At 37.8% G+C, this 57,671-nt stretch carries 45 protein-coding genes (1 of these 45 only partly in view); 35 read left to right on the forward strand and 10 right to left on the reverse strand.

Features of this window, described 5'->3' with window-relative positions; genetic code table 11:
- Positions 1 to 761, forward strand: the 3' portion of a protein-coding gene (locus ND2E_RS16000) for an efflux RND transporter periplasmic adaptor subunit (RefSeq protein ID WP_033092841.1). It extends 232 nt beyond the left edge of the window; only the last 761 of its 993 coding nucleotides appear in the window; the start codon falls outside the window, past its left edge; the stop codon is at positions 759 to 761.
- Positions 762 to 959: 198 nt separating this feature from the next.
- Here the strand turns inward: ND2E_RS16000 and ND2E_RS15995 are convergent, their stop codons facing one another.
- Positions 960 to 1,424 carry a four-helix bundle copper-binding protein gene (locus ND2E_RS15995; RefSeq protein WP_033092842.1) on the reverse strand — a complete coding sequence of 155 codons (465 nt, stop codon included), beginning with the start codon at positions 1,422 to 1,424 and terminating at the stop codon, positions 960 to 962.
- Positions 1,425 to 1,808: 384 nt separating this feature from the next.
- Between ND2E_RS15995 and rimO the strand changes: the two genes are divergently transcribed.
- From rimO to ND2E_RS15955, 8 genes are all read left to right on the forward strand, one after another.
- On the forward strand, positions 1,809 to 3,266 hold the full coding sequence (gene rimO / locus ND2E_RS15990; protein WP_033092843.1) for a 30S ribosomal protein S12 methylthiotransferase RimO: 1,458 nt from the start codon (positions 1,809 to 1,811) through the stop codon (positions 3,264 to 3,266).
- A 1,041-nt stretch (positions 3,267 to 4,307) separates the two neighbouring features.
- The gene (locus tag ND2E_RS15985) at positions 4,308 to 5,276 is read left to right on the forward strand and encodes an AAA family ATPase (protein ID WP_033092844.1); all 969 of its coding nucleotides are present in this window, start codon (positions 4,308 to 4,310) and stop codon (positions 5,274 to 5,276) included.
- Positions 5,277 to 5,298: 22 nt separating this feature from the next.
- Complete coding sequence (locus ND2E_RS15980; protein WP_052056272.1) at positions 5,299 to 6,264, forward strand: DUF58 domain-containing protein; 966 nt, start codon at positions 5,299 to 5,301, stop codon at positions 6,262 to 6,264.
- Positions 6,265 to 6,291: 27 nt separating this feature from the next.
- Entirely contained in the window at positions 6,292 to 6,813 is a 522-nt protein-coding gene (locus tag ND2E_RS15975) for a DUF4381 domain-containing protein (protein WP_033092845.1), read from the forward strand.
- Positions 6,806 to 7,849, forward strand: coding sequence for a VWA domain-containing protein (locus ND2E_RS15970; RefSeq protein WP_033092846.1), 1,044 nt, complete (start codon positions 6,806 to 6,808; stop codon positions 7,847 to 7,849). Before ND2E_RS15975 ends, ND2E_RS15970 begins: the two co-directional genes overlap by 8 nt.
- The gene (locus ND2E_RS15965) at positions 7,839 to 8,858 is read left to right on the forward strand and encodes a VWA domain-containing protein (protein WP_223303547.1); all 1,020 of its coding nucleotides are present in this window, start codon (positions 7,839 to 7,841) and stop codon (positions 8,856 to 8,858) included. Before ND2E_RS15970 ends, ND2E_RS15965 begins: the two co-directional genes overlap by 11 nt.
- Positions 8,852 to 9,502, forward strand: coding sequence for a tetratricopeptide repeat protein (locus ND2E_RS15960; RefSeq protein ID WP_033092847.1), 651 nt, complete (start codon positions 8,852 to 8,854; stop codon positions 9,500 to 9,502). Before ND2E_RS15965 ends, ND2E_RS15960 begins: the two co-directional genes overlap by 7 nt.
- On the forward strand, positions 9,489 to 10,931 hold the full coding sequence (locus ND2E_RS15955) for a BatD family protein (protein ID WP_033092848.1): 1,443 nt from the start codon (positions 9,489 to 9,491) through the stop codon (positions 10,929 to 10,931). The genes ND2E_RS15960 and ND2E_RS15955 overlap by 14 nt, the downstream gene beginning before the upstream one ends.
- A 137-nt stretch (positions 10,932 to 11,068) precedes the next feature.
- Here ND2E_RS15955 and ND2E_RS15950 read toward each other — a convergent pair whose 3' ends face one another.
- Positions 11,069 to 12,133: a DUF1214 domain-containing protein gene (locus tag ND2E_RS15950; protein ID WP_033092849.1), complete on the reverse strand. Its 1,065-nt coding sequence runs from the start codon at positions 12,131 to 12,133 to the stop codon at positions 11,069 to 11,071.
- Positions 12,134 to 12,911: 778 nt separating this feature from the next.
- Between ND2E_RS15950 and ND2E_RS15945 the strand changes: the two genes are divergently transcribed.
- The 3 genes from ND2E_RS15945 to ND2E_RS15935 all read left to right on the forward strand — a co-directional run bounded on the left by ND2E_RS15945 (position 12,912) and on the right by ND2E_RS15935 (position 16,582).
- Positions 12,912 to 13,598, forward strand: coding sequence for a MaoC family dehydratase (locus ND2E_RS15945; RefSeq protein WP_033092850.1), 687 nt, complete (start codon positions 12,912 to 12,914; stop codon positions 13,596 to 13,598).
- A 477-nt stretch (positions 13,599 to 14,075) separates the two neighbouring features.
- A complete protein-coding gene (locus ND2E_RS15940; RefSeq protein WP_033092851.1) occupies positions 14,076 to 15,548 on the forward strand; it encodes a hypothetical protein in 1,473 nt (490 codons plus the stop codon).
- Positions 15,548 to 16,582 (forward strand): M14 family metallopeptidase, encoded by a 1,035-nt coding sequence (locus tag ND2E_RS15935; RefSeq protein WP_033092852.1) that lies wholly within the window; start codon positions 15,548 to 15,550, stop codon positions 16,580 to 16,582. Before ND2E_RS15940 ends, ND2E_RS15935 begins: the two co-directional genes overlap by 1 nt.
- Positions 16,583 to 16,651: 69 nt before the next feature.
- Here ND2E_RS15935 and ND2E_RS15930 read toward each other — a convergent pair whose 3' ends face one another.
- The 5 genes from ND2E_RS15930 to ND2E_RS15910 form a co-directional block, all read right to left on the reverse strand.
- Complete coding sequence (locus ND2E_RS15930; RefSeq protein ID WP_033092853.1) at positions 16,652 to 18,355, reverse strand: NAD-dependent malic enzyme; 1,704 nt, start codon at positions 18,353 to 18,355, stop codon at positions 16,652 to 16,654.
- Positions 18,356 to 18,866: 511 nt separating this feature from the next.
- Positions 18,867 to 20,264, reverse strand: a complete 1,398-nt coding sequence (locus ND2E_RS15925; RefSeq protein ID WP_033092854.1) for a TRAP transporter large permease — start codon at positions 20,262 to 20,264, stop codon at positions 18,867 to 18,869.
- Positions 20,264 to 20,902 (reverse strand): TRAP transporter small permease, encoded by a 639-nt coding sequence (locus ND2E_RS15920; RefSeq protein ID WP_033092855.1) that lies wholly within the window; start codon positions 20,900 to 20,902, stop codon positions 20,264 to 20,266. Before ND2E_RS15920 ends, ND2E_RS15925 begins: the two co-directional genes overlap by 1 nt.
- 103 nt (positions 20,903 to 21,005) lie before the next feature.
- Positions 21,006 to 21,992 (reverse strand): TRAP transporter substrate-binding protein, encoded by a 987-nt coding sequence (locus ND2E_RS15915; protein WP_033092856.1) that lies wholly within the window; start codon positions 21,990 to 21,992, stop codon positions 21,006 to 21,008.
- Between the two features lie 47 nt (positions 21,993 to 22,039).
- Complete coding sequence (locus ND2E_RS15910) at positions 22,040 to 23,092, reverse strand: porin (protein ID WP_033092857.1); 1,053 nt, start codon at positions 23,090 to 23,092, stop codon at positions 22,040 to 22,042.
- A 397-nt stretch (positions 23,093 to 23,489) separates the two neighbouring features.
- Between ND2E_RS15910 and ND2E_RS0121280 the strand changes: the two genes are divergently transcribed.
- Both ND2E_RS0121280 and ribA read left to right on the forward strand, forming a co-directional pair.
- Positions 23,490 to 23,714, forward strand: coding sequence for a hypothetical protein (locus ND2E_RS0121280; protein ID WP_150113713.1), 225 nt, complete (start codon positions 23,490 to 23,492; stop codon positions 23,712 to 23,714).
- Positions 23,715 to 24,284: 570 nt separating this feature from the next.
- On the forward strand, positions 24,285 to 24,899 hold the full coding sequence (ribA, locus tag ND2E_RS15905) for a GTP cyclohydrolase II RibA (RefSeq protein ID WP_033092859.1): 615 nt from the start codon (positions 24,285 to 24,287) through the stop codon (positions 24,897 to 24,899).
- Between the two features lie 235 nt (positions 24,900 to 25,134).
- On the opposite strand, the gene torS is transcribed toward ribA, so the two are convergent.
- A complete protein-coding gene (gene torS / locus ND2E_RS15900) occupies positions 25,135 to 28,107 on the reverse strand; it encodes a TMAO reductase system sensor histidine kinase/response regulator TorS (protein WP_033092860.1) in 2,973 nt (990 codons plus the stop codon).
- Positions 28,108 to 28,159: 52 nt separating this feature from the next.
- On the opposite strand from torS, the gene torT reads away from it, so the two are divergent.
- A complete protein-coding gene (gene torT / locus ND2E_RS15895; protein ID WP_033092861.1) occupies positions 28,160 to 29,230 on the forward strand; it encodes a TMAO reductase system periplasmic protein TorT in 1,071 nt (356 codons plus the stop codon).
- Positions 29,231 to 29,281: 51 nt separating this feature from the next.
- Here the strand turns inward: torT and torR are convergent, their stop codons facing one another.
- Positions 29,282 to 30,004, reverse strand: coding sequence for a two-component system response regulator TorR (torR, locus tag ND2E_RS15890; protein ID WP_033092862.1), 723 nt, complete (start codon positions 30,002 to 30,004; stop codon positions 29,282 to 29,284).
- 183 nt (positions 30,005 to 30,187) lie between these two features.
- Between torR and ND2E_RS15885 the strand changes: the two genes are divergently transcribed.
- The 12 genes from ND2E_RS15885 (at position 30,188) to ND2E_RS15835 (ending at position 45,182) form a co-directional block, all read left to right on the forward strand.
- The gene (locus ND2E_RS15885) at positions 30,188 to 30,949 is read left to right on the forward strand and encodes a TorF family putative porin (protein WP_081961978.1); all 762 of its coding nucleotides are present in this window, start codon (positions 30,188 to 30,190) and stop codon (positions 30,947 to 30,949) included.
- A 318-nt stretch (positions 30,950 to 31,267) separates the two neighbouring features.
- Positions 31,268 to 31,453, forward strand: a complete 186-nt coding sequence (gene torE / locus ND2E_RS15880) for a trimethylamine N-oxide reductase system protein TorE (protein WP_033092863.1) — start codon at positions 31,268 to 31,270, stop codon at positions 31,451 to 31,453.
- A 43-nt stretch (positions 31,454 to 31,496) separates the two neighbouring features.
- On the forward strand, positions 31,497 to 32,675 hold the full coding sequence (gene torC / locus ND2E_RS15875; RefSeq protein WP_033092864.1) for a pentaheme c-type cytochrome TorC: 1,179 nt from the start codon (positions 31,497 to 31,499) through the stop codon (positions 32,673 to 32,675).
- Between the two features lie 29 nt (positions 32,676 to 32,704).
- Complete coding sequence (torA, locus tag ND2E_RS15870; protein ID WP_033092913.1) at positions 32,705 to 35,197, forward strand: trimethylamine-N-oxide reductase TorA; 2,493 nt, start codon at positions 32,705 to 32,707, stop codon at positions 35,195 to 35,197.
- Complete coding sequence (torD, locus tag ND2E_RS15865; protein ID WP_052056274.1) at positions 35,194 to 35,880, forward strand: molecular chaperone TorD; 687 nt, start codon at positions 35,194 to 35,196, stop codon at positions 35,878 to 35,880. The genes torA and torD overlap by 4 nt, the downstream gene beginning before the upstream one ends.
- Before the next feature lie 342 nt (positions 35,881 to 36,222).
- A complete protein-coding gene (locus tag ND2E_RS15860) occupies positions 36,223 to 38,103 on the forward strand; it encodes a TolB-like translocation protein (protein ID WP_033092865.1) in 1,881 nt (626 codons plus the stop codon).
- Between the two features lie 88 nt (positions 38,104 to 38,191).
- Positions 38,192 to 39,379, forward strand: coding sequence for a hypothetical protein (locus ND2E_RS15855; RefSeq protein WP_033092866.1), 1,188 nt, complete (start codon positions 38,192 to 38,194; stop codon positions 39,377 to 39,379).
- A gap of 98 nt (positions 39,380 to 39,477) precedes the next feature.
- Positions 39,478 to 40,164, forward strand: a complete 687-nt coding sequence (locus ND2E_RS15850) for a response regulator transcription factor (RefSeq protein WP_033092867.1) — start codon at positions 39,478 to 39,480, stop codon at positions 40,162 to 40,164.
- A complete protein-coding gene (locus ND2E_RS15845) occupies positions 40,157 to 41,560 on the forward strand; it encodes a sensor histidine kinase (protein WP_033092868.1) in 1,404 nt (467 codons plus the stop codon). Before ND2E_RS15850 ends, ND2E_RS15845 begins: the two co-directional genes overlap by 8 nt.
- A gap of 525 nt (positions 41,561 to 42,085) precedes the next feature.
- Positions 42,086 to 44,068 (forward strand): S1 family peptidase, encoded by a 1,983-nt coding sequence (locus ND2E_RS22335; RefSeq protein WP_052056276.1) that lies wholly within the window; start codon positions 42,086 to 42,088, stop codon positions 44,066 to 44,068.
- Positions 44,069 to 44,124: 56 nt separating this feature from the next.
- On the forward strand, positions 44,125 to 44,529 hold the full coding sequence (locus tag ND2E_RS15840) for a hypothetical protein (protein WP_033092869.1): 405 nt from the start codon (positions 44,125 to 44,127) through the stop codon (positions 44,527 to 44,529).
- Positions 44,530 to 44,885: 356 nt separating this feature from the next.
- Positions 44,886 to 45,182 (forward strand): hypothetical protein, encoded by a 297-nt coding sequence (locus ND2E_RS15835; RefSeq protein WP_033092916.1) that lies wholly within the window; start codon positions 44,886 to 44,888, stop codon positions 45,180 to 45,182.
- A gap of 237 nt (positions 45,183 to 45,419) precedes the next feature.
- Here the strand turns inward: ND2E_RS15835 and ND2E_RS15830 are convergent, their stop codons facing one another.
- Positions 45,420 to 45,872, reverse strand: coding sequence for a tellurite resistance TerB family protein (locus ND2E_RS15830; RefSeq protein WP_033092870.1), 453 nt, complete (start codon positions 45,870 to 45,872; stop codon positions 45,420 to 45,422).
- A 203-nt stretch (positions 45,873 to 46,075) separates the two neighbouring features.
- Here ND2E_RS15830 and ND2E_RS15825 point away from each other — a divergent pair, with 203 nt between their 5' ends.
- The 8 genes from ND2E_RS15825 (at position 46,076) to ND2E_RS15790 (ending at position 57,482) form a co-directional block, all read left to right on the forward strand.
- Entirely contained in the window at positions 46,076 to 47,083 is a 1,008-nt protein-coding gene (locus ND2E_RS15825; RefSeq protein ID WP_223303548.1) for a cytochrome-c peroxidase, read from the forward strand.
- Between the two features lie 8 nt (positions 47,084 to 47,091).
- Positions 47,092 to 48,693: a methyl-accepting chemotaxis protein gene (locus tag ND2E_RS15820; protein WP_033092871.1), complete on the forward strand. Its 1,602-nt coding sequence runs from the start codon at positions 47,092 to 47,094 to the stop codon at positions 48,691 to 48,693.
- 886 nt (positions 48,694 to 49,579) lie between these two features.
- Positions 49,580 to 50,650, forward strand: a complete 1,071-nt coding sequence (locus ND2E_RS15815) for a cysteine synthase A (protein WP_033092872.1) — start codon at positions 49,580 to 49,582, stop codon at positions 50,648 to 50,650.
- Positions 50,651 to 51,044: 394 nt separating this feature from the next.
- Entirely contained in the window at positions 51,045 to 51,941 is an 897-nt protein-coding gene (locus tag ND2E_RS15810) for a hypothetical protein (RefSeq protein WP_150113715.1), read from the forward strand.
- Between the two features lie 388 nt (positions 51,942 to 52,329).
- Positions 52,330 to 53,472: an efflux RND transporter periplasmic adaptor subunit gene (locus tag ND2E_RS15805; protein WP_190277807.1), complete on the forward strand. Its 1,143-nt coding sequence runs from the start codon at positions 52,330 to 52,332 to the stop codon at positions 53,470 to 53,472.
- Between the two features lie 73 nt (positions 53,473 to 53,545).
- Positions 53,546 to 55,975 carry an ABC transporter permease gene (locus tag ND2E_RS15800; RefSeq protein ID WP_033092875.1) on the forward strand — a complete coding sequence of 810 codons (2,430 nt, stop codon included), beginning with the start codon at positions 53,546 to 53,548 and terminating at the stop codon, positions 55,973 to 55,975.
- Between the two features lie 79 nt (positions 55,976 to 56,054).
- The gene (locus ND2E_RS15795; protein ID WP_033092876.1) at positions 56,055 to 56,729 is read left to right on the forward strand and encodes an ABC transporter ATP-binding protein; all 675 of its coding nucleotides are present in this window, start codon (positions 56,055 to 56,057) and stop codon (positions 56,727 to 56,729) included.
- A gap of 105 nt (positions 56,730 to 56,834) precedes the next feature.
- Positions 56,835 to 57,482, forward strand: a complete 648-nt coding sequence (locus ND2E_RS15790) for a DUF2306 domain-containing protein (RefSeq protein WP_033092877.1) — start codon at positions 56,835 to 56,837, stop codon at positions 57,480 to 57,482.
- The last annotated feature ends 189 nt before the right edge of the window (positions 57,483 to 57,671 follow it).

A 57,671-nucleotide genomic window follows, 5' to 3' on the forward strand; every position in this document is an offset into this window, starting at 1 on the left:
TTTATGTAGAGCCGATGACACCCATAAAGAAAGGTAGCGAGCTCTTTCAAATTGATCCGAGTTTGTATCTATTTAATGTGAAAAAGTTGCAAGCACAAATAGAGCAATTTAAGGCACAAAAGAAATTGGCTGAAATAAATTTAGCCCGCGCTAATTCTTTAGTAAAAACGAATGCTATCGCACAATCTGACGTTGATACTTGGCAAGCCAATAAAGATATCGCGGTTGCGAGTATCAATTCGACGCAAGCTTCATTAGACAGCGCTATTTGGCAATTAGATGAAACAACGGTACGTGCACCCCACGATGGTTTTGTGCCGAATTTGCAGCTAAGGCCTGGAAATTATGTTACGACGATACCGTTAGCCTCTTCAATGGCTTTTGTTTCAGATGAGAGCAGTGATATTGTGGCAAGTTTTAGTCAGAGTTCAATACGTAGAGTTGATGCTGGAGATGAAATTGAAATCACTTTTAACACTATTCCAGGTAAAGTCTTTTCTGGAAAAATAGAAAAAGTAATTAAAGTGAGTAGCCAAGCACAACTTACTGCTACCTCAACCTTACCAACATTGACTGGTGCGCCAGTAAATGACCGTTGGGGGATAAGGGTGTCTCTAGATGATGAAGCCTTTGCCATAACATTACCCCAAGGCGCTGCAGGTACATTGGCTGTGTATACCAGTGAGGGAAAAGCTTTACATATCATTAGCAAAGTAACATTAAGAATAAAGGCTTGGTTAGCTTATTTAACTTCTCCTTAATAAGGTACAATACAATGTAACAATCCCACGATTAACTTATGAACAGTCGTGGGACTGCAAGTGAAGGCAAGGTCGCCCTACAAAAGAAGGGGTAGTCTCGATTGCCCCAAAACCGAAGGGCGAACTAAGTTGTTTTTATTGTATTAATTGGCTCTGTATAACTTTGAAATTTGGTCGTCAAACAGAAGAGAATTACTATTATGAAATAATTTTCTTACACTCTTCGATACATTCTAAGCATGACGCTTCACATGCTTTGCATTGAGGGTGCTTAGAATGCTTGCCACATTCTTCCGCGCACACTTCACAAACATCAATACAAATTTTTGCAACAGCAACCAATTGTTCTGATTGGTAGGTACCCATTTTCGCTAATGCATGGCACATGACAATCATTTCGTTAACGGTTTCAGCACATCTGGCTACAGTTGTGTCTCCGGATTTAAATAGCTCTATACAATGGTCAATACATTCGTCGCCATGTTGAGTACACTCATTTGCTATATTAACCAATGCTTTGTTTATTTTAGTCATTTGATGGTGATGGTGTGAATGGTCTTGTGCAGATAATACTGGTGCTGCAGCCATCACAGCAGAGGTAGCAAGTAAGCCTTTTAATAAATTCCTACGAGCTTTAGTATCACTTTTCAATTCATCAGACATGTCTCATTTTTCCTTCTATTTATTTCTAAGTTATTGTTGTTTACAAGATAGTTATCACGTATCAACAGATATTTTCAAAGCTTAACAGTTTATGTAAAGTTAACATAACTTTAACTTATTTTATTGTTTAAATATGATGGTTTCAGTAGTAGAAGAACACTGTTTTTTATTGGACAAAATTTAGTTGTTCATAGAAATTTGAATAATTAAATTGTTTGATAATATGCCTTTATCAAAAACTCCCGCTTAGTGCATCTTTCCTGTATAATCCTGCGCATTAAACGACTGCCTTAGTAAACCTCCTGAGTTTGCAATTAAGGTGTTCAAACCATCAATTACGAAGCTTTAACTCGCCACAACGAAGTTAAAGAAGCAGAGCGCACTATGACCGTAGAACAATTTGACCCACAAAAATCACCTAAAGCCAGTGATAATATTGCTAAAACAACAACAACACTTGAAACGCCTGTTAAAGTTATTGAAGAGCAAAGCCAAACTCAAGCATTAGTTCAGCAATCATCAGAACACGCTGCAAAGGTTGGCTTCGTGAGTCTCGGCTGTCCAAAAAATTTAGTCGATAGCGAGCGCATACTTACACAGCTTCGCACTGAAGGTTATGATGTAACCAATAATTATGATGATGCAGAACTTGTCATTGTAAATACCTGTGGTTTCATTGATTCTGCAGTACAAGAGTCTTTAGATACTATCGGCGAAGCGTTAGCTGCAAATGGTAAGGTACTGGTTACTGGCTGTTTAGGTGTTAAGAAAGACGAAATTGTTGAACTTCACCCGAATGTTTTAGGTGTTACTGGCCCGCACGCTTATGATGAAGTTTTAAATCAAGTACATGAACATGTTAGCAAGCCAAAACACAACCCTTTTATTGATTTAGTACCAGAGCAGGGTGTTAAATTAACGCCTAAACATTACGCCTATTTAAAAATATCAGAAGGTTGTAATCATCGTTGTACCTTCTGTATTATCCCATCAATGCGTGGCGATTTAGACTCACGTCCTGTAGGTGATGTTTTAGGTGAAGCGCAACGTTTAGTGAAAGCTGGCGTGAAAGAATTATTGGTTATCTCACAAGATACTTCTGCTTATGGCGTTGATGTTAAACATAAAACTGATTTTTGGGATGGCATGCCTGTTAAAACTCATATGCAGCAGTTATGCGAAGAGTTAGCAAAGCAGGGCGTATGGATACGTCTTCACTATGTATACCCTTACCCGCACGTGGATAAAATTATTCCACTAATGGCTGAAGGAAAAATACTACCGTATTTAGACATTCCTTTTCAGCATGCCAATAAGCGCATATTAAAATTAATGAAACGTCCTGGTAGCTCAGATCGTGTCTTAGAGCGCATTGCTAAATGGCGAGAAATTTGTCCTGAACTAGTCATTCGCTCCACTTTCATTGTTGGTTTTCCGGGTGAAACAGAAGAAGAGTTTGAAGAGTTATTAGACTTTTTAGAAGAAGCACAATTAGATCGTGTTGGCTGTTTTAAATACTCACCGGTTGAAGGCGCAACGGCGAATGATTTACCTGATCATGTGCCAGAAGAAGTAATGGAAGATAGACTACAACGCTTTATGGAAGTACAAGCGAGAATTAGTAGTGAAAAACTACAAGCACGTATTGGCCAAGAATATTTAATTCTTGTAGATGAAGTGAACGATCTTGGTATTGTAGGTCGCTCGTATATGGATGCGCCAGAAGTTGATGGTAAAGTTTATTTATCAGATGATTATGATGCTAAGCCAGGTGATCAACTTTGGGTACAAATTATTCACGCTGATGAACATGATGTTTGGGGCGTGAGAGTAGAAGATTAACAAACTTAAAAAATGCCAAGTGGTACACCTATTTTTATTACTTGGCATTATTGTGTTAATGCATTTATATTTGATTATTAACACTATCCTTACAAAATATATCAATTCCTGTTCAACCAAGCTATTTTCAATAAATTCAGTCCTCTAATCTGTGAATATTCTGATTGATAACCAGCTAACCCTAAACTCTTGATTAAATAGTTTCTTGTAGTGTTTCTTATACCAAGCTACGTTTGATTCTAATACTTAGTTTTAATGGCTAGGAACAAAAGAGGCCCCTCAAGTAATCAGAATTCATAATACTGAATTGAGTCATGATCAAAGCGCTTTCTTTCACAAAGTCAGTCGGGATTAAACTTTGATGTTTTTAAGCAAGGTTATGCTTGTTTGGAGCTTTCAGAGTTGCAATCGCTAACATCTACCTCTTTACTAGTAGTAGATTATTGCATCTTTGATAGCGGCCTTCTAAAACTTTCATTATAAAAACAGAGTATATTCAACCCTATAGATTAAGATTATTTTGTAAAGGTTTTTTGATGTTAAAAAAGAATAGTTCTATTTTCATGATGCTTGATACCTTGTTAGAGGATAATCTCATACTTGGGCAAGTGGAAAAAATTGTGATACCTTAAAGATAGATGTTATTTCTTGTAAGTATTTAAAAGGTGGAACTATTTCCTTTGTCATGGATGTCCCAATTGAGATGAAGACTTTATGTTAGGTACTTTATTCGCCGTTGCAGATTATATGGCATCTACTTTTAAGGTTGAAAGTGCGATAGGGGGCTGAGGTACCAATAGAGCTAATTGCTAACCTGAATCAAAAACAAGTAAAAGATGGGGTAGTTGTCTTGTATTCAATTGTGATATCAATAGAAAATGATCATGACCGGCTGAATTTATTGTGTTTTTTTAGCGCAATCATATTTATTACCAGATTAACCGTTAGGTATCAGAATTACTTTATCTATTCTTTTTATGTTAAAAAAGAACATTGTCGTAATAATAATATTGTTTTATCAACATAGTTTAAGGACAAATAATGACACAAACGTTAGAGACGATTAATCAATTAAAATCACAGTTAGAACAATCAGTCATTGGTCAAAAACACATGGTAGAAACCTTACTCATTTCATTATTAACTAACGGTAATGTGTTGCTTGAAGGTTTACCAGGTACGGCAAAAACCCGTTCAATTAAAGCATTATCAAAAGCCTTATCCGTTGATTTAGGTCGTGTGCAATTCACTCCAGACTTATTACCTTCAGATGTAACTGGTACTGAGGTTTATCAAGAAGTTAATGGTAAGCCCACCTTAACGTTTCAACAAGGTCCTGTTTTTAACAATCTATTACTTGCCGATGAAATAAATCGCTCTCCAGCTAAGGTACAAGCAGCATTACTTGAAGCCATGGAAGAAAGACAAATTACCGTGGCCGGTAAAACGTATAAATTACCAGAATTATTTATGGTCTTAGCAACCCAAAATCCAGTTGAACAAGAAGGTACTTATCCATTACCTGAAGCGCAAATGGATAGATTCTTAATGAAAATAAATCTCGATTATCCTGATGCTAAATCAGAAGCTGAAATTGTTAAATTAGTCAGAAGTGAGGATATTCCCAAGAAAGACACTTTTGAACCGATAGACCCGCAATGCATTTTTGATGCGCGTAAAGAAGTGAGTAAAGTTTATTGCAGCGATGCTGTACTTGACTACATGGTTTCAATAATTATTGCGACTCGTACTCCTGAAGCCTACCCAGACTCGCCATTAGCTAAATGGGTAAAAGTTGGTTCAAGCCCAAGGGCAACCTTAGCATTAGATAAAAGTGCTCGAGCTATGGCGTGGTTAAAAGGCAAAGATTTTGTTGACCCTGATGATGTTCGTCAAGTCGTACATTCGGTGATTCGACACCGCTTAATCTTAAGTTATGATGCTCTTGCCGAAGGCGTGAGTGCAGACCAAGTTATTGATGAAATAATAACGCAAGTAGCGGTTGTTTAACGCGCGAAGGGGAGAGGCAATTGTGACTACTCATTCAACAAATGACACTTCAGATGAAGCAGCTCAAGAGCGTGATTCCGATATATATACCAGTGTCGATGCGTTAAGGCGTTTGCAATATAAAGCCAAAGGTTTTGGTTTTTCGCCAGTTCAGCCAATAAGCAGTATTCTTGCGGGACAAAATGTTAGCAAATTACGGGGTCGAGGTTTAAATTTTGAAGAAATGCGGCAATACCAACGTGGTGATGATATTCGTACTATGGACTGGAAAGTAACCAACCGAACCGGTAAACCACACGTTAAAGTATATACTGAAGAGCGAGAACGCAATGTGTTTTTGCTCGTTGATCAACGACAATCCATGTTTTTTGGTAGTACTGTAAAGATGAAGTCAGTTATAGCTGCCGAAGTTGCTTCTCTTATCGCGTGGCAAGCTATCGCTAGTACCGACCGTATCGGCAGTATTGTATTTAACGATGAAAAAATCGTGACTTTAATGCCACAACGAAGTACAAAACAAGTGATTGAAGTATTGGCCGAAATTACCAAACAAAACCATCAACTACAGAGTGGTATTTCAACGAAAGCATCACATTTATCATTAGAAAAGATGTTTGAACAAATGTTACGTATTGTAGGGCATGATGCCTTAGTTATTTTTGTTAGTGATGGTTACGGCTGGAATCAAAAATGTGCTGAATATGTTAAATCTATCAGTCAACATAATGATTTTGTTTGTTGCCACGTGACTGATTCGCTTGAACATAAACTCGCAAAGATGAAGCAAATGGTAATAAGTGACGGTAATTTTCAAGTAGAGGTGTCATCACTGGATAAAAACGTTCAGCAAGATTTTCAAAAAAATGTTGAGCTGTCTATTGAAAGTTTTAATGATTTAGCAAAAAAATATCGTATACCTTTATTACCTTTTAATACGATTGAAGAATCAGATAAGCAGTTACGTAGAGCCTTAGGTACTGAATTTTAAGGTGCTGTTAAACAAGGATGAACCACAATGCAAAGTACGGCTGAAAACATTTTTACGCCAAAAGATGCCAACCCTGTCTTAACTTCGTTGCATGAGATATCGGCACCCTCAGGTATTAATTGGATGCCGCAAACATTAGGTTGGCAATTATTATTGTTACTAGCGTTTTGTTATCTGCTTTATCGACTCTATTTACAAATTAAGCGCTACATTAGTAATGCCTATCGTAGAGCCGCGATAGTTGAATTAGACGCCTGCGCAGAATCCTCAGAAGGTTATGAAAAGGTTAGTAAAATTTTACGCAGAACAGCCTTGTATGCATTTGAACGCAATCAAGTCGCGCCTCTCATTGGCGCTGATTGGGAGTCATGGTTAGATAAACAATGTAAAGGCACCGACTTTTCTGGCGAATTTAAAGGCTTATTGAGCCAACTAGCCTATGCCCCCCATTCGTTTGATAGCCAACCAGCTATCTCACCAGATAAATTATCGTCATTTAAATCCCAAGTTGCTATATGGGTGAAGCACCATCGAGGTCATTATGGTTGAGTTTGCTTACCCTTGGGCGTTTGTATTAATAATATTGCCAATTATTGTTTACTTTTATTCCTCTGAATACAAAGAGCAAAAAGCATCTATTCAAGTGCCTTATTTCCAGCGCGTGCTTAATGTCACGGGGAAAGCACCAAGTGAGGGGGCAGTGTTATTAAAGCGCCGGTTAATACAGCGAATATTACTTGTTATTGGCTGGGTGGCGTTGGTCACTGCTGTCGCCAAACCTGAGTGGGTAGGTGAACCTATTGAACAAAAAAAATCAGCGCGCGAAATTATGGTGGCATTAGATTTATCTAACTCTATGTCAGAAGAAGACTTTGTTGATGATGAGGGAAACAAAGTTAATCGCTTAGTCGCAGCGAAGCAAGTCTTAACTGATTTTGCAGAGCAGCGAAAGCATGACCGCTTGGGCTTAATTTTATTTGCCGACGAGCCGTACCTACAAGCGCCTTTTACTGAAGACATTCGAACATGGAGCGCTTTACTAAATGCGGTGGAGTTAGGATATGCTGGTTATCAAACCGCCTTTGGTGATGCGATAGGATTATCCATTGCTATATTTGAACAAGAGCAAAGTAAGCAAAGGGTATTGATACTGCTTACGGACGGTAGTGATACTCATTCTAAAATGCCACCTATTAAGGCCGCTGAAATCGCTGCCAAGCACGATATTAAGATTTATACCATTGCTATGGGAGATCCAAGCAGTAAAGGTATCTATAAAATGGATATTGCAACGGTTGAGAAGGTTGCCAAGATAACCGGAGGGGAAAGTTTTCAAGCGTTAAACAAAACAGAGTTACTCAAAGCCTATGACACGATAGACAGTATAGAAGAGCAGCAATATGAAACCTTATCGTTTAGGCCGCGTGATAGCATACACCACTGGGCGTTTGCCGTGTACTTCAGTGCTAATTTATTGTTAGTTCTTATGTTGTTATTAGGTCGTTTAGGTAAAAAGGGCTTAAATAAATTGTCACTAGAGCAAGGGCTGAATGACGCTGAGCAGGAGAGCCTAGATGGAAAGTAATGTAATGGACAGTCTTGTTAATTTGTCCAGCTCACTAGGGGGGGCGCAAGTATTCTCGCAGCTTAGCCAATTCCACTTTATGCGTCCATGGTGGTTATTGTCATTGGTACCACTGTATATATTTTATCGTAGTTTGGTGGGAAAAGATGATGTTATTGAGCAATGGCGCGGGCATATGTCAGCGAAGGTCATTTCACATCTCACCTTAAATCAGCAACAGCATCGAAAATTTACCCCGAAAAATTTATTTGCACTATTTTCTATTATCGCAACCATAATAATGGCAGGCCCAACATGGAGCAAGAAAGCTTCGCCTTTTTTTGTTGATGAGTCTGTACTAGTCATTGCGCTTGATGTGTCAGACACCATGAAAACTGCAGATATTCAGCCCTCACGGTTATTACGCGCCAAGCAAAAAATTATTGAGTTGTTAGCTATGCGAGGTGATGCCAAAACAGCCCTTGTTGTTTATGCTGGTAGTGCACATACCGCGATGCCTATTACTCAAGATCGCGAGATGATTCGGTATTTTCTTGATGTACTAGATACTGAATTATTGCCTGTACCTAACAGCTTGCCACAATCAGCGATAAAGCCGACCACTAACTTGTTATCTCAGGCGAACACAGCGTCAACACTTTTAATCTTATCAGACTCAACTAATCAACAAACCATTGAAGGGTTTAAAACATATTTTACTAACCAGCCACATCAAATGATTGTTTGGGCGATAGGTGAAAACCCTGATAGCGGCTTAGCTAGTTCGACAGGTATTTCGAGCCATCAACTTAGCTTATTATCACAATTGGCGAGAAGTAGTCACGGTAAAATGGTGCCCTTTACCCATAACTCTGACGATGTAGTCGCGGTGAATACCGCGATAGAAAATACTTTATTTGCGGCTAATGACACAGGACAGCCTTGGCACGATGAAGGTTATTTATTATTGTTTTTATTGATACCGCTTCAAGCGTTGTGGTTTAGAAAAGGGTGGACGCTACAATGGTGACAGCGACAATCAAAAACCTCGCTAACCTTAGGGTAAGCAATATTTGTAAACTGTATTTACATAATAAAAAATCAGTTATTACTCTTGTTATATTGGCTCTCTCAACTTGGACTTATATAAACCCGCAAGGTTTTTTAAACTTATGGTTAACCCGTGACCAACAAGGCATGATGTTACTAGAGCAGGGTGAAACCAGTAAAGCTGCGTTAACTTTTAATGATAAGCAATGGGTCGCTTACAGCTTTTATGTTGAGGGTGATTTTGAGCAAGCCGCCAACCTTTTTGTGCAATTTGAAGGGGGGGATGCGATATTTTCACGGGCGAATGCATTGGCGCATCTTGGGCAATATTTTAAAGCGGCTGAGTTATATCAAGAGGTATTAACATTAGCGCCTAACAACACAGCGGCGAGTGAAAACTTATCCTTAATGACTCAAATAATTAAAAGTCTGAAAAAAAGACCAGGTAAAAAAGTTTTATCAAATGAAATTGCCCCTAACCTTAAAGTGAATAACACTGAGAAGAAAGTTATAGAGCAAGCCAAAGTGCAATCTAGCAAGTTATGGTTAGAGCAGGTGCAGCAAAACCCTGCTAAATTTTTACGAAAGAAATTTCAGCAGGAACATCAAAATGAGACCAAATAACCTGCTCGCTAAATTGATTAGCGCTATATTGCTTATTACTCACTTTGCCACCGCAGCACAAGAAAATTCTTTGGCTAAATTACAGTCTCAAGGTAAATTTAAAATAGCGGTAAGTATTGCCAATACAGATAATTCAGGCAACACATCACTTAATTTAGTCCCTAACCAGCAAGTCAATTTAATTGTGGAGTTGTATAGCATTCACCCGTTTAATGATAATTACACTTTACCTTATTTTGATGTCGATAATGCTGTGGTGAATCCACCTGGCGATAAAGCGATATTAGAAATTAAGACAATTGATGAACAACAATGGTTTGTTCAACGCAAAGAAATCAGCATATATCCCTTAAAAGAAGGGCGCTTCTCGATACCATCGCTGACCGCAACTGCGTTCGTCAAACTTGATAATCAACAAGTGGTATCAGGAACTATTACTAGCAAAGCCATTAATTTTACTGTTTATTTGCCAGTAGAGCTTCAGGGGGTTAAAAACTTTGTTGCTAGTTCCAACGTAAGTTTTACGCTAAAACAGTCAGGTACAAAGAAAGATGCACAAAACAATGAAGTGCAGAGCCAAAGCATCGGTAGTGCAATTACATATACCTACACCTTAAAAGCCGACAATATGCATGTCATTATGTTAGATAAACTAACAATGCCTAAAATAGAGGGGATTCAGGTTTATCAAAAACCAGCGATAGAGAAAGATGTTTTTGATCGCTTTGAGAAGTTTAATACTGCAGAATTAACACATAGCTTTACCTTTATTTTTCAGCAAGAAGGTGAATTTATCATCCCAGGACAGCGTATTACTTGGTGGGACTTAGCTAATAATAAGTTAAAAGAAATCAATATTAACGCACAGAAGTTTACCGTGGGTAAAGCTGCATCGGGCAGTGGCGATAACACTGCTGTTCAAGGGGAGACCTTTGTCGATTCAATTAAATCGTTGTGGACTAATTTGTTGAAAGGTAAGTTGGCAGATAATAACACCATCATTTACAGCATTATTTTACTGGTGGTCATTATTTTCTGTGTCGCTGTAATTAGAACCATAGTATTGCACCGTAATGTCTTGCTTGACTCATTTCATGAAGTAAACAAAACGAGACAAAAACAATTAGTCAGAGACTTTAGCCACCGCGTGTCGGATAAAAACTATAAAGAAGCGCTGAACTGCCTGTATAAGCTTGCAAAGTTGTTGTCGGGATCAACTACGTCATTGTCAGCATTAATAAATACTGATGATGTCCACAATCAAGTGCGTTTACAAAACTTACAAACGTTAGCTTTTAAATCTGAACTTACACCAACCGTTTCTATTACTGCACACGATGCAGAAATGTTATTAGCCTCATTATTGAAAAAACAAGCGCGTTGCAAAAAACGTCAAGGTTTTAAGTTTTCTTCAACGCTTAACCCTTAAAAAGGGACAAACACTCCACCTGTTGCATAAGCCGATACCACAACTATATAGGCTTAAAAAAGGCCTCTCGGCCTTTATAAAGTCTTACCTGCTAACGCTACTGAGGGTAATGCGGCAAGTTATTTGTCAGGTATTGATTAATCTACCGCTTTAATAAGTGGAATTAAGCGGTAACCATCAATACGTACTCTATCTGATGGGATGTAATGTCTCATAGCTAAGTTAAATACCCCTGAGTCGTTCTTAGTTGGGATATTGTTAATAGCACCTTTACCACAACCAAAACTTACCGTATAGGTGCCATCTTTATTTGGTATAGCGGTATTTGAGCTGGCGTTTGCTAGCTTTCCAAACATAAAGCCTTGTTTGTTATAAACTGTTACCGACCAAAATGCTTTGTTTTTAGGATCTTCGAAAGTCATTTGATGACATGTATCTGCCGGGTAGTTACCTGATACTTCGTAAATATTATCAATCAGTTGTGCGCCACCCCAGCCAATTGCTGCTCCAACGGCATATTTTTCTTTAACAAATAATTCCTTAGAGGAGTCTGTTGGTGCTGTGAACATACCGAATGTCGCTTCTGGACCACCAGTTTTTAATAACATTGGCATTTTTGCTTTTAAACTTTTTTCAACATTATGGAAAGAAGTTTTATCTACATGCTCAGTAGTAAATGGTTTATTAGATTTAGCAGTTATCTTCATTTGATCTTGATACATTTTCTTTTCTTCTTTTGAAAAAGTTGCATCAAGGCGAATAACTAAATAAAGGTGGTCACCTGTATGAGTCGTTAGATTGAATGTCCCCCCACCATAAACCATTGGCTGAATTCGATGATCTTCGGTAATTCCTTCAACCGACATGTATTTACCTTTTGGAATGTCTGGCATGGTAATGTAAGCTCCTTGAGATACATCAACTACGGCCATTGAGTAGTATGTGTCACGATTCATGCGTACCACAGGTTGTTTATCTGTCGGTGTTAACTCGCGCTTATGCAGAATATTATTTACACCAACAAGATCTTGGTTTTTGACCATTTGTCTTGCAGTCTCAAGTGTTGGGTAGTTGTCTTGAGTAACTGTTGTCCCTTTGTCTGAAAAGAAGTCTTTTAAACTGCTAGTCATATTGCCGTCTGCAATAGCAGAAAGAGATAATAGACTTATGCTAATTGCGCTTGCTAAAACTAACTTTTTCATAATTATATCCTTTATTGTTGTATACAATAGTTAAAAAAACAGAGCTGAATGTTTAATACTTGTGCAATAATTAATTAGTGTAATGGAAATGCTAATTAAAACAAATGAATAAACCTCATTAGTGTTATGTGTCTTACGCATATTGCTGAGATAACGCTACGCTCATTTATATTATCCTCATTACTAACTAGAGTAGCTGAGTGTTAAAATGTATCGCTAGGGTGTGATATCCTTGTCCAAAACATGTCGCCCATTTAAGTTGCTTTCCTAGATGAAATATAATGTGTAGAGTTGTTAGGCTACTAATAAAAGCGCAATGAGATGTGTGGACACTTTTAAATACTCGCTGATCGACGTTGCTATGGTCATTATTTAGCTGACTATTTTCAGTATTAGTGAAATTAGATAGACTGCAACGATTGATAGAAATACAAACCGGAATTGGTCAGGAATATTTTATTCTTATTGATGAAGAGAATAAGGCTGGTATTGTTGAAGGTCTAAGTAGATAAGTCAGAAGTTGAAGCCTATTTATTAGATGATTATGATGCCAAGCTCGCCGTTCAATTAGAGGGGCAGATTAATTATGCAGACAAGCATGATTTGAGGGATGCTCGCGTTGACGACCAATAGGTGTAATAATTGAGATACTCCCAAGCCCAGTTGATCTATACAGAATGGATTCACTTGATTAATTTATTGATGTCGTGATGGTATAGTTAGTAACGCACGTACAGACAGTAAATTTAGGTATATAAGAAATTGATAAGGCTACTTTATGAAAGTTATAGAGTTCATTAGAAAAAAAAGAAGAAATTTACAGCACCAAAATGATCAATTTATCGCAAAATTAGAACCTAAGTTTAAAAATTTATCCGATTTATTTAATAATAAAATCACAATGCCTTTTAGGAATACGTTAAATAACCCTTGGTTCTCTCAATTTAATCCCGTTGATACGGAAGAAAATAAAACCGACGAGGTATTGATACAAGTTCCTGAGGCAGAACAGACCTACAATAGCCTTCTTGAAAAAATTGATACCGTAACTTTCTTAGGTGATTGGCACTGTGTAGAACAAGAGTGTATTGATCAATTTGCAGAAGTGACAGGGGACAATCAGTGGATACATACCGATCCCGCCCGTGCCGCAAAAGAGTCGCCTTTTAAAGCGACAATAGCGCATGGATTTTTAACCTTGTCATTAATTCCGAAATTAACCAATTCCGTTGATTTAGAGAATAACCCGTACCCAGAAGCCAAGATGGTTATCAATTTTGGCTTAAATCAAGTTCGCTTCCCGTATCCGGTAAAAGCGGGTACTCGGGTTAGAGCCAGCATTAAGTTAGTCAACTTGGTGCCTATGAAGCGTAGTATTGAAGTGGTAAATGAAGTCAGTATTGAGGTTGAAAACAGTAAGCGGCTAGCTTGTGTGGCTGAAACTGTCTTACGTTTATATTTTTAGTACTTATTTGCTGAATTAATCAATTAACGTAACAGATATTTTTCGTATTTATAGATAGTGATATTGCTATCTATAAATAATGTCTAGTAAATACTATTTGCAAAACTGTTTGAATAATATTACCAAACAACGTAGATCCAAGAATATTTCATACCCTGAACATTAAGCAAAGATAAGCACAACTGCTCAAATACTTGCGCTCGGTACTCCTTTTCTTTTTTAGTCAATTTCAGTTACACCTTTCCAAAGTAACTTAACCTTGCTCCATCACAATAATAGAACTCGTTGCTATTCTTTATTAGTTTTATACAAGATTAGAATGGTGAAGTGTTTTGTAACTTTATGCTTACTTGCTTTTTATTAAATAACTCATGTCATTGACCTTTCGTTGGTAGAAGGTGAAGTTTGCTTATGACCAATAATGGCTATAATTAATGTGTCGTTAACTAATATAAAAATAGCAAAGCGAGAAGCTATATGGGACGTGATATTTCAGAGAAAGAATACAGTGCAGATGATTATGTTAAATTTAACCAAAAGATCCATGATCAACTCGATACCTTAAAACAAGTAATAGAGCACCCAAATTTTGGTCTTGGTGACACATTTATTGGCGCTGAATTAGAGATTTATTTGATAGATAACCAACATCAAATTAGTCCAATAAACCTTGAGCTTTTGGATAAACTTAATGATGAGCAATTTCAGTCAGAATTAAATAAATATAATATTGAGCTGAACCTGTTACCCGTAAAAGCTGCTGGCAAACCCTTTAGTCAGTTAACCCAGGAAATTTTAACTAAATTTGTTCATCTCAATAACGTAGCAAAATCTTTCAGTGCTAGACCAGTCGCTATTGGCATATTACCAACCCTTAAAGAACAACATTTGTCTAAGCAGTATATGACCGATTTAGGTCGATATAAACTCCTCTCTAGGGAGTTGAGTAAACTACGTGGACAGCCTTTTCATATAAAAATTGATGGTGATGAACCCATAGATTTTTGTAGCTCAGAAGTTTGTGTTGAGGGGGCAAATACCTCTTTTCAAGTACATTTAATGACAAACAAAGATAACTTTTCCGATACCTTTAATGCAGCGCAATTGAGCCTGCCGATGTCATTAGCTATTGCTGCTAATTCGGGGGTGTTTTTAGGAAATTGCGCCTGGGATGAAACCCGCGTGGCTTTATTCAAGCAATCTATTGATAATCGAATTCCTGATGATAATAACTGGCGGGAGCCGGCTAGGGTAACTTTTGGTCATGGCTGGGTAAGAAAAGGTGCTTGGGAGTTATTTTCAGAAACGGTAAATTTATATCAATCCATTATGCCCGAATGCTTCAAAGAAAAAATGGACTTAAATCCCCCTGAACTGGCTGAGCTTAACTTTCATATGGGTACAACTTGGCCTTGGAATCGGCCGATATATTCAGCAATAGGGAATGGTCACTTGCGAATAGAATTTAGAGCCTTACCAGCAGGTCCTACCGCTTTAGATATGACAGCGAATGCAGCTTTTACTATTGGTATGGCCGCAGGCTTAGCCCCAAAAATAGAACAATACTTATCTCGAATCCCTTTTCAGTTTGCCAAGTATAACTTTTATCGCGCAGCAAAAAATGGCATAGATGCAACTATTTTATGGCCACAAAATTATCAAAATAAACCTGTTGAAGTGCCGATAAAAAAAGTTATTGATGACATGTTATTAGTAGCAAACGATGGCTTAAGTTCATTAGGTGTTGAACGAGGAGAGCGCGATAAATACCTACAAATAATACAGCGACGTTTATCTACTGGCGTTACTGGAGGCAGTTGGGCTAAAAATACGTTAAGGCATTTACGCAAATCTTTAAGTAATGATCAGGCATGTGCAGCAATGTTAGAAATTTACTATCAAAACCAATTAGCGGGTCATCCCATCAGTGAATGGGGTAGGTGTTGGTAATGCCTTCTTTCATCAAAGAGGTAACCTATTATCAAGATGCCTTTACCTTAAATGTTGCCCCAAACCCAATAGAGTTTTTACGAATACTTAAGGGGTTATCCGTTTTTGATGTTCAAGGCAAAGATACTAGCCGAACCCGAGTCATTACGACGTTGATTCATGGTAATGAACCTTCTGGCTTTATCGCCTTACACCACTGGTTATTAGAAAAAGTAATACCTGAGGTAAACATTCGGTTTATTTTATGTAATCCAGAATCGGCTGCCTTACCACCCGAATTTTCTCATCGTTATTTGGTGATAGCACAAGATCTAAATAGGTTTTTTACCCTTGATAATACTCCCTGCTCTAAAAAAGATGAGGCAATTAGCCTTAGAGCTGCACAAATCATAAAAGCGGTGACTGACGTTAAACCTGAGGCAATAGTAGACTTGCATAATACCTCGGGCATCAGCCCTGCCTTTGGCGTATCAACCTATGCGAGTGATAAAGTTCTTGATTTAATCTCACTCTTCTCCAATAAAGTCATTTTAACCGGATTGCATGTAGGCGCTATTATGGAACAAAATTTTTCAGCACCTATAGTCACTATTGAATGTGGTGGAGCTGGTCAAATAAAGTCGCACCAACTGGCTATTACGGGTTTAGAAAAATTCACTAATAAGGAAAGTATCTTTGATCATCATGCAGATAGAGTAGATATCCACCGTCATCCGTGTCGTATTGAATTGCAAAAAAACTTTGTACTTGCTTTTGCTGAAGAGCCATTAATGACAGCAGATATCACCTTACTCAGCGATATAGAACAATTCAATAATCAAATAACGCCAGCGGGTCAACTCATTGGCTGGTATGAAAAAGATAACCAATTGCCTTTAATTGTTAAAGATGAACAAGGTAATAACCAACTATCTGCCATGTTCTATTTAAAAGCTGGCGGGATATACACCAAACAACGATTACAAATCTTTATGGCAACAAAACAAGTAGATATTGCTACAAATGACTGCTTATTTTATGCCACTTTAGAGTAGTAAATATTGAAGTTATTACTTAATCACTCCCTTATTTCAACCACATCTAGCTGAATTGATTACGAACTCCTAAAAGCTAATACGTTTATATTGACGATAGCTTGGTTGCCAAAAATTGTTTTGAATTTGACTTAGCAATACTTCGTCGCTTACCTCTAATGCAAATTTTTGTTTAAAAGCGACTTTTGCGACAGAGAAAGCAATTTTTTTACTTAATTCTCTGATTGAACTCAACGGAGGAAGTAACTGTCCTACGCCAGTATTTGCTAATGGTGACTCCTGTGCCAATATCTCACTTGCTGCCATCAACATTTCATCACTGATACGACTTATATTGGCCGCAACAACAGCAAGTCCAAGCCCTGGAAAAATATAGCTATTGTTACACTGTGCAATGTCATAGCTTTTTCCTTGATATTCAACCGGAGAAAAAGGGCTGCCAGTAGCCACAATGGCCTGTCCCTGAGTCCAAGTTATTATTTGCTCAGGTAATGCTTCGATCTGTTTGATGGGGTTGCTCAGTGGCAATATAATAGGTAACTCACAAGTATTTTTCATCGCTTTAATGATTAGTTCATTGAATAGACCTGCCTGCCCAGATACCCCGATAAGGATTGATGGTTTTAGTTGTTGAATAACTTCAAGCAAACAGGGATATTTACCAGTAGCAGGCCAAGAGTTTAGCAGGCATTCGGGTTGTGCAAGTTTTTGTTGAAAATCTCTCAGCTTTGGCATGCTATCCATTAGTAGCCCAAGTTTATCGACCATAAAAACTTGACCACGAGCTTGTTTCTCAGAAATCCCTTCGTTTACCATACAGGCTATAATTTGCTCTGCAATTCCACAGCCGGCAGAGCCAGCACCGACAAATACAACTTTTTGTTCTGACAGCTTCTCCTTTTTACTCCTGCAGGCAGCTAGTAATGTGCCTGCCGTTACACAAGCAGTGCCTTGAATGTCATCATTAAAGCAACAAAGCTCATTACGATAACGTGTTAATAATGGCGTGGCATTATTTTGAGCAAAATCTTCAAATTGTAATAACGCTTGTGGCCAACGACGTTTAACGGCTTGAACGAAAAGCTCTATAAATTCATCATATTGCTTTTGTTCAATACGCTTATGACGAGCGCCCATATACATAGGATCATTGAGTAGTTTTTCGTTGTTGGTACCAACATCGAGCATTATAGGAAGCGTATAAGCCGGACTGATACCACCGCATGAAGTATATAAAGATAATTTACCAATGGGGATACCCATGCCACCAATACCTTGATCACCTAATCCTAAAATACGTTCGCCATCAGTGACTACAATGACTTTAACTTTATTCTTCGTTGCATTTCTTAATATGTCATCAATATTATTTCGTTGCTCATAACAAATAAATAGACCTCTAGAGCTACGGTAGATGTCAGAGAATTTCTCACACGCATCTCCAACCGTTGGCGTGTAAATAATGGGCATCATTTCGGTTAAGTAACTTTGCACAAGTTTAAAAAATAATGTTTCATTATTGTCATGAATAGCACGTAGATAAATGTGTTTATTAAGGTCGTCGTTAAAGCTTGCATATTGTTGATAGGCCCTAGCGACTTGTTCATCAATTGATTCATATCTAGGTGGTACTAAGCCAGTTAAATTAAACTGTTCTCGTTCAGATAAACTAAATGCACTGCCTTTATTCAATAATGGTGTTTCTAGCAAACTTGGACCTGAATAAGGAATATAAAGGGGTGAGGTATTATTGTGCTTAGATTTATTATTCATTATCTACTCTGCCATACGTTGTTATATCGTTTTAGTTGATAAGGAGAGAGCAAGGTTTAGACCATTAATGAATTATTTTATTTTGTATTTTAATTACAACAGTTTAGCTTTAATTGTTGTAAGGGGACTCGTTCAATATGAGTGGAATGCTACCCATTTTTTACTCTGGAAATGCAAAATGTCACCCTTTATTTGGGATTCTAATTGTTTAGTTTCATTACGCGGTAAATCATATACCTAACTTTTAATGACACATTATTTGAAGAAAAGATGATTATGCAAAATACCTTTTAATAAGGCGGCAGGTTTTGGCAACAAAGGAGTTGAATGACTAGGATGGTGCTGAGAAGTGTTTTTAAAAATCAATTTTAACTATCATGAATCTGACAAATTAAGCAGACAATATCATTAACGTGTTTACTCTTTTCAATATGAGGCACTATGATAATAACCCTTACCTTATTATAAATTAGAGGCTTAATTTATAAGCCTCTAATTTAGTACTGCTTAACTAGTAACCGTTGAGCTTGTCAATATACTCTGGAAATGCCAAAGATATTTGCGGTACATAAGTGATTAACATTAAGAATAATAATAATAAACTTAACCATGGTAGGCAGGCTTTAATTACCCAACCCATGCTTCTACCCGTTATGCCGGCGGTAACAAATAAATTAAGGCCTACAGGAGGTGTTAACATACCTATTTCCATATTTACCACCATGATGATACCCAAGTGAATAGGGTCAATACCTAACTGGGTAGCAATTGGAAATAATATGGGGGCCATTATTAATATGATGGCCGAAGGTTCCATAAAATTACCTGCTAATAAGAGTAGTATGTTGACAATAATCAAAAATGACCATGGCTCTAACCCCCAACCAATAATGGTTTCCGCGATAATGTGAGGGATACGTTCAGTTGTTAACACATGAGCAAACAGCATCGCATTAGCAATAATAAATAACAGCATAATACTCACTTTGGCGCCTTCGAGTACGACATGCCTTACTTCTTTATCTGTCATACTTTTAGGTAGTGCTAATCCCATCAACATGATATTTCTACTGAGGGCTTTTACCAGAGATTCTTTTTCATTTCTCCAGTTGATATTTTTAAGCGGACCAATGTCGCGGTAACCAAATACAGCGATAAAGTAAGCATATATTGCAGCTACCGCAGCAGCCTCGGTTGGACTGGCAATGCCACCATAAATAGCACCTAAAATAATAAATATTAGTGCTAGTCCTCCTGTTGCTATAAAGCCAGATCGTATTAATTGTTTTATGCCGGGAAAAGGTACTGAAGGAAGATTTTTATAACGCGCAATGATATATATCGCGATCATTAGAATAGTCCCCATCATAATACCGGGGATTAGACCGGCCATAAACATACGTGATGCAGAGACTTCAGTCGCGGCAGAATAAACTAACATCACAATAGAAGGGGGTATGAGTATCCCTAAAGTTCCTGCATTTGTAATGACTCCAGCGGCAAAACTTTCGGGATAACCAGAACGCACCATTCCGACGATACAGATAGAGCCTATTGCTGCAACAGTTGCCGGGGAAGACCCTGATACCGCTGCAAACAACATACAAGCCAAAACTGAAGCCATGGCTAGACCACCACGAATATGACCAACACTATCTACGGCAAAATCAATAATTCTTTTAGCCACACCACCCGTTGATAAAAAGGCGGAAGACAAAATGAAAAATGGGATAGCTAATAAAGTGTAATGTTCAGATGTCGCTTCATACATTTTTAAGGCAATAGAAGCAATTGAATCATTTGAGAAAAGTAAGATGGTCACCATACTAGAAAACCCAAGAGCTACGGCTATTGGCATACCTATCAAAATACAAAGTAACAGTGATAAAAATAGGGCGGCGATAGTCATTATTTCTCCTCCTTAGTGTTATTGTCTTCTGAAGTGGAGTCTTCTTGAATAAGGTGCATGCTCTCTTCTGCTTCATCTGCAAATTTAAAACCGTCTGCTTTACCTTGAATGATTCTTACCAATACTTGTAAAAAACGATAAAAAAGAAGAGCAAAACCAAATAATAGAATTGACTGCATAATCCAAATTGGCATAAGCGGGTCTTCAATGTCTATTCTGAATATGTCCCAAGCAGCATCAATATCCATCGAATTGACGATAAAAGCAGGTATATGAATGTCTTCCATAACTAGACCAACATCATACATTTTTGCTAAATAAACCATGCTGCCATAAAAGAACATCATGCAATAACATAGGCATATTAATACCGCCGCAATCGATGTGATCTTTTTTGCTTTTGGCGGCAAAATTTTTACAAAGGCATCTACCCCAATATGAGCACCGACTTTCACTCCATAAGACATGCCAAATAAAACAAACCAAGCCCCACAAGTAAGAGTGAGCTCCTCCATCCACATAAAGCCGACATTAAAAACAAATCGAGCAATAACTTCTGCAAAAACTAGCAGCGTCATACACACCAGCAAAAGACAGATGAATCCCTCTTCTAGTGCGTCAGATTTTTTTGAAAACATAATAGAACTACCTATAATATTGCTAAGTGGTATTTATTGCCGTAACTGGCAAACATACAAAGACCATCATCGAGTAATAGCCTCTGTATCAATAAAAAAGTAATTAATTTGCTGCTATTGCTGCATCAATTACATTTTTGCCTATTTGTTTTTCAAATCGTTTCCAAACTGGTTTCATTGCTTCAACCCATTGCTGACGCTCTTCGCTTGAAAGCTCTTTAATCGTGGCACGTTTTGATTCTGCAATGCGTTGCTTGTCTACTTCAGATTTTTGAGAGGCAATCTCATTACCATAAGCAATAGCTTCGTCTAATGCTGTTTTAACATCTTTACGAATATCCTTTGGCATGGAGTACCAAAAGTCCCTTGAGGTAACAACTAAATAATCTAATACGCCATGATTACTTTCAGTTATATGCTCTTGCACTTCGAAGAATTTTTTTGAATAAATGTTTGACCAGGTATTCTCTTGACCATCTATTGCTTTAGTTTGCAATAAGGTAAAAACTTCAGAAAAAGGTTTTTTAACAGGAACTGCGTCAACGGCATGAAATTGTGCTGCTAAAACATCGGATGACATGATACGAAACTTTTTACCTTGTAAATCTGCAGGTGTTGTCATCTCAGAACTAGAAGAGAGTTGCTTCATTCCATTATGTAAATAACCAAGACCTTGCAAGCCTTTACGTTTAATAGAGTTAAGTAGTTTTTGACCATGTTCACCTTGTTGAAAACGCTCTACAGCGGCCATGTCGTTAAATAGAAATGGTAAGTCAAATACTTGTAGTTTTTTAGTGTACTTTTTAAACTTTGATAGCGACGGCGCAGCTAATTGAACATCGCCTAATTGCATTGCTTCAAGTACCTTATTATCACCAAATAATTGTGAATTTGGGAATACTTTTACTACCACTTGTCCATCTAGTCTTTCTTCTACCAAGGTTTTAAATTTGAGCGCCATTTGGCCTTTTGGTGTGTTTTCAGTAACTACATGTGAAAATTTAATTTCAATTTGTTCAGCGCTGACATTTAGCGAGAAAGCACATAATAGGGCCGTAGTTAGCCCAAGCATATTTTTAGTTAATGACATGATTTTTCCTTAATTAATTTATATTTTGCTTATGATTTATATTCAAATTAAAAGTCGAAACGTACACCTAACTGGATTTCAGACATGTCTTCACCCGTTGATGGTAAACGAGTAGTGTCACTATCAAGTTGCTCTACTGATGCCCAAAGTCTGAATTTCTTTGATAAATAACGGATGTATTCCACCTTGATTGAAGCAACATCGCCTTTCACATCACAACTGTTTAATGCATAACGTAAGTGAACTTGGTTCTTATCTGCTTTCCACTTACCATATAAACCTGCTGTTGAGCGCTCTTCATTTTTACAAGAAGTAACGCCGCCAACATCATTGCCACTTAGCGTTGATTTTAATCTGACGTTACCTGAAGAGTTTCCGCCGTACAGGTCAAAATCTTCTTCTGCTAAATGGTAAAAGGCAGAAAGCGTTATACTGTCAGAAACGTTGTACCAACCACGAACACCGTAGAGGTTCCCGGTATTTTCACCACGTTTATCTGCAGCTAATGCTGCTTGTAATTTCACTGGTCCAGCTTTGTATTCAATACCTGCTTGGTATTGATCAAATGAATCACCATCTTGTTTCTCTGTCTGTAAAGCGGCACCAAACTTCCAGTTGCCAGCTTTCTTTTCCCACTGCAGCATATCGTCATCACGAATAGCGCCTTGGCGCAGTGAATCTAGGCCATCGGAAAAATAAGCGCTACGAACAAATTTATGCCAAATAAGGGTTTGTGAGCCATACGTCACCTTACCAAAGTCACCTTTTACCCCTACGACTATTTGGCGTAATCCTGGCTTGTTATTTTGAGAGAAATTAACGCCATCGTCGCCCCTCATGCCATATTCAACAAGCCCTAAACCGGTTAAACCGTTTCCTAAATCTACAGAGGCTTTTGCACCCATTCGACTAAGAAAATCTCGACCATTTGCAGCGTCATCATCAGTACCCGCATCAACATAATCAGCGCCTAGTCTCAAAGAGCCATAAAAAGAAGTTTTTAAATCCCCTTCATCAGCGTATGCAGCGCTTGTAGCGCCAATTAATAGTGTCGCTGTACATACTTTCTTGAATAAATTAGTTGTAGTTTTATTACTCATTGATATTCCCCTAATGTTTATAATTTATATTGTGAACGTTGTTTTTTTTGTTTTTAATAAAATGTTGTTATCGCTGAAATACATCGTTCGTAAGCTATATCGCAAAGTTAATGCCAATATAATTAATAAAATTATTATATTGATAATTACCTATAAAACAGCGGCTTATGTGTTTTTATGTCATTCTCGATGCAATAATTAAATTAACTATTTGGGGGGGGAGTGACCCAAATGGAAATTGAACTGTAGGGAAATCCATCCATGGAACGTACTTTATATGAGGAGCTTTATTCATTATTCATTATTCATTATTCATTATTCATTGTATTGCGGCTTGAATATTATCTCGCAGATAAAGTCTGTTACGACTCTATGTATAACTCCGATCCAAATAAATATGATGAAAATATTTGCGCAAATTAACGCAGAACGATCAAAGTCTTTGATGGGGTTCGTGCAAAAGGGGATAAGTTCAATTGATTACAGGTATACCACCGCTGTACTTGGAATTACTGCTGCGCGTGTTGGCCATGGCTGGCTCGATATTCTGTCGTGGTTATGCTTAGGAAGTAGTGTTGCTTTGATTGTTTATGCCTATTATTTTGCTACATCAGACAAGTAAATGAGTAATCCCTTATTGGTTTCTACTCATTTACTGGTTTTCACTTTGGCATCGGATTAATTGTAATGTTTTGCATAACTGGAGGCATTTAGGCTTAAAAGATCGCTTATTGATGCTCACTAATGCCTCGATTACCATCTTTTTCAAGTGCAACAGAGTTTCAAACTGAAAGATCAACAGACCCTAACTCTTCATGCTTTTGTTAATCTAGTTTAACTCGCAATCTCAACGTTACGATTCGGTATCTGCTGTTTTAAATATGTCACATTTAAGCAAATTTTTACCAAAAATTTCAGGTTTGAGTTGATTAATCCTAAAGCAATTATTTACGTTTTAACCTTGTATTTGATATTTTCATCCTCATTTTCAGTGTATCCAATGTATTTAGTTTTATCCGCAATACTATTTTGTAGTACGACTTTTGTTGCTATATCAACTTGGTCGATGTTCGGTTCTATCGTAAGAACTCAGTTGAACAATGAAAAAGTAAAATATGGGATAAAACTTATTTTAGTTTCGTTACTGCTTTATACGGCAGCGAGCTTAATCGATTTAATCTAGGTTGAAAGTATGACGTTAAATGAAGGTGCACCCGCAATAAGAGCACGGGTAAAATTAAGTATAAAAGATGATGTTCCAGCAGAATTTATCAGCTTTACTGGTCTTGTTGATGATAAAGAACATATTGCCATAGTATTTAATAGTGCAGACAAAGAGCAAAAAACTCCTTTAGTGAGAGTTCATTCTGAATGTTTAACTGGCGATCTTTTCCATTCTTCTCGTTGTGATTGCGGTGAACAGTTAGATGAATCGATCAGCATTATGAAAGATAAAGGCGGGATAATTTTATATCTTAGACAAGAAGGGAGAGGCATAGGTTTATATAACAAACTAGACTCTTATCTTTTCCAAGAGCAAGGCATTGATACCTATGAGGCAAATAGAAAACTTGGCTTCAATGACGATGATAGATCCTATGATGATGCAATCAATATGCTTAAAGCGTTGAATGTCGTCAGTCTACATCTATTAACGAATAACCCAATAAAAATCGAGGCTATTGGAAAAGAAATATTTGTTGAGTCGATTCAAAATACCAAAACTTATTTAAAAAGAGATAATAAAAATTACCTTTTAGCCAAATATGAATTATCAGATCATCAATTAGAAGCGTCATTAATTTAAGGGGGGAACAAAGGTTAGATTCATCAAATAGCGTACCGTTAATTGTATTTTGGTGGTGGGGTAGTAGTAAATTTAACTGATGAAATCCTTTGAGGTATGCTTTGGTGGTTGTGCATTAAGAAAGTGAGATGTATCAACAACTATGAGAAGAGTTGATGATTGCTTTCGCTTGATGATAATGATTAGGCCTTGTTCGATGTCAGTCGAAATAGTGTTGTTCAACGTATTTTCGACACTAACTACTTTTAAGATTTTGCGCATATTGTTGAAGCGACTCCTTCGATAATTCAACTATTTCTTCGATCATGAGTAACTGTGAAGAGTTAAGTTTATTTTCTTCAGTGTTTATTTCAAGTGAGTGGCAAAGTTGATATAACCGAATCAGACCTAAACCGATGGCAGCACCTTTGAGTTTATGTAATTTTGCATGTTGAGCTATGGCCGATAAACTTGAAAAATGACTATACTCGCTATTTAGTTGTTGGCGAAATAACTGAATAAGTTGTATTACTTTATCCCTCCCCAAGTACTCAATATCTTGATTGGGAATACTGGCATCAAATAAATCAAACTCATTAAGCTCATCGCTTTCAGCGAAAGAGTCTTCACTAGCGGGTACCGTGACTTCTGCTATTTCAACTCTCTGCTTCACTTCAACATCAGTTTGCTGGTTCACTAACCCTTCAATATTAAACATCACTTTTGCAATGGCTGGCTTTAATTTTTTCATTTGTACGGGTTTGGCAACAAAACCATTAAAACCTGACTTGATAAATTTAGCTATATCTTCATTAAATACATGGGCTGATACAGCGATAGTTTTGAAAGGGCTCTGCTTCTCTTTAGCAATAACCTTGAGTTGTTGAGATAACGTTACACCATCAATATCGGGTAGATTGATATCAAGTAAGGCTAAATCAAAGCGATTATTGTGCATACATTTCAGCGCGCTCGCACCGTCTTTGGCGGCTGTTACTTTATGGCCCAATTTTTCAACCAAAGCGCAGGCGACCTCAAGGTTAATTTCATTATCCTCAACGATGAGTACTTGATATCGCTGAGATAATGCTTGTGATGGCGAAAATAACACTTGCTGCGCGTTAATTGCCTCCGTTGAAGCACGAACTAATGGAATGGTAAAAGTAAAACAACTGCCTCGATTTTCTTCACTTTCAAGAGATAAAGTCCCGTGCATTGCACTGACAAGTCGCTGACATATTGCTAGCCCCAAACCAGTACCTACAGCACTTTGAAGATTATCTACCTGAGTAAAGGCCTGAAAAACTTCGGTTTGCTTCTCTTTAGCTATACCGCAACCGGTATCTGTCACTGAAAATGTTACCTCTGAATCTTCGGTATTATTTTCATCATTAACCGCTATTGATAAAACAATACTGCCCCGCTGAGTGAATTTAATGGCATTATTAATCAGATTTATTAATATTTGTCGCAACTTTCCTAAATCAGCAAGGTGCCAATTTTCAATATTTCCTTTTATTTCAAAGTGCAGCTGCAGCGATTTATTTTGTGCTCTGGCACGCATTAAATGTACGACATCCTCTCCTAATTTAGCTAAGTCAATGGCACGGTATGAAAGCGCTATATGGCCAGCTTCAATTTTAGAGTAATCAAGAATATCATTCAGAATATCTAATAAACTTTCTCCTGAATATAAAATAGTTTGAGCATATTTTTGTTGCTCTAATGTGAGATTGGTATCGCTTAATAGCTCTAATGTGCCTATCATGCCATTCATGGGGGTACGTATTTCATGACTCATGCTTGCTAAAAAGACTGACTTAGCTCTATTGGCTTCATCGGCTTGCTGCTTTGCTAAGGCATGCGCCTTAGATTCACTGTTTAACTTTTCATTGGTAAACCTTAGCTCTTGCGTTCTAACATTTATCAACTGCTCAAGGTTTTCTTTATGTAAACGTAACTCTTGTTCTGTCTGTAACTGCTCATACTCAAGCTGTTGCTTTTTAATAGCATGCTCTCGAAAAACATCGAGCGCTTCAGCTAAATGTTTTAACTCTTCATCATTTGATGACTCGACCGTGATCTCTAAATCGCCAGCAGCTAATTTTTCTATCGCATCAGTGTGTTTTTGTAACTTAAAAACAATCCCTTGATAAACCACTTTCCACATCACAAAAACAATGACAATAAGGGATAATAAGGTAGTGATTAAAAATACGTTCTGAGACCAAGAAACCAACTTCTGATGTTGCTGGCTGGTTTTTTGGGCTAGTTCACCTTGCTTTTCAACCAGTGACAATATGCCTTGGTTTAACTGAGTTAATTGATTGGAAATATGCTGATGAAGTAAGCTTTGTTTTTGATCTAATTCAATGGCTCTTTGTTGATTAACAAACAAGTTATCAAATAAATTAAGTTTAGCAAGTGCGATACTGGCCAAGTTAACTCTATAGGGATCAGTAATCGAATCTACTAAGTTTGAAATCAGCAATAAAAGTCTATCTTTGTTTTGAGCTAGTTCATTAAGTTGCTGGTATTGTTGTGTCGTAATAACCAAATTTGCTATTTGCTCTAACTCCAATGCATGACGCTCTAGCGCGGCCATCTTATCTAGTAAGTTAAGGTCTTCATCAATGACTAAATCAATATCTTGTTTTGCTTGTACCAGATTACTTTTCTGTTCAATTAAATCGTAAAGCCCTGATAAGCGTACTAGCGCAAAGGTACTTGCATTGGCTACTTGCGATTGAGATAAAATAGAAATCTCATGAACTGACGCTTTCACCACAGTGAAGGCTTGCTCAAGTTGTTGTTGATTGGTGATTTTATTTTTCGCATAGACATCAAGTTGCTCAATGCCTTGATTAATATCTTTCTTTAAATTAACTAACCTAGATAAACTTTTTTTGTTGAGATTGAGTAATACAAGGGCGGTAAACTTATCTTCAACCGCTAAATGCAGCGATGTTAATGTTTGACTGATTTCTTGGCGCTGCTCCTCATCGTTGACATTTTTCAATAACGTCGTTTGATGAGTGATGTGTAAACTAAGGTTCGCTAATTCTCTTGCACTGGAAAGCGTAGGTAAGGTTTGTTGAGTTATGATATCACCAGTGCTGGCGATAAGGCTGAGACCATTCCAAGCAACAATACTGACAAACAACAGTAAACCCGCAACAAAGCTAAAGGCAAATAATAGTTTGTTCCCTATACTTCGACGAAAGTGCAATGTAATATCCTCTTTTACACGACCCGTGTATTCATTTTAAATAGAGTTTTTTGTGAAAATACTTTTAGTGTTACAACTAATTTTTGTTCATTGTGTATTGCTGTTACCAACTGCAGCGACAGCTAACCATGGCCAGTTAAATAACAACCTAGCAATGGCTACTATATCAGTTAGCGAGCTATCAATAGGTAAAGTATCTCAAGATAAAATTAAATTATGTGCGGTTTACCCACACCTGAAAGATTCTTATTGGCTTAGCATCAACTTTGGCATGACTGAACAGGCAAAACAAAGATCAATTGAATTAAAAGTTCTAGATGCGGGAGGCTATCAGAATAAGGATGAACAGTTAAGGCAAATTGAGCAATGTATACACTGGCAAGCAAGCGCAATATTAGTAGGCTCGGTTAATTTTGAAGCCTTAAATCAAAAACTTGCCCAAGTTAACCAGCACACGCCCGTTTTTGCCTTAGTAAATGAAATAGCCACGAATAATATTACTGGCAGAACAGGGGTTTCTTGGTATCAAATGGGCTATCAGTTGGGTGAGTACCTAGTTAAGCACCATCAAAATCAGTTCAATGACACTCCTGCCACACTTGCTTGGTTTCCTGGACCTAAAAGGGGAGGGGGCAGTTTGCAATCAACTCAAGGTTTACAGGCTGCGCTTGTAAATAGTCCTATTGAAATCATCGCGATAGAGCATGGCTTAAATGAGAAGATAACGCAGTTTTCGTTGTTAAAAGGCGTCCTAAAAAAATATAACAACATCGATTATTTAGCAGGTAATGCCGTGATGGCTGAAATGGCGATAAATGAAGTCGGAGGATTACCTAAAGCGCGACAGCCTGAGATCTTAAGTCATTACCTTAGCCACGGGGTTTACCGTGGTATTAAGCGTCATAAAATATTAATGGCTAATTCAGATCAAATGGTATTACAGGGAAAAATGGCCATTAACCAAGCTGTTGATTACCTGACAACAGGAGATATAAAAACAGAACAAGGGCCTAAAATCATCACCATTGATCAAGTCAATATAAAGAAGGTGGCTGCTGACTTATCGTTATCACCAAGTCACTTTAAGCCAATTTATAGTATTAAACCTGAGAAGATAAAATAATCGCTAGCAGCTTACAAGTTTGGTAATTGATTACAACATCTATATATTAAGCTAGGTTAAATCTGCGGCGAATAAATATCCTTCACCATGAATCGTGGTGAAAACCTGCGGATCTTTCGGGTTCTCTTCTATTTTATGACGTAAACGACGAACAAGCACATCGATGGTTCTATCATTGGGGGCATCCACTCTATGCTCAATTAAATTAAGTAGTCGTTCACGGCTGAGAACACGGCTTGGATTAGCGACAAAAGCCACTAAAATATCGTATTCTGCTTTGGTTAATTTGATTGGAATATTATTTTTGAGCAATTTTCGCTTTGGAATATCAAAGCTGCATTGACCAAAATGAAATAAATCGTCATTTTCTTCATCTTCTATTGCGATAACAGATTTTTGTTCCGTCAATGATATGCGCCATAAAATATTTTTAACACGAACTAATAGCTCTCTTAGCTCAAAAGGCTTAGTGACATAATCATCAGCGCCCATCTCTAAACCAATTATTTTATCGATAGAGTCTGTTCGTCCCGTGACTAGTACTATACCAATATCAGAATGGCTACGTAGGTTTCGCGTAATCATCAAGCCATCTTCGTCAGGCAGGTTGATATCAAGCATGATCAAATCAATGTGATGGTTATCCAAGATCACATTCATTTGCGCTTTATTTTCTGCCTCGCTAACTCGATAACCAGCATGTTGAAAATAACCAACGAGCTTGGTGCGTGTTATTGCCTCATCTTCTACCACTAAAATATGTTTATCGTTCAAACTAGCTTCCTATTAGGGCTGATCAACAGAAATACCATTATCTCTGTTCAATTAAAGACAGTTTTATAATTATTTTTACATATTGTGTTCATCTAAGCACACAATGCTGTTCATAACTGAACGCTACAATACCGCCATCAAAAATAGTTTATCTGATTTATATCAATCTTGGAGTTCTAAGTTATGAATAAAGTAATAAAAACAGCAAATCGCGTTATTGTTGGCACAATGTTACTATCTTGCCCTTTATTAGCAAGTGCGGAGCAGAGTAAAGAAGAATTATTTAATGGCACTTTCAGTGGCTCTTTAGAAATGGCCACCGATTACGTTTTTCGGGGTGAGTCAGAAGTTGCTGATGGTGATATTCCTGCCATTAAAGGTAGTTTTACCTGGACTCATGAAGACGGTGTGTATGCGGGTGTATTTGGCGCAACCAATAAGTTTGAATCAACCCCAGAAATCAGAGCAGTACTAGCGCCTTATATTGGTAAGTTTGGTACTTTTGGTGATAGCGATATTAGCTACAATGTATTTTTATTTCACTATACCTATCCTGGCGTAGAAGATATGGACTACACCGAACTTTGGATGAAAGTTGCTAAAGACTTCGGCCCGGTAAAAATAGAACTTGAAGTAACCCCAACGTTAAATGATTGGTTTGGCGTTGATGGTTGGAGCGGAGTAAACTACGCGTTTCATCCAAGCAAAACCTTTACTAATGGGTTAACTGTGTCAGGCTCAGTTGGTTACCAAGAGTTATCAGGAGAAGGGGCTGAAGGCTGGACTCACTGGAACTTAGGTGTAAATAAAGATTTCTATGGCTTAAATGTTGATGTCCGTTACCACGACACTGATGTAGATAGCACTCACAAAGTTTATGGCTCTGAAGAAGGACAGCGAATATTTGATCAACGCTTTGTTTTCAGCGTTAGCAAAAGTTTTTAGTTAACCAGCATTAATTTCTAATAAGCTTAAACGCGCGTAGTAAAGCATTAGTTATAAAGCAACTAGTACAAAACAAACAAGTAGGTATGCCATTTGGTTTGCCTGCTTTTTTATTATTATGCCAATATAGCCAACAATTTTTCCCCTTGCTCCATATCAAAGTAAAGTAACAAAAATAAACTCTTCACATTTCTGTTCATATTCTTTCACAACTCAACGTAAGCTGTCATTTCTTCTATCATCGTCATTCACATTGTTTCTCTATAGTTAGCTCATCAAAAATATATTTCCAGCGATTGATTAAAGAGGAGTTTCGACATGACTGCGAAACAGCTAAATAAAGATACAGATAAACAAACGGGTGAAAATAAAAAGCGTAAAGAACTTAAGGCATTAGGATTTATTATTGTCGTACTATTTCCCGTACTCAGCATTTTCGCTATCGGTGGTTACGGCCTAATCATTTGGTTAATTCAGGCATTTGGTGGCGTAATTCCTCATTAGGAAAGCCACTCATCAATATTCAAGAATAACAAGGATTATCAACATGAAATGGTTCAAAAACCTTTGGCAAACACTTAATAAACCAGCCAAGTACTTAACCTTAGGCTCCATCAGTTTAACCGCTTTCATTATGGGCGTAATTTTTTGGGGTGGTTTCAACACCGCAATACAAGCAACCAATACCGAAGAGTTTTGTATAGGTTGTCATAGTATGGAAAGTAAACCTTATCAAGAATTACAAAAAACAGTGCATTGGTCTAATCATTCAGGTGTACGTGCAACTTGCCCTGACTGTCATGTGCCACACAGCTGGGGTCGAAAAATAGCCAGAAAAATGGAAGCATCTAGTGATGTTTGGGGTTGGTTTTTTAAAACGGTTAATACCGATGAAAAATTCGAAAGCAAACGCTTAGAAATGGCATCAAGGGAGTGGGGACGTTTTGATAGAGATGACTCACTAGCGTGTAAAAATTGTCACAATTATGACTCGATGAAATGGGAAGACATGTCAAAGCTGGCTCAAAAGCAAATGAAACGTGCGGCTGAAAAAGATCAAAGTTGTGTAGATTGTCACAAAGGCATAGCGCACATCTTACCTGATATGGGCACCGCAAGGGCACCTGAATTGATTGCTGAAGTTGGCACTGGCCCAAGTAAATTTGATGCAGGCCAAGACTACTTTACCGCATTAACCAAACCATTATTCTTTAGCTCAAACGGTGATGTTGAAGCAGGTACATTAAATGTTGCTACCAAAGTAAAAGTATTAGAAAGCAAAGATAATCGTGTGAAAGTTGCCATTAATGGCTGGCGTAAAAAAATGGGTGCAGGTCGCGTAATTTACCTTGAGTTTGGTATTAATATGCTGACCGCACAATTAACCAAAGATGCAGCAAGAGCAGAAGGTGTTATTAACGGCTTTGAAGAAAAAGAAGATGATATGACAGGGTTGAAATGGCAACGCGTTGAAACAGAGCTTTGGACTGATGCCGAGTACTTAATTACCGAGCAACAACCACTTTGGGATTATGCCAGAGATACCTTTAGAAGCAGCTGTAGTGTTTGTCATACTCAACCTGATGAAGCTCACTTTGACGCTAATACATGGCCAGGTATGTTCCAAGGCATGATAGCTTTTGTCAACATGGACCAAGATACCCAAGCACTGGTACAAAAATACTTACAACAACATTCATCAACGTTTGTTAAAGAAAAACATTAATTGGAGCCTATCCCATGAAAGAAATAGTCATGAAAAGAAGAAATTTTTTAAAGGGCATATTAGCAACATCTTTTACCCTAGCAAGTGCCGCTTCAGTGTTAACTCCATTAACGGCTTTAGCAAAAGTTGGCGCAAAAAAACGTGATGATTGGTTAACCACTGGCTCACATTTTGGTGCTTTTAAAGTAAAACGTAAAAATGGTGTTATCGACCAAGTTAAGCCATTTGATTTAGATAAGTACCCAACGGATATGATTAACGGCGTTAAGGGGTTGGTCTATAACCCATCACGTATTCGTTACCCTATGGTGCGCTTAGATTTTTTACTTAAAGGTCATAAAAGTGATACCACACAACGTGGCGATTTCCGCTTTGTTCGAGTGACTTGGGATCAAGCGCTAACATTGTTCAAACAATCACTAGATGAAGTGCAAACTAACTATGGTCCATCTGGATTACATGCAGGACAAACCGGCTGGCGTGCAACGGGTCAACTACACTCAAGCACTAGCCATATGCAACGCGCTGTTGCTATGCATGGAAACTTTGTTAAGAAAATAGGTGACTACTCTACCGGTGCTGGCCAAACGATTTTACCTTATGTTTTAGGTTCAACAGAAGTTTATGCGCAAGGTACATCATGGCCACTGATTTTAGATAATGCCAAAACCATTATCTTATGGGCTAACGATCCTTATAAAAATCTGCAAGTCGGTTGGAATGCAGAAACCCATGAAAGTTATGAATATTTAGCGCAACTAAAAGAGAAAGTAAAACAGGGAAAAATTCGGGTAATCAGCATAGATCCCGTCGCATCAAAAACGCAAGATTACTTAGGTTGTGAAAAAATCTATGTTAATCCTCAAACTGATGTCGCGCTAATGCTTGCTATCGCTTATGAGCTTTATAGCAATAATTTACATGACCAAAAATTTATTGATGGTTATAGCTTAGGTTTCGACCGCTTTGTGCCTTATTTAACAGGCGAAAGTGATGGCATTGCTAAAACACCTGAGTGGGCAGAGAAAATTACGTCAGTACCTGTTGATGTTATCAAAGACTTGGCTAAAACTATGGTCGCTGGTCGCACGCAGTTCTTAATGGGGTGGTGTATCCAACGTCAGCAACATGGTGAACAGCCTTATTGGATGGCTGCAGTCTTGGCCACTATGGTTGGTCAAATAGGACTTCCTGGTGGTGGTATAAGTTATGGTCATCATTATTCAAGCATTGGTGTTCCTTCTTCTGGCGCAGCAGCTCCAGGGGCTTTCCCTAGAAACTTAGATGAAGGGCAAAAGCCGATCTTTGATAGTAAAGACTTTAAAGGCGCAAGTAGCACTATTCCTGTTGCGCGTTGGATAGATGCAATTTTAGAGCCCGGCAAAGTGATTGATGCCAATGGCGCTAAAGTCACTTACCCTGATATTAAAATGATGATTTTCTCAGGCAATAACCCATGGAATCATCATCAAGACCGCAACCGTATGAAGGAAGCGTTTCATAAATTAGAATGTGTGGTCAGTATTGATATTAACTGGACGGCTACCTGTCGTTTCTCAGATATTGTATTGCCCGCATGTACCACGATGGAGCGTAACGATATTGATATTTATGGTAGTTACGCCAACAGAGGTTTGCTGGCAATGCAAAAAATGGTTGAGCCATTATTTGATAGCTTGTCGGATTATGAAATATTCACCCGTTTTGCCCGCATTTTAGGCAAAGAAAAAGAATATACCCGTGGTATGACCGAATTAGATTGGCTTAAAAAGCTCTATAGCGAATGTAAAACCGCTAATGACGGCAAGTTTGTTATGCCAGAATTTGAACAATTTTGGCAAGACGGTTATGTACATTTTGGTGAAGGTAAACCGTGGACTCGTCATGCTGACTTTAGAGACGACCCTGAAATTAACCCACTAGGCACACCTTCTGGTTTAATAGAGATTTTCAGCCGTAAAATCGAACGCTACCAATACGATGACTGTAAAGGTCACCCAACCTGGATGGAAAAAAGTGAACGTAGCCATGGCGGCCCTGGCTCAGATAAACACCCTATTTGGATGCAATCTTGTCACCCTGATAAACGTTTACATTCACAAATGTGTGAATCAAAAGAGTACCGTCAAACTTATGCAGTACAAGATAGAGAGCCGGTTTATTTAAATCCAGAGGATGCTAAAAAACGCGGCATAAAAAATGGTGATGTGGTGAGAGTATTTAACGACCGAGGCCAATTACTTGCTGGTGCCGTTGTTAGCAAAAACTTTCCTAAAGGCGTTATTCGTATACATGAAGGAGCTTGGTATGGTCCTGTTGGCGATGATGGCAGCATCACTGGTGGCGCTAAAGTGGGTGCATTGTGTAGCTATGGCGATCCAAATACCTTAACGCAAGATATTGGTTCATCTAAATTAGCGCAAGCTTGTTCAGCTTATACTTGTTTAGTCGATTATGAGAAATTTCGTGGTAAGTTACCACAAGTCACTTCATTCCAAGGACCATTGGAGATAGGGGCATGAGTCAAGTAAATCAAGAAACAGCACAAGGAATTTCTGAAGAAAGAGAAGCAAGAGCGGTAGTGTATAATTTTCTCTCTTCACTTTTTGCTAAAGAAGTAACCTCAGATTTAGTGGCACAATTAACCTCTGCACAAGGACAAAGTTTTTTAAATTCACTTGCCCTTGAGCCAAGCTTGACGGGGTCTATCGAAGGGATTAAAGCCAAGTTCGCTAAGCTAAATAGTGAAGAATCATTACTCGAACTTGCGGCTGATTTCTGTGGTTTATTTTTAGTGGATGGCAGAGCTAGCGTATCGCCCTATGCAGGTCAGTATGTTAGCGCTAAAAAAAGTGCAGAGCCGAGTGTTGAGACGGGAAGCAGAAGCAAGAAAGATAAAATTCAAATATTTGGTGAGCTACACCAGAAAATGACTGAATTTTTAACTGACAACAAGTTACAAATTCACAGTGACTTTCCTGAGCCTGGCGATCATATTGCAGTAATCTTGGCCTATATTGCTCATCTGTGTGTAACCGCTGAGCCTAAAGAGCAAGGTCATTTTATTAAATGCTATTTAATGACTTGGTTAAGTGATTTTACTCAACAAGTAAATGAGCATGATCATGGTCTATTTTATTCTTACGTAGCTGATTTAACCCTAGCGTGGCTTAACGTTGATACTGAATTTTTGCCAAATAACTAGAGAGCGACCAATTGAACTAAACGTAAAAGAGAGTAAGCCACAGGATTATAAGTTGGAGTGTTTGTAGTGTTAGATAAATAGACAGAATATTCATTGTAAAGGGATAGCTTAGGCTATCCCTTTTTTCCTGTACTGAACTTAGTTGCAGGTCTTTGTGACTAGCTTACATAACCTATACAGTGGCTCTTGCACTGTCTTAAAATATGAAGATGTAACCAAAAATCACTCCTCATTATCACATTCTACGCTTACAAAAGCTTACGCGCGCTTACAATAATGGATGAATTTTTACAGGATAATAACGTCTTAAAGTCTACTTAATAATTATATTCTGAAGAAGCTATGAACTTACCTAAAAAATTTGCATTATCAACTAGCCTTATTCCACTCATTCTTTGTGGAACCTTGGCAGGTTGCAATAGCGATAATACTGATAGTAGTACGACTAAACCTGCGGTTCCAAATCTACCGACAACGCCAACAGCCCCTAATCCACCCCCAAAAGAAACAAAAACTGAGTTGGAAATAGCTTTCCCATTACATACCAAAGTTTTTAATATCCCAATTCGTGGGGTATCTGGAACTTCGAAAGACGCTATGCTACATGCTGCTAACGTAATGGCACAGTATTTAGATAACAATGAAGATGGTGTGCCTGACAATCAAGCAATTGTAGATCGCATGGTTGCTCAAGAGGCAACCTTATTAATGGCTAAAAACAGTACGGATTTTGAATCGGCTGTGAAAAAATTAGAGCAAAAAGATACCTACCAAGACTTACTGGGTGATGAAGTAAAACCCAATGGTGTTGAAAATGGAGAATTTGATGCAACGTTAGAGGAAGTTTTGCATTTAATTACTCATGTTGGTTATGCCGGCGTGTATCCTGAGGTTTTTGGTGAAGTTGTTGATTCTTCTATCGCTGATGCTATGGATATTGCTCGTGGCGGACGTTTTGAAAGTATCCCTAATAGCTACCCAGATAACGCTTGGTATACCTATGATGATGAGTCTTGTGAATATGGCTGTATGATCACTGAATATACTTATTGGTCATTAACCTCCATCCTCGGTGCGCAAAAAAATCCTGGTCGAGAAGAAGAAATTAGCAATGAATGGAAACTCAACACAAAAGAAAAAGTAGCAATGCAAGATCCTACAATTTTTGCAATATTAACGGACGCTAGTTATGGACTTGCAGTTGTTTTACCTAATGGTGATTACTCAGCAAAAGAATTTACCATTGAGGGAATTGATGATCATTCAGTAGGTACTGACATTAATCATGAAATATTACAGTCAGCACTGGCTGCTAACAGTGGCTACAAAGTGGCCTATGGCGACACCACAAAAATATGGATGATGAATCCTGATGGATCTGACGTTACAGAGCTTGCTGATGCTAGTCCTATTTCTGGTTATGTCTCTTGGGGACCTGAAGCTGATTATGTTTACTTTGCGAGTGCCAAAGGCGCAAATGAAAGTGCATGGGAAGCGTTTAGAGTTAATGTAGAGACTAAAGAGTTAACGCAATTATCATTGTTTGAAGAAGATGTTCGCTCGTTAGGTGTTTCCCCTGATGGCGAATATTTAGCAATATCAATTATGAGCGGTAATTCAAATATTGGCGAAAACAATGATAACTTGACCCAGTTTCATACTGACTTGTACATAATGAAAATGAATGAAGCGAAGGATGTTTGGGCGCAAGGTAATAAGATAACAAAAGCAGACATGAGCCTATTAGTCAGCTCTCCAGCAGCTGACCAGTTTTGGTATGAAGAGTTGAATTGGAGCCCCAAAGTATCAACTGATGATGGTTTACCTGTGCTCGCTTATAGCAAAACTTGGCGATACGATGAAGATGATGTTTCTTATACCCATGTGTATACCATTAATGCCGATGGTAGCGACAATACACTCATTGCTGAAAATAAAGACCAGCCCATTTATGACTTCGATGGACAACGCCTAACTTTCCTTGATTTATCTTACTTTGATTTTTCAGATCACACCTTGCACCAACTAAAAGTCACTGGGATTAGCCAAGAAATTTCTGCCCCTGCAATATCACCGGATGGAAACTTTATGATATTTGAAGTAGGTGATGAGAACCGCAAAGCCGGTATGGCTCGCATAAGCGAAGAGAATGACAATGAAGGGGTCATTATTGGTGAACTCAACGTTTATGAACCACGATGGTCACCAGTTCCTGTTAACTAACACCATTTATCAATAAATCTTTTAGATAATATATCACTAGATGTCTATCTCAATGGATAGGCATCATCTCCGTAATAAGGACAGAAAAATGAAAGAAAAATTATTAGTAACGACGTTAGTACTTTGTTTAGTGGCGTGTAATGGTAATGAAGATAAAAATACTACATCAACAACGAGCACAACCCCCACTACAGCAGTAACTGAACTAGCATCTGAATTAGATGAGAAATTTTTACTGCAAGTTAAGAAAACAATGGATGTGGTTGAATCACAAAAACTTTGGCATGGGTATGATTATAAGTCTGTACCACAATATTTTATACGAAGAGAAAACGGTAAGCCTGTTACTGCTTTTGTGATTAACCCGCAAACGACGATAGATAATGCACAGCAACTTGGTAAAAACGAGTCGCAAGGACTTAATGTTCTGCAATATGAAGGCAGTATGCATAGTGCAAATGATAAGTTAAAAGCAGGTAATGACGCCTATGATTATGACTTTAAAATTGATGGTAAAGGCTATTATATTCAATCTTACTCACAAGGTGAGGTTGAGATTCTTGACCCGGTAATCACCAGTGCTTTTTCATTAGCCGTGCATGAAGTCTTTCATGCTTATCAAGGTAAAAACTTTAAAAATCCTCCACATTATGAACAACTAGCTTTTGACAAGTTTGATACATATCCGCTGAATAATGAATTATTGTCGTTACAGCTTATGTTAATGGATACTTTAAAGGAATTTCCTGTGGATGCCACATCACAAGAAGAAGTTAAAATAGCCCTTAAAAAATACTATGTGATTATTCATGAGATGCTTAAACGCGACCCTACTGCGCATAGTGGTTTTCAAACAGGTTTAATTTATAAGCATGGTTTAGGTCAAGAGCTATATGAGGGAAGTGCATTGTATATAGATAAAATGGCCAGTAGAAAAGTATTAGAGGTGGCAAAAGACAGCAAGTTTATATTTCATATCCCCTTTGAAATGGATAAAGTTTCGGATGGATATGCTACTTTAAAGACTCAAAAAGATGTCATTGACTATTTTGCCTTCCAAGTATTTTATTATACTGGCGCCAATGCGATTTGGCTTCTTAATCAAGCAGGTTATGACTTGAAGGAGTTAGAAGGCGGGAGCTACCCCTATAATGCAGCAAAGGGATATTTAAAAATGTCAGAAGTAGAAGAAATGAATTTACTGGCAGAATTGAAACAAAGCATTCAATGGACACATGCACAAGCCGCAGCACTTCGTTATAATAGTTTACAATAACCAGCTGAATTTAAGAGGGTTAACCCCTCTTTCTCTTAGTTAAATCTGTCTTTAAACACAGATGTTGATATTCCATAAATTAAAGAACTTAAAACATAATGACCAAGACTAAAATTCTCATCATTGAAGATGATGCTGAGATATCTCGATTAACGGCAATGTATTTGGAAGCGGAAGGTTTTGATACTCGTATCATTGATGATGGCCTCGCTGCACAGACGGCAATAAAAAATTATGTCCCTGATTTAGTTATTTTAGACTTGATGTTACCTGGTTTGTCAGGCATCGAAATATGCAAACAATCGAGAGCTTTTTATTGTGGTCCTATTTTAATCTTAACCGCCTGTGATGATGATGTGAGTGAAGTCAGTTTACTCAAGTTAGGGGCCGACGACTTTTTAACCAAACCCCTAAAGCCTCATGTACTTGTTGCTCGCATAGAAGCATTGATGCGAAGAGTTACACCGACTGAAGTAAAACAGGAAAAGAGCAAACACAGTAGACTTACCATTGATCTTGACCGACAAACAGTAACTTTTGATGGTGCAGTATTGAGTTTAACTGGGGCTGAGTTTGAGATGTTAGTGCTATTGAATAACAGTATGGGAACCCCTGTATCTAGGGAAGATTGCTGTCAAGCGCTAAGAGGTCTCGAACATGACTTTAACGATAGATCAATTGATATGCGAATTAGTGGCTTACGTAAAAAAATTCATGATGATCAAATGCCCTATAAAATCATCACCACAGTAAGAAATAAAGGTTATATGTTACTTAATGGTTAGACTACAATCTCTTTCTTTGTTTACACGTTTATACCTCAATATTGCTATTGCAGTGATTATTAGTGGTACTTTAGCCCTTATTGTTATTGATAAATGGGATCGCCAAAACGAAATTGATGAGTTTGTTTTCTTCACAGACTATGTGTACGCAGACCTTTTAAAGCAAGGTGAAATAAAACCTAATGATAAGCAGCAAAAGATAAATCAGAGTCAAAATATAATCGACGTACTGTCGATGAGTTGGCAAATAGTGTCAAGGGACACATCTCCTTGTGATGGTTGTGAGTTGGTAGGGCGCTCAGGAAAGGTAGATGTTTATGGTAATGATTTAGAACAGTTTATGGCTGTTTATATTCTCCCTAAATCTAATACTTGGCTGCTTATAGGTGATTTAGAAACGGAGACAGTCATACTTGATGAAACTGAAGGTCTACTATACCCAGAACAATATGCTGAGCAATACCAAGATGAAGACTTAGAACAGGAAGAGCTTTCATTTGATGAAATAGCACCAATGTTGTTGTTAAGTATCGTATTAATTACCATCGCAAGCACCATTTACTGGCCAATTAGATCATTACAAAATCAAATTGAAAAATTGATAAAAATTCAACATCAATTTGGTGCGGGTGATATGAATATTAAAGCAGAAGAGAAGTTAGCTAAACCCTTAAATGAGCTAGCCTCAAGTTTTAATGTTATGGCAAGTTCGATTAAAGATACTGTGAATGAAAACCAGCTGTTTGCTCAGGCGGTGCCGCATGAAGTACGAACACCTTTAAGTCGAATTCAACTAGCAACAGGCTTGCTTAGAAAAAGCAATGAAAGTAAACAGGCAACTGAATTATTAGACAATATCGATACTTATATTGGAGATATTAATGAATTGATCAGTCAGGTGGTGGCTTTTTCTCGTTTAAATTCAACTAACGACGAAGGTGAATTTGAACTTTATCAATCCATTGAGCTTTCTGGTTTTATTGACTCTAGAATAAAAGCGATTAAATGCGAAGAGAAACTAACGGTAATTCGACACATAGATATGTCACTCGAAATAACAACGAATCCTGTTTATCTTCGGCTGCTAGTTGATAACCTATTAAAAAATGCCTGCATCCACGCTAACGCTCAAATAACTATTTCAGTGAGTATAATCAAGGGACAACTTGAACTTGCCATAGAAGATGACGGCGAGGGGATTCCTAAAGAATCTTTTGATACTATATTTATGCCTTTTTCTCGTTTAGATGTAAGTCGGAGCCGAAAAACTGGTGGGCTAGGCCTAGGTTTAGCCATATCGAAAGCGGCTTGTAAAAGAATGAATAGTGAACTCACTGTCGAAAATAGTCAAACGAGTGGAGCTAAGTTCACTTGCCGTTTTTCTAATGCTGTTTGAACAGATCAACAAAGTTCTTAAGCAGACTATAGTACCGCGATATTTATTGTCATAGACCATATAAAAAGTACTTCCAACGGATATTGATTTTATTGACCCTGCCATCAATTATTAACTAGCCCTAATTGCCGCGTAAAAATAATTAACTCAGGAGAAACATTCTGTTAACATCGCTTTGCTTCTTGAATGAAGGTGGTGAGATAACTCGACAGATTAGCCTAGATAATAAGTTTAAACACTGGAAAATAAGACTCTACACTGAGTATTTTATTCGTATCCAAGTGATAGCTACTCGCTATTCATGTGCTATGCCCCTAAATAACTTTCGTTACAGCAAATATAAAGTGCTTACCAACTAAGCACTATTTGTGATTCTCAACTAACAGATGATTTTGAATATGATACTTACACAGACTTACAAACGACGATTTCCTCTTACATTAGCTTACTTTGTAAGTGCCCTCTAACTGCTAACCTTCACGAGTACCTTTTACCAGAACGGTAATGTTTTTTGGAGTAAACTTAATGAAATTTAATAACTTTGTCATCGCGTTTGTTAGCACAGCTATCACTCTTTATAGCCAAGCCAGTTCAGCAGCACCTTCTTCTGGCTCAGGTGAACAAATAAAGAGAAGCACATCACAACGAATTATCAATGGTGTAGAAGCAAAAAAAGACGATTACCCATTTATTACTGGCTTAATTGCTTCATCGACTAGAGAAGGCGGCGAAATATCACCCTTTTGTGGCGCTTCTTTTATTGGTGGTCATTATATATTAACGGCATCACATTGTGTTGATGGCTCTATCGCTTCAGACATCGATGTGGTTGTTGGCGAACACGATCTTAAAGACCGAACTACTGGAGTTCGTTATAAAGTCGCGCAAATATATATGCATGAAGGTTATGACTCTGTTGCTACTAACAATGATATAGCAATACTTGAATTAGAAACCGCCATTACCAATGTAACACCGATTAAACCCTTAACAGTAGAGCTTGAATCATTGTTAAATACTGGCGACCTATTAACGGTAATGGGCTGGGGGAATTTATCAGTTGAAGACCAGTCATTTCCTACTGTTTTGCAAGAGGTTGATGTTGCGCTATACGACCGAGCTGAGTGTAATACTGCCTATGGTGGTGGGCTGACTGAGCAAATGCTTTGTGCTGGTTTTGCCGCAGGAGGTAAAGATTCTTGTCAAGGTGATAGTGGTGGCCCGTTAGTGATAAACAAAAACGGAGAGTGGTATCAGGCTGGCGTAGTTAGTTTTGGCGAAGGCTGCGCAGTACCAGGTTTTCCTGGGGTGTATGCTCGTGTTTCGCAGTTCCTTGATTGGATAAAACAAAAGAAAGCCGGCGTATCCTATCAACAAAAGCCTAATCTTGGTTATGTTGAGAATGGTTATGAAGATACCACGATTTTGAAATTTAAGAATTTAAGCGCCATAGAATATACGATTACAGATATTCAGTTTACCGACTTAAAAAATGTTGCTCAACCGACGATCGAGTCAAATAATTGTAATAGCACAGCACTAAAACAAAATGAGAGTTGTGAGTTTAGCGTTAAAGTTACCAGCAGCCAATTAGGTCAAGGTGGCTTTAACATCAGCGTTAGCACTACTCACCCAGAAAATAGCCTTGCTGAGCAATTCTTCTCTATTAATGCTCTTGAAAAATCAACTTTAGACATGCAAACATTGCTCGATATTAATAATGACAATGTTGAATGGTACTCTGGCGGAGATGCTGTATGGCAAGCGCAAACGACTAAGGTACTCAGAGGTGAGAATGCTGTTGCATCGGGTGACATAATCAATGCTCAGAATTCGGTACTGCTAGCGATTATTAAAAATCCTGACGTTAATAATTTTTCTTTTCATTATTTAGTTCAAGCTGAAGAAGGATATGATGGTTTAAAAATAGCGCTTAATGGCCACAATACGGGATTTTTCGCTACGGGCATAACACAAGAAATATTTAGAGAAGAAAAAATTGCGTTAACAGAAGGCACTGATCGAATCGCTTTTATCTTTTCAAAAGATGAGAGTGATGATGGTGCTGAAGTCGGGCTTAACAAAGCCTATATTGATTTTGTGAGCACTAATACATCGAACACCGCACCTGTCATTAATTTATCTCAGGCAGTCTATGCAGTAAATACTCAAAAAGAAGTATTATTAGATGCGTCGAAAAGTACAGATAAAGAGGGTAACTCTCTTACTTATAAATGGGAGTTAGTTGGCGATAAACTTGGCGCTGTACTTAAAAATGCAAATTTGGCCCAAGCAACGTTTGTGGCAGGTGATAAAGCAGGTAAAGTTACCTTTAAAGTTATTGTGACAGATCAACAGGGCGCTACTTCAAGTAAAGTGGGAAGCGTAACTATCACAAAAGATACTACTGTGGTTAAAGCAGCTGCAGAAACGAAAAAGAGTGGCGGAGCAGGTGGGTTTTTACTGCTATTCTCATTGTTATTTTTACCGCTGAGAAGTCGTAAGTAGTAATCTTTTATTGAGTGATTTTGTCTCACTCATTTATGTTTTTATTAAGGGAAGTTATGAGTCAATCAATCAAGTCTATTCAAGTCATGCTTATGTTACTGCTCATTATGGCTACCTCAGCTTGTTCAGCGCTATCAACAGAAGAAAAGAAAGAGAATTTAACCACGCACGATAATTCTCTTGAAGTTATATATGGTTTTGATGTCAAAACAGATGGTTTATGGTTTTTAGTGAAGTCTAATGGTTGTACTAGCAAAAAAAACTTTAACTTAACCGTTAAACGCATAGATAATGATACTGCACAAGCCAGTCTTTTTCGTACAAAACGTGATTTATGCCGGGGGTTACCTCGATTAGTAAGTATTAAAATGCCAATAAACGATAGCAATATTACGGGCAAGCACTTTACCGCACGTAACCCATTTTCGCATAAACCAGTAAGTAAAAAGAAAAAGATGTAAATAACCTGAGCTCTGCTTAATAAATGTTTCACTAGCAGCTATTTTTACTGACTTCTGCGTTAAATTCACTTGCAATAGGCTAGCTATTGACGCGCAAATTTACCTTGAATTAAGAAAAACTATCAAGCTATCGAAAGTGAAATAATTTAAGGTATATGTTTCAAAGCATTAACTATCTCTTAAACAGAGTTCAGGTTAAATAGCATAATTGAAGTTCCCTTATAACCAGTCATATATAGTTATGAGGGAACTGATAATCTCAATAAAACGCTGACAAGGCGATATTCTTATTGTTATTGGAAGTAGCCATTTTTATGGCCATACTTTATGCTATAGACAATTCAATAGGAGGTAATATGGATATAGAGCAAAAAGATAAAGGAGTGATAGCAGTACTTCTTAAACGCTTTGAGCATGAACGCTACCCAAGAATTAAACAGCTCGAAGAGAAAGTTGATAAGGGTGCTGTGCTCGACCAATATGATCTAAGCTACCTAGAGCAGGTATTAATGGACACCCACCAAGTGATTGCCATTGTAACTCGACATCCTGAGTATGGGTCATTGGCTAAAGAGACGTTGCTGATGTATGAAGATATCATGACTAAATCTCAACAAAATAGTAAAAAATCTCATAAAACTACGGATTGCTAATATCATTTCGATTTATATTCGTGCTCTTGATTACCTAAAAATAATGCGCCTGAGTTCGATATACTCATAGGGGACATTATGGCAAAAAAAGTCATAAAATCGGTAGTGCATTCTCTTATAATAAAATCGTTAAATTTGATTTCATTCATAAGTATATTGCAGGTTGGTTAATAGAACGGCGTCAACCAACTTATGACTGAGTCGTTATTTTTGATCTGATTAAAAGTATAATAGCCATTAAGAGTTTAACTCCAATACTTCTAATTTTGTTTTAATAAAGTCACTGTGATCTACATGAAGCAAATCTGAAATATTTCGAATAGCATGTTCTTCATACATACAGATTTCTTGATCGGCTAAGGCTACTTGCCACAGCGTTTTTACCAGTTGAATGCGTTGTGGCGCACTATAATGTTCATTAATTAACTTAACAAAGGGATAAAGCGAGGTAACATCTTCACCTTGAGCGGTTGCATGCTCAACCAGCGAATCAAGCTTTTGTCCGGATAAATGAAAGGATTTTCCAAGTGCCTCTTTCATCGCCTGCTGCTCTACAGATGACTTTTCTAAACTTGCTCTATTCACTTCTATGAGCAAGGTAGCCGCAGCTAACTGAATCCTATCTTGGGTATCTACTTGGTTTTCAATGTTTAGTTCTTGGCTAAAGAAGCTCTTAAGTTTTGCTAACATATTTATGCCTTAATTTGCTGGAAACCTACACGAGACTCTTCACTTTATTGCTCAGTCGATGTTATTCCCAACTTCTTAAAAGAGTAAACAATGATTCTAATATTAATTTATAACTAATTTATAACTGATTTGTAACAAATTTTGAAATTTAATTAATCATCATTGTGTCTTTTACAAAGACTAATGTATTGAGGAAAGTGATTTTGAATAAATCAACCATAAATAAAAGCGTTATAAAAAGTATTTATGTTGCAGTGTTTTTGTTTTGTTGTTCAGCGTTTGCCAGTGATTGGCAGGCATTGTATAAACGGCCAACGAGTATTCCGTTTCCAAGTGATAATCTTTATTCTACTGAGAAAGCAGCATTAGGAAAGATGTTGTTTTTTGATCCTCGTCTAAGTCAAAATTTTAATATGACTTGTGCTACTTGCCATAACCCTAGTTTTGGCTGGGAAGATGCAACAAAAACCTCAATTGGTAGCCAAAATACCTCTTTATCAAGACATTCACCGACGATTATTAATATGGCGTGGGGTAATTCCTTTTTTTGGGATGGCCGCGCTAAAACGCTAGAAGCTCAAGCTCAAGGCCCGATAGAAAGCAAAGTAGAGATGAACATATCACTAGATACTGTGGTCAAGCGTCTTTCGAAAGTGCCTCAATATACCGAATGGTTTAAGCGGGTTTTTGGCTCTTCTGGAATTTCCGGTGATAATATTCGTAAAGCAATAGCAACCTATGAACGCACTCTTGTGTCTGGTTTGGCGCCATTTGATCAATGGATAGAGGGTGATGATAATGCTATATCTAACTCAGCCAAACGTGGATTTACCTTATTTAATGGTAAAGCTAATTGCGCAGCTTGCCATCAAGGCTGGAATTTTACTGATAATCAATTTCATGATGTAGGATTATCAGGGACCGATTTAGGCTTAGGTGCACTAACTAAAAAATCAAAAGATAATTTCTCTTTTAAAACACCTGGTTTACGTAATATTGGGCAACGTGCACCTTATATGCATGATGGCCGTTTTGAATCATTAAGTATGGTAATAGTTCACTATGTTGGTGGAATTATCGATAGAAAAAGCCGTTCAGATAAACTAAAAACAATCATGCTAACAGCTCAAGAAGTTAATGATTTGGAAGCCTTTTTATTAACGTTAACGGGTGAAGATACACCGGTAACTTTGCCCCTTTTACCTTACTAGGAATAGAAATGACGATTAAAAATAAATTATTACTCATTTTTATCAGTTTAATTGCTGTATTTTCATTCTTGAGTATTTATCTAGTGAGTGAGTTAAAAGCGCAGGGAGATGTTACTATTTATGCTTTTAATCAACCACTTAATGCTATTGATAGCAGCCGTTCAGCAGGCGATATTTTTACTAAGGCGAGTCAGTATGCCGATAATGTTTTATCAATGAGCCTGCCTCAAAAAAGGGAGCATGTGCTAGTAAAAATAGACGAACTCTCTCATTTATTTACTCAGCAGTTGAATGAAACCATAAAAAATAGCTTGACCGAAGCGCTTAAAAAAGAATCTACGTCAGTACTCGCATTAGGAGAGCAGTGGTTTACTAATATTAAATTTCGTATCGCGAGTGTAGGACAAAACGAGCTCATTTCGAGGATTGAGCTTGAAAATTCGCATCATGTTATCCAACAACGCTTAGATTTTTTGGTAAAAGATACCTTACGCGAAGCTGCGCTTTTAGCGAAGCAGGCTGAGAGTTCAGTCAATGAAAAGTTATTTATAACCTCCATATTACTTATCTTTATCAGCTTAATTGCCATTATTACGGTGCTTATTATGGTGAAGCGCTTAATTAGACCAATAAATGAATTAATAACTGCGGTAGTTGAGTTATCCCGTGGTGATGGTGACTTAACTAAGCGTCTAACAATTAATGGTCAAGATGAGGTTTCGACCTTATCTAAGGAATTTAATGGTTTCATTGAAAAAGTCCATCAAACAGTGACTGACATTACCACATCAGTTGCGAGTACCAAACAACAACTTGATGACTTTTCTACTATTTCATATGAAACACAACAAGGAACTCTTAAACAAAAAAATCAAATTGATAATATTAGTGAAGCCATGATTCAAGTTAATGCATCTACTTCAACCGTGTCAGAAAGCTCGACAGATGTAAAAAAGCAAACAGAAGATATTTATCAAGAAACTAAAGTGAGTGTTGATTTTGTTGAGCAAGCGGTAGCTGAAATTAACCTGTTATCTAACAACGTAGAGCAAACGAGTGAAGTCATTTTTGCGTTGAAAAACTCAAGCACTGAAATTGGTGAGGTCTTAAATGTTATTGAAGCCATTGCAGATCAAACAAACCTGTTAGCATTGAACGCAGCTATCGAAGCGGCGCGTGCAGGGGAGGCAGGGCGAGGTTTTTCTGTTGTTGCCGAAGAAGTGCGAAATTTAGCAATGAAGACGCAAGAGTCGACCACGAATATACACAGAACAATTAGTCAAATTCAACAACAAGCCGAAGAAGCTAAGTTGATGATGGAAGCAGGAACAAGTAGCGCTACCAAATGTGTGAAAAAAAATGCTGATGTTTCTAAAGCGCTGCATTGCGTACTTAATAGCGTAGAAGGGATAAAAGTCACCAGTGAAATTGTAAGTGAGCAAACACAACAGCAGATGCAAGCAACAGAACATGTAAATGGTTACCTAGGTGAAATAATCGAAATTGCAGAGCAAACTTCTGTTGGCAGCCAACTGCTAGATAATAATAGTAAAAAGGTGATTATTTCAATGGATGAAGTAAACCTAAAGGTAGAACAATTTAAGGTTTAATACCAAGTCCATTAAGTTATTTCCCAAACAGCGAGAATTAAAAGGCTTAAAGGCAAGACATTGATTGAAGAGAATAGTTATTCAGGAGAATATACTCCTGCATTTTCTAATAAGCTGCATCCATGCAGCGTCCTTATCAAAATCAATAACACAGCATATAAGCCTTTACTTTTTATTAGGTACTCGCCCTTGGGAGCTTGTCAGAAAAGCAATAACTGCACAAATTTGTTAGATATAGAATGACTATACCAGCACAAATTTTGATTGTTCTAGTTCCTTCGACATAGCTCTGAGTTGGGAATAAATTTAATGGAATGGGTATAAGTGAATTTACGGATCTTTGATGACGTGACATAAAAAATGAAAAAAATTAAAGCAACTGCTAATGATACATTTATACCCAAACGACTTGAAAATACAGGTTTCAGAGCTCGGGTTGGAGACGAATACAAGGCATGATTTGTCATTAAGGGTTATTCCCTAATGATGAATCATAACACCGTAGTCGTTTTCTACCCGAGCTCCCAAAGGGCAAGGCGATAATCGACCAACTACGTCGTTATAAAATGTGGGTGGGGAACGACCACACCACACATTTTAAGCCTAGTATTTGGCACTATTCTCGCCTTGCTGAAATCGAGCATTTCCAAGTGGCTTGGGTATAGTGTGATAGCTCAAGCTAAACCAGAGGCTTTTAAATATCAGCGTTTAACTATAGCTGACATAATTTAGCAATTTAGATATGTCAAAAATTCTTGTTAGCGGACATTCAACTTAGCTTGTTATTTATCAAAAATGATAGTTGATATGATACCCGCAGGATCTTGACTTAAAGCAATCACCATCTAGGCTTTAATAAGGTATACCTCATTTATTAGCAACCTATATGATCGAATTTCCCCATACTGCCAACCCTCTTATAGCTAAAGACATCACTGCATTGATTGGTAATACTGAGTTATTACGTATCAACAGCTTGAGTCAATTAACCGGTTGTGAAATTTTATTAAAATGTGAGCAGCAAAACCCGGGTGGTTCGATTAAAGATCGGGCAGCATTACAACTAGTTAAAGATGCCATCGAAAGCGGTAAGCTAAAACCTGGCATGACCATAGTGGAGGGAACCGCTGGGAATACCGGCATCGGTTTAGCCTTGGTCGCTAAAGCCTATGGTTTTAACATGATGGCAGTTATGCCTAAGGGACAAGCCAAAGAAAAAGAACAGATGATAGCTTTGTATGATGCGCAACTCATGCTGGTAGATGCGTGTCCCTTTGCCGATAAAAATCATTTTTATCATACCGCTAAGCGTCTTGGTGAAGCGCATGATTATTGGTGGGCAGACCAATTCGAAAATATCAGCAACTGTAAAGCTCATTATCTCAATACGGGTCCAGAAATTTGGTATCAAACTCAAGGTAAAATTGATGTGTTAGTTTCTGTGGTTGGCACCGGAGGCACTATTGCCGGCACTTCATGTTATTTATCTGAACAAAACTCTAAGTTACAAACTTGGCTGGTTGATCCTTTTGGTTCAGGGATTTACGCTTATTTAAAAACAGGCAAGTATCAGGCAAGTGGTAGTTCATTTACCGAAGGGATTGGCATAATGCGTTCTGTTGAGAATTTTCGTCAGGCAAAAATCGATAAAGCTATCACTTTACCCGACCAGGACTTAGTCACTATTTCTCGACATGTTAGTCAACTTGATGGCATTTTATTAGGTAGTAGCTCAGCTTTAAATGTCGCGGGCGCTTTGTATGCTGCGGCTAAAATTGGACCTGGGCATACGATTGTCACTTTTTGTTGTGATTTGGCAGAACGGTCATATGACAAACTTTATAACGAAAAATTTTTAATTGATAAAGAAATTGTTCTTGGCTATGAAAGCCTTGAAAGTATGTTTGCCCGCTATCAAGCGGAGCCAGAAAATTCTGTCGTTGATGTTCAATCTTAAGAGATGACATCAGCGACTGAAATTCAGAGGATGAGCAAGAGTAAACCTCAAATAATGATAGTTGGTTATTTAATGTATCTGAGTTTTCTGGTCAGTCAGCTTGAATCAAGCAATGACAATCATTAATCGATGTTCGTTAATCGCTCTTTGGATTATTTAGTAGCCTAGTTGCTCCATGCTACATTATTGTTCCAAGCTTGAAGCTTATACGTTTTGCTTAAAAGCGAATATTTATGTCAGTATTTCATCAGGGTGAACCGTCAAAATAACTGCAAGCCTAGCAAATAAACCTAGGTAGTTAATCGCTTTCGCTTAATGTGAATTCACTATATAATTTTGATATTAAAGCTACAATTTATTAATCACCACTAGGTGAATTTTATTGGTATATATTGTGAAAATAGATCGAAACAAACTTAATACCATATTGCGTAGTGGTTTGAACCCTGAAATCAAGACTCGGAAGCAGCTGGCCGCACATTTAAGTTTAGATCCAACAACATTGACTCGATGGTTTTCCAGCCGAGATCGTTTGGGTAATCCAAGATACCCAGTAGTACCAGATCGACATGTGACAAAAATTCTTCAGCTTTTTAAATTAGACTCTCAAAGCTTGAATTTGAATGATGAAGAATTTCGTCAATATTGTTTTGAAAACTCACTGTCTCAGAGCTGTCATCAAAGTGAGTTAGAGCAAAAGCAAAAGTTAAGATTAGAAAAGGCCTCACAAAGAAAATTAATCATATCTGATTATTCAACTGGCAGAAATAAGAGGCCATTTTTCGTCATTGCTTCTATCATGATGTTATCTGTCCTAGCATGGTATTTTATCAAGCCGTTTCATTTTAATAATTCGAAATCTTTAGTTAGTGAAGATAATAAAACAGGTAATGAGCTAAAATGCTGGACGGGTTATTCTCCAGCACTAGGTGTTTTTGATGTAGAAGATAAAGCGGATCCTTGTCATTACGGAAAATTATTTCACAATGCTTTAATGCAGTTAAAAGCTGAAAATAATAAGCTGAAATTTTCAAAACCGCTAACGGAGCGTTCAGCTAGCCAACAATATATTTCCTTTCTTTTTCAGCAATTAGAGTATCGTCGAATTAGCGATAATATTAGCCTTAATATTGAGTTGGGTAAAAGTGAACTTTACCGTTCAAACTATCAAGCGGCACAAGCATACTTTCACAATGCTAGTGAAATGTTAACGACTTTACCTAAACCTAATCTGAAAATGTTGACTGAAATATCAACTTACAGTGCAAAAATTGCTCACGAATTACAGTAGTTTGTTCACTACTAGTTACTCTCATTAGAAAACACTGTTGATAAAAATAATCTCGTTTACTTGCTAAAAAACTTAAAATAGTTCGTTTTTCACTCTAAATTGACACACAATTGGCCTTTTCTGAGGTAATTAAACCAATAATTGACACACATTGGGCCTTTGAAGCCGCGCTTAATTCTACTAATTTACTCATCAAGCTTTACCAAATCGCCTAGCTTAATAAAAGGCAATTTATTAGCCATATTTAATCAAACATAAACATTAATTGAGTGAACTCTATATGCGTATCCCAGAAAAAAACTCAAATCGATTAATCCATTTTAAGAAAATTTTCGTTGTTATAAGCGTTGCATCAATATTGGTTTTTGCATGGAGCCGTTTACATGCAATGAGTAATATTACCGAGGTATCACTCGAGGACTTCATCATTGCTACGGTAGAAAGGGGGGATTTAATTCGAGAAGTGAGGGCTCCAGGCACGATAGTGCCTATTGACCTGAATTTCTTATCAGCCACATCACATGGGCGTGTCAAAGAGATATTACTTAAAGCAAGCGATGAAGTTGATATTGGCTCTGTGATCATGGTGCTTGATAATCCTAATTTGAGTCAAGCCGTCGATGAAGCTAAATTTGAAGTTGAAGTTCTGCAAGCAGCATATAATTCACTACAACAACGGTGGCAGCAATCAATATTGAAACAACGTATCGTAGTGGCAGACTTTGGTGCTCGTTATGAAATGAGCAAGTTAAGGAGACAAGCGAATCAACGCTTATTGAAAACGGGGGCGGTTTCAAATATTGATTATAACGAGTCAATATTGTTAGAACAGCAACTTAAGTTTCAGCATAAATTAGAAGTCGAATTATTAGAAAACATTCCTGCTTTAAAACAAGCTGAACTATTGGCGGCTCAGGCTCAAACTAATAAGGCTAGGCGTCAGTTAGCATTACAAGAAAAACTTGCTGATGACTTATATGTGAAAGCGACGACGAAAGGAGTTGTGCAAGAAGTTACCTTACAGGTTGGTGAACCTTTCAGCATTGGCACTGTGTTAGCGCGCATAGCACAACAGGATAATTTAAAAGCAGAGTTACAAGTGCAAGAAAGCCAAGTTAAAGATGTTAAAAAAGGCCAGACTGTTACGTTATCTGTCGGCGGACACATGCTCCAAGGCACTGTAAGGCGTATTAATCCCTCGGTAGAGCAGGGAGTAGTGAAGGTTGATGTGTTTTTTATAGACGAGATACTAAAAGGTGCTCGTCCAGATCTACGCATTGAAGGAGTGATCAAGCTAGAACATTTAGAAGGTATTTTAAAGTTAAAGCGACCAGTATTTACACAGGAATACGCCTCAAGCAGCCTTTTTGTAGTTAACGAAACAAATACCTCGGCAATACGGCAGCAGATTAAATTTGGCCGTAGTTCTGTAGACGATATTGAAGTGTTATCTTCCCTTAAGGCTGGTGATCAAGTCATCGTCTCTTCAACTAATAAATATAATGAATTAAAACAGTTAAGTTTACGTTAGATGAAATTTAATAAAATAGTTAATAAGGCAAGTTACGTACTTCTTCAAATTATAAAAACAAGGATAACTCTTCATGCGAACGCTAATTGAAGACATACAATTTGCTTGTCGGAGTTTTATTAAAACTCCAGCAGTTTGTGCCCTAATAGTGGTAACTTTGGCACTAGGCATTGGCGTTAATGCTGCAATTTTCAGTATGGTTTATAACGTATTAATAGCCCCTCTGCCTTTTAGTGAAGGTGAACGTTTAGTTAAGGTTAATACCAACAACCCCAAAATCGATCGAGATGATATAGAAGTTTCAGTAGCAACTATGTTTGACTATCGTGATAAAAGTCAGCACTTATCCCATTTAATTGAATACCACCAAATGAGTTACATCTTGCTGGGACATGGTGATCCTTCGAGTTTGAAAGCGGGTGTTGTTAGCTGGGATTATTTTGAAATGCTGAAAGTGAGACCCATATTGGGCAGGACTTTCTTACCAGGCGAAGATGAGTTGGGCGCGAAACCTTTACTAGTCATGTCGCATCACTACTGGCGTGAAGTGTTTGGTAGCGATCCAAATGTTATTGGCATGAACTTGCAGATGGGGTTTAAGCTGCATCAGGTTATCGGAGTATTGCCGCCAATGGCGGCTTATCCCGCCAAAAATGATATCTGGGTTACGGCGCCATCATGCCCAGTACGAGGTAGTAGCGGGGCAGTAAATGATCGCAATCGCACTATGCTGACCTTGTTTGGAAAATTAAAGCCTGACATTAGCCTACAACAAGCGAGTTTGGATTTGAATAATATTTCTGAGCACTTAATTACAGACTTCCCCGATTCTTACCCTGAAAATCAAGGGCTAAGTAATACACTAATACCATTAAAGTCAGCGATGGCCGGTGATTCAAGCTCAACCTTTTATTTATTAATGGCTATCACCGCATTGGTCTTACTTATTGCTTGTGCCAATGTTGCCAATTTAAATTTAGCTCGTACAGCTAATCGCAAACAAGAGTTTGCCATACGTGAGGCATTAGGTGCCAATCCCAGACGAATTGCGCGTCAAGTGCTGACTGAGAGTATTATGCTGTCGCTGATTGGTGGTGGCTTAGGGTTGTTTTTAGCCCTTTTTAGTATTGATTTGCTCGCTGGTTTTGCTGCGCATTACACTGCTTTGTCGAGTGAAGTGAAGATCAATTGGGACGTACTTGTCTTTTGCTTAGTCATTTCGGTATTGACCGGCATTATTAGTGGCGCAACAGCTGCGTTTCAAAAGCGTCATATCAATGAAGCCTTAAAAGAAGGCAGCGGTAATATTACAGCGAGTACGGCAAGCAATAGACTGAGAAAAGCCTTACTAATAATTCAATTTAGCTTGGCATTCATTGTTATTACCAGTGCGACGCTGGTTAGCCTAAGTTTGTATCGTTTGAATAATCAAGAGACGGGTTTTGACAGTAGCAATATTGTAGCCTTGCAGATGGGGCCAGGCGCCTCTAGTGGCACACTGAAACAGTGGCATGACTTTGCACGAGAAACCGCCCATCGTTTAGAGAGAAAAGTAGAAATAGAGCAAGTTGCCTTTTCGACTACTTATCCAATGACCGAAGGTCGACGACAATTAACTTTCTTTCAAATTGAAGGACAACCACCTATAGATAGCAGTGAGCGTCCTGATGCGCTTAGAGTAGCTGTTTCGCCAAGCTATCATCAAGTGCTTGATATCCCTTTACTGCAAGGACGATATCTTAAAGAGAGCGACAATGAAGATAACCCAGGTTCGATTTTAATTAATCAACATTTTGCTGAAGTATATTTTGCGGCTGAAAACCCAATTGATAAACGCATCTCGCTAGATAAAGGCAAAAGTTGGTTAAGCATACGTGGTGTTGTTGCAAACACTAGAGAAATGAGTGTTGATATCGCACCCGTCGCAACATTTTATAGCACCTTTATGGAGTATTCTCGCTGGAGCTGGATGAAAGTACTTATCAAAAGTAAGGAGCCATTACATGTTATTAAAACGAGTATCACAGATACCATTCATGACATTAAACCTCAGCAAGCTGTCAAGAACATTACCACGCTGAATCGACTTAAAGAAAAGTCATTGTCATCGGCTAACTTGGTTGGTCAATTGGTATCTATGTTTGCTTTGTTGGCCTTTAGCATAGCACTTAGTGGTGTTGTCGGGATTGTTGGTTATAACGTCAGTCAACGAAAAAAAGAGATAGGTATACGCGTAGCTCTTGGGGCAAACCCGAAACGTATACGTATGCTCTTTGCCGTGCAAGGCATGTCACTTTGCGCGATAGGGATTGCCTTAGGGGCAATTATTATGGCGTTTATATCGCCTGCCTTAGGCAACGTGTTATTTGAAACCGACCCCTTTAATTTACCCATGTATTTTATAACTGCCGTCGTTGTTTCACTGTTTGCTGCATTGGCTATTTTACTGCCAGTGAAACAAGCAACGGCTATCGAACCAAACCAAGCATTAAGAGAACAGTAAAGTTTAGTATCAGTAGAACTAAAAACAAAAATAAGCACTCAGCAACTGTTCAGCTAAATAAAGATAAAGGACATAAATAATGAAAAATGAAGCTTTGATAAAATTAACGAAACTGACCAAAGACTTTACTGGTGATGCCGGTGTAACCAGTGCAATAAAAGGCGTTGATTTGACAATCAATGCCGGGGAGTACCTGAGTATTGCAGGTCCGTCTGGCTGTGGTAAATCTACACTTTTGTCTATTCTGGGATTACTTGAAACACCGTCTAGTGGGGAGTATTTATTGAACGGCTATCTGGCACACGATTTGGATGTTTACCAACGTGCAGAAATTCGTAATAAAGAGATCGGTTTTATTTTTCAGGCATTTAATTTGATAGGAGATTTAACCGTGTTAGAAAACGTCGCATTGCCACTATCTTATCGTAAAATGAAAAAAAAAGAACGTGATGAAATAGCCATGAATTCCTTGGAAAAAGTGAATATGGCTGATCGCGCTAAATACTACCCCGCACAGCTATCAGGCGGCCAGCAACAACGTATTGCTGTTGCTAGAAGTTTAGTCGTAGACCCGTCTATATTATTGGCCGATGAACCTACCGGTAATCTTGATACCGCCAATGGTGGCGCCATTATGGACTTATTTGATGAATTGCATGATGAAGGTCGAACCATTTGCATGGTGACCCATGATGCCAGATTTGCTAAACGTAGCAAACGCATAGTTCAGCTAGAAGATGGTGTTCTGCGATAAACATGGCGTCGGTTCGATGAGTTGATGAACAGTTTAATTTTTTTGCTATCAGTCATCACTTACTCAATCTAACAAGTTAAAATCAAACTTATAAAGGACAATATTATGTTAATTTTTCATATTATTGCGGGAATCTTAGTACTAATTTTTGGCAGTATGGCTTTGATTGCCTCTAAAGGCTTACGCCTTCACAAACTGGCAGGTAATATATTTTTTATCTCTATGGTGGTTTTATCTTTGACTACTATATATTTGGAAATCCAGTTTGACGATTTTCCTATCATGGGTATATTTTCACTATATTTTGCCAGTACTTCATGGCTGACAGTGAAGCGCCAAGCACGAACAACCGGAGCATTTGAGGTGTGTGCCTTCCTCTGTATTGCTATGATGTCTATCACTTTTTATAAGTGGGGCTGGGATATTGTTTATAACGGCAAAGTACTTGAAGGAACACTGCCATTAGCAATGTATTTTATCTTAGGAAGCTTTGCTGCGTTTGCTGCAATTTTAGATCTTAATATGATATTACGAGGAGGACTTGTTGGTGCTCACCGTATTGCCCGACATTTATGGCGTATGTGCATAGCATTGCTTTTGGCAACGATGTCATTTCTTAGCCAAGATATATTCCCTGAATTTATTCAAAATACAGGCTTACTTTGGTCACCGATCATTTTACTTCTCTTGATAATTTTTTTCTGGCTGTGTCGCTTACCATTTAGCCAATGGAGAAAATTTAGATCAGCCTAATACGCTAAGCTAATCGCTATATCATATTGCTATCAATGCAAGCTGTAGTGGTTAATTACTGGTAAGAACCTTTAGATCTTTTTCAAATGCATTGTTGTCCAATTAGTACAGCAAATGTAACAATTTAAGGATAACTTATATATGGTTAATTCATTGAAAAAAGGATAATTAATATGATTTGAAGGGGGC

This window comes from Colwellia psychrerythraea (assembly GCF_000764225.1).
In the GTDB taxonomy this organism is placed as follows: domain Bacteria; phylum Pseudomonadota; class Gammaproteobacteria; order Enterobacterales; family Alteromonadaceae; genus Colwellia; species Colwellia psychrerythraea_D.

Bases quoted from the DNA above. Each gene is read 5' to 3' on its own strand.
- ND2E_RS15915 (WP_033092856.1), bottom strand. From the start codon at position 21,992: ATGTCATTAACTAAAAATATGCTTGGGCTAACTACGGCCCTATTATGT.
- ribA (WP_033092859.1), top strand. From the start codon at position 24,285: ATGACGTTAAATGAAGGTGCACCCGCAATAAGAGCACGGGTAAAATTA.
- ND2E_RS15830 (WP_033092870.1), bottom strand. From the start codon at position 45,872: ATGTTAGCAAAACTTAAGAGCTTCTTTAGCCAAGAACTAAACATTGAA.
- rimO (WP_033092843.1), top strand. From the start codon at position 1,809: ATGACCGTAGAACAATTTGACCCACAAAAATCACCTAAAGCCAGTGAT.
- ND2E_RS15935 (WP_033092852.1), top strand. From the start codon at position 15,548: ATGCCTTCTTTCATCAAAGAGGTAACCTATTATCAAGATGCCTTTACC.
- ND2E_RS15985 (WP_033092844.1), top strand. From the start codon at position 4,308: ATGACACAAACGTTAGAGACGATTAATCAATTAAAATCACAGTTAGAA.
- ND2E_RS15920 (WP_033092855.1), bottom strand. From the start codon at position 20,902: ATGTTTTCAAAAAAATCTGACGCACTAGAAGAGGGATTCATCTGTCTT.
- ND2E_RS22335 (WP_052056276.1), top strand. From the start codon at position 42,086: ATGAAATTTAATAACTTTGTCATCGCGTTTGTTAGCACAGCTATCACT.
- ND2E_RS15975 (WP_033092845.1), top strand. From the start codon at position 6,292: ATGCAAAGTACGGCTGAAAACATTTTTACGCCAAAAGATGCCAACCCT.
- ND2E_RS15840 (WP_033092869.1), top strand. From the start codon at position 44,125: ATGAGTCAATCAATCAAGTCTATTCAAGTCATGCTTATGTTACTGCTC.
- ND2E_RS0121280 (WP_150113713.1), top strand. From the start codon at position 23,490: ATGATGAAAATATTTGCGCAAATTAACGCAGAACGATCAAAGTCTTTG.
- torE (WP_033092863.1), top strand. From the start codon at position 31,268: ATGACTGCGAAACAGCTAAATAAAGATACAGATAAACAAACGGGTGAA.
- ND2E_RS15815 (WP_033092872.1), top strand. From the start codon at position 49,580: ATGATCGAATTTCCCCATACTGCCAACCCTCTTATAGCTAAAGACATC.
- ND2E_RS15910 (WP_033092857.1), bottom strand. From the start codon at position 23,092: ATGAGTAATAAAACTACAACTAATTTATTCAAGAAAGTATGTACAGCG.
- ND2E_RS15845 (WP_033092868.1), top strand. From the start codon at position 40,157: ATGGTTAGACTACAATCTCTTTCTTTGTTTACACGTTTATACCTCAAT.
- ND2E_RS15960 (WP_033092847.1), top strand. From the start codon at position 8,852: ATGGTGACAGCGACAATCAAAAACCTCGCTAACCTTAGGGTAAGCAAT.
- ND2E_RS15945 (WP_033092850.1), top strand. From the start codon at position 12,912: ATGAAAGTTATAGAGTTCATTAGAAAAAAAAGAAGAAATTTACAGCAC.
- torC (WP_033092864.1), top strand. From the start codon at position 31,497: ATGAAATGGTTCAAAAACCTTTGGCAAACACTTAATAAACCAGCCAAG.
- ND2E_RS15850 (WP_033092867.1), top strand. From the start codon at position 39,478: ATGACCAAGACTAAAATTCTCATCATTGAAGATGATGCTGAGATATCT.
- ND2E_RS15965 (WP_223303547.1), top strand. From the start codon at position 7,839: ATGGAAAGTAATGTAATGGACAGTCTTGTTAATTTGTCCAGCTCACTA.
- ND2E_RS15805 (WP_190277807.1), top strand. From the start codon at position 52,330: ATGAGTAATATTACCGAGGTATCACTCGAGGACTTCATCATTGCTACG.
- ND2E_RS15970 (WP_033092846.1), top strand. From the start codon at position 6,806: ATGGTTGAGTTTGCTTACCCTTGGGCGTTTGTATTAATAATATTGCCA.
- ND2E_RS15995 (WP_033092842.1), bottom strand. From the start codon at position 1,424: ATGTCTGATGAATTGAAAAGTGATACTAAAGCTCGTAGGAATTTATTA.
- ND2E_RS15860 (WP_033092865.1), top strand. From the start codon at position 36,223: ATGAACTTACCTAAAAAATTTGCATTATCAACTAGCCTTATTCCACTC.
- ND2E_RS15950 (WP_033092849.1), bottom strand. From the start codon at position 12,133: ATGAAAAAGTTAGTTTTAGCAAGCGCAATTAGCATAAGTCTATTATCT.
- torD (WP_052056274.1), top strand. From the start codon at position 35,194: ATGAGTCAAGTAAATCAAGAAACAGCACAAGGAATTTCTGAAGAAAGA.
- ND2E_RS15855 (WP_033092866.1), top strand. From the start codon at position 38,192: ATGAAAGAAAAATTATTAGTAACGACGTTAGTACTTTGTTTAGTGGCG.
- ND2E_RS15790 (WP_033092877.1), top strand. From the start codon at position 56,835: ATGTTAATTTTTCATATTATTGCGGGAATCTTAGTACTAATTTTTGGC.
- ND2E_RS15955 (WP_033092848.1), top strand. From the start codon at position 9,489: ATGAGACCAAATAACCTGCTCGCTAAATTGATTAGCGCTATATTGCTT.
- ND2E_RS15885 (WP_081961978.1), top strand. From the start codon at position 30,188: ATGAATAAAGTAATAAAAACAGCAAATCGCGTTATTGTTGGCACAATG.
- torA (WP_033092913.1), top strand. From the start codon at position 32,705: ATGAAAAGAAGAAATTTTTTAAAGGGCATATTAGCAACATCTTTTACC.
- ND2E_RS15795 (WP_033092876.1), top strand. From the start codon at position 56,055: ATGAAAAATGAAGCTTTGATAAAATTAACGAAACTGACCAAAGACTTT.
- ND2E_RS15925 (WP_033092854.1), bottom strand. From the start codon at position 20,264: ATGACTATCGCCGCCCTATTTTTATCACTGTTACTTTGTATTTTGATA.
- ND2E_RS15820 (WP_033092871.1), top strand. From the start codon at position 47,092: ATGACGATTAAAAATAAATTATTACTCATTTTTATCAGTTTAATTGCT.
- ND2E_RS15940 (WP_033092851.1), top strand. From the start codon at position 14,076: ATGGGACGTGATATTTCAGAGAAAGAATACAGTGCAGATGATTATGTT.
- ND2E_RS15930 (WP_033092853.1), bottom strand. From the start codon at position 18,355: ATGAATAATAAATCTAAGCACAATAATACCTCACCCCTTTATATTCCT.
- ND2E_RS15800 (WP_033092875.1), top strand. From the start codon at position 53,546: ATGCGAACGCTAATTGAAGACATACAATTTGCTTGTCGGAGTTTTATT.
- ND2E_RS15835 (WP_033092916.1), top strand. From the start codon at position 44,886: ATGGATATAGAGCAAAAAGATAAAGGAGTGATAGCAGTACTTCTTAAA.